Origin of the sequence: Vibrio sp. G-C-1 (assembly GCF_021728015.1) — a bacterium.
In the GTDB taxonomy this organism is placed as follows: domain Bacteria; phylum Pseudomonadota; class Gammaproteobacteria; order Enterobacterales; family Vibrionaceae; genus Vibrio; species Vibrio splendidus.
This window is the reverse complement of record NZ_JAKKCR010000009.1, coordinates 173,014-229,344: the sequence shown is the minus strand read 5'-3', so window position 1 is coordinate 229,344 and position 56,331 is coordinate 173,014. Positions and strand designations below refer to the sequence as shown.

Here is a 56,331-nt window from a genome sequence, read left to right as displayed (position 1 = left end):
CCCACTACATCTATGCTTGGAAATTGTCTGACTAGTTCTGGAACGCCACCAATGTGATCATGGTGGTGGTGTGTAATCAAGATTGCATCTAAAGTTAGCTCATGATGTGCTAAGTACTCTAATACTGGAGCCGCATCACCAGGGTCGACGACAGCACAACGACGATCGCTATTTTGAATCAGCCAGATGTAATTGTCGTTAAATGCAGGTATGCTTTTGATATGTAACATTATTGATTCTCCAGTCACTTTTAGTGAGACAGAATAAGTGAGACAGGTTATTGATGAAGCCAGCACGTAGCAGAAAGAAGTTTGAGCGTCCTTACACTTGGGCACAATTGCACAATGGGGACTGGTTGAGAGAATCTATTCAAACTCGACTCGATGAGTGGTGCCCAAAGCTATTTGGTTACCATATGCTCAAGCTTGGCGGTCTCAGTAGTGAGATTTCTAGCTGCACATGCAACATTCAACATCAAGTAAACCTAGATATCCAGAACCCATTACATAATGTGATAGCGGATGTCTATAATTTACCCTTTTTGGAGAAAAGCTTTGATGTTGTGGTGCTGAGTCATCAGTTAGATTATAGCAATGACCCGCATCGATTATTGAGAGAAGTCGACCGAGTGATGATGGACGATGGTTATATCATCATTACCGGCTTCAATCCGTTTAGTATTACCGGACTCGCAAGTTTACTGCCTTGGCGAAAGAACAGCTTGCCTTGGAGTGGACGTATGTACACGCCAAACCGAATTAAAGACTGGTTAGGTGTATTGAACTACGAAGTGATTCACTGCGATACCTATGCACTATTTCCGATGAGTAAGTATCAGGCGATGTGGACGTGGTTGGAGAATAGTTTAGGTGGCTGTGCTTCCTTTGCTGGCAGCCAATACTTTATTGTTGCTCGTAAACGAACTTACCCACTTAAGCCTATCAAGCCACATTGGCACCTTAAGCGACGTTTCTCTCCGGTTGGAGCAAGCTTTAGGACCAATACGCGTCGTACCATGGATTCAGCTAAAGCTTCATATCCGTTGAAAACAGAAAAAGCCGACTAGTAGTCGGCTTTTCATCTATTAATTAGGTTAATCAATTATCAACTAGTTTAAGAAGCTATCAATTAGGTTAGGAAACTATCAATCAGGTTTGGAAAGTATGAATCTGTTTCTGAAATCTGCATCTCATTTAAAAGATGGTTAGCTTGGTTGATAGCCCGTATCTTCTTGAGTCGGATTCTCCGCTGCATTTCGCGCTAAATCATCACACATTTCATTTTCTCGGTGCCCAGCGTGTCCTTTAACCCAGCGCCAATCAACACTATGACGAGCAGTTTCTTTATCGAGCCTTTGCCACAGGTCTGCGTTTTTAACCGGTTTCTTGTCGGCGGTTTTCCAGTCACGCTTTTTCCAGTTGTGGATCCACTGTGTGATGCCTTGGCGAACGTATTGGCTATCCGTGGTCAGAATCACGGAGCAAGGTTCCTTGAGTGCTTGGAGAGCGATGACAGCTGCGAGCATTTCCATACGGTTGTTGGTCGTTAGTGTAAAGCCTTCGGCTAGTGTCTTTTCTACTTTTTTATAGCGAAGTACGATGCCATAGCCACCAGGACCTGGGTTGCCTAAACAAGAACCGTCAGTGAAAATTTCAACTTGTTTCGTCATGATTTGATACTATTACCTCAAGCACATTATCGGCATAGTCTGACACAGTTATCCTTATGAATACCAGTAGCACTCCAGAACAAAACACGAACGAAAAAAACAGTTCGGACGAAAATAAGCGCATCATTGTACTCGATACCGAAACCACCGGTATGAATACAGAAGGTGGCCCTCACTATATGGGGCATCGCATCGTTGAAATTGGTGCGGTAGAGATCATCAACCGTAGGCTGACCGGGCGTCACTTCCACGTCTATATAAAGCCCGATCGTGCGATTCAAGAAGAGGCGATTGGCGTTCACGGTATTACCGATGAATTCTTGATTGATAAGCCAGAATACCAAGACATACATAAAGAGTTTCTCGACTTTATCAAAGGTGCTGAGCTGGTAGCTCATAACGCGCCCTTCGATACGGGCTTTATGGACTATGAGTTTGAGAAGCTAAACTCAGCGATAGGTAAAACGGATGACTACTGTAAAGTTACCGATACCTTGGCCATGGCGAAGAAGATATTTCCAGGCAAAAGAAACAACCTAGATATCTTATGTGATCGTTACGGTATTGATAACTCGCACCGTACCCTCCACGGCGCATTGCTCGATGCGGAGATCCTAGCCGACGTCTATTTATTGATGACGGGTGGGCAAACTTCGCTGCAATTTAACGCAGGCCAAAAGGAAGGTGAAGGTGAAAGTATACGAAGAGCAGAAAGTGGTCGAAAATCCCTAAAGGTTTTACGAGCTACGGCCGATGAAGTAGAAGCGCATCAAAGTCGTTTAGATCTCGTCGAGAAAAGCGGAAGCTGCCTCTGGCGTCAGTAGGGAGAAACTATGTTAAGGGTATTGGCTACCGGTTACTTATTGCTGTTAAGCTTTAGCTTACATGCGGCAACAGAATCCGTAATGAGTTTATTGGACAACCGTTTTCGCGTTGATCCCAGTATTGAACAAGTCACCTTTGTGATTTATCGAGCCGGTAACTCTAAACCTGTCGTTTTGGTTCGTCCGGATGGCAAGAAATACTACTCTTGGCGCAATGCTGATAATGTCCGTTGGTACGAAGAATCATCCATGGACATCATATCTATCGACAAACCGATGCCAGGACCTTGGCAAGCGGTAGGTAAAGTCTCACCTAAGAACAACATCAAGCTATTGTCTCACCTTGTTTTGGATGCCAATGACTTCCCAGACAAACTGTATCAAACCGAACACATTAAATTTACGGCTCGTTTGACCTCTGACGGCAAGCCTCTTGTGCTGCGTGATTTTTTAGATCGCGTGAAACTTAAGGTCACTTTTACTAAGTTCGTTGAAAATGAAGAGTCTTTAGTGAGAGAGGCGCGCCCAATTCCGGTTGTGATGGGCGAGTTTGCCGACGATGGCAGTGGTCTTGATGAACAAGCCGGAGATGGCGTTTTCACTGTGTCGTTGCCGATTGATATTGAGCCCGGTAAATACCGCGCGCGTATTACTTCTGGCAATGGTGTGTTCCTGCGAGCGCAAGAGCAAGAAGTTTTGGTGTACCCAACACCGATCACTACAACCTTCATTCAGTCTCGAAAAGAGGGGCAGCCTCATACGATTGTCGTTTCAGGGGAGCCGGGCATGATTGCGCCTAGTTCGTTAGCGGTTCATGTTGAACACAAGGCTCCGGATGAATACGAAATGTATAAGCAGGGCCAAGCTGAGGTCGATGCAATGAAAGTCGCTTTAGAGCTGCCTTATAATGGCGATTTGGGGATTTATAACTGGTCGGGGATGGTTTACGCTACTGATGCCTCAAGCCAACGTCCACTGATCTTTCCCATTACCGAGCACTCGTACAGCGTTGTTGAAGATATCGACTTAGCGGAGTCACGACGCCTGCAAGAACAAGCGCTTGCTGAGCAAAAGCGTATCGCAGCAGAGTTGATGATACTTCAGAAGCGAGAAGATGACAGACAGCGCAGTATTATCATTATTGCGGTGGGTAATGTGGTCGCGATTCTATTAGGTTTATTGATTTGGTTTGTGGTTCGTCGGGTAAAGGCGAAGAAAAAAGCTCAACCAGAGATGCAGCTTAAGGCTCCTAAGTAACTCGCCTATATCATTGGAGTTGTCTTGAGAGAGCAAACTTCGAGAGAACAAATCTCGAGAAAGTAAGCATTAAAATTTGTGACAACGATGTCATGAACAAAAAAAACGGGACTCATAGGAGTCCCGTTTTTGTTTCTTTTTCTAACCTTAAGCGACGTTATCAATCGATTGGTCTGGGTACTGAGACTTTGCTGCAAGCTCCTCAGGAGAGAAGTCGTCAACGTTAATCGTGTACAGTCTATGTTCCTCGGCGCTAATCAGCAAATCTGCCTCTTCTTGCGTTAAGATGCCTTTCTCTAACCCTAATTGAGCAACAAGGTCTAGTCGTAAGAAAGCGCGCTTTTGGTGCGTCTCTTTGCAGACTTTGTTGAATAGAGGTTCTGCTTGAAGAATCACTTCTAACGCTTTTTCAATCTTACCTACTGGGTTGTATTCAGTCGCTTCCAAGTATTGGCCACGGCCGATACGAGAACGTGTTTCGCTTGGCGTTTGTAGAATGTGCGCGACTTGGCTATCCAGTTTGTCGTTTGGTGCACGACGAATGCGACCGAATGGCATCAACACAACACGAAGTAAACGGCCAATCACAGGATTAGGGAAGTTCGCTAGGAACTCATCAATCGCAACTTCAGTCTGACGTAAACTATCTTGCATGCCCCAATGTACTAACGGTAAGTCTTCAGCGTGGCTGCCTTCACTTTCGAAGCGCTTAAGTGTTGCTGAACCTAGGTACAGTTGGCTTAGGATATCGCCTAATCTTGCTGATAGGCGCTCTCTGCGTTTCAGTGAACCACCCAAAACGGCCATTGAAATGTCAGAAAGTAGCGCTAAGTTGGCACTGTAGCGGTTCAATTTTTGGTAGTAGCGTTGAGTTTGTTTGTCCGCTTTATTAGATGGTGTTGGCGTGTCTGAGCCTCGACCATCGGTTAAACCAAACCACACACTGCGGACTAGGTTGCTCATCGTAAAGCTAACGTGTCCTGCTAACGCTGAATCAAACTTATCCAGTGCATCGCTGCTTTCAGAATAAGCGGCTTCCATTTCATTCAGTACGTAAGGATGACAACGAATTGCACCTTGACCATAGATGATCATCGAACGAGTTAGGATGTTGGCACCTTCCACGGTAATCGCGATTGGCGCGCCTTGGTAGCTACGAGCTAAGAAGTTTGATGGACCTAAGCAAATACCTTTACCACCGACGATATCCATCGCATCGATGATGCTGCGTTGGCCACGGTGAGTACAGTGGTACTTCACGATTGCTGAGATAACCGAAGGCTTTTCGCCAAGATCGATACCTGCAACCGTTAGGTTACTCGCTGCATCCATTACGTAGGCATTACCTGCTAAGCGTGCAAGCGGCTCTTCAACCCCTTCCATACGACCAATAGGTTGTTTGAACTGGCGACGAATGCGAGCGTAAGCACCGGTTGCCAGCGCAGCCGATTTAATGCCGCCCGTTGAGTTTGAAGGCAGTGTGATACCACGACCAACAGATAGACACTCAACTAGCATACGCCAGCCTTGGCCGGCCATTTTCTGGCCACCAATGATGAAATCGATAGGAACGAAGAGATCATCACCTTGGGTTGGGCCATTTTGGAACGGTACGTTAAGTGGGGAGTGACGATTACCAATCTTCACGCCTTTTAAATCTGTAGGGATAAGCGCGCAAGTGATACCGAGCTCTTGCTTGTCACCAAGTAGGCCGTCTGGATCTCGTAATTTAAACGCAAGTCCCAATACTGTTGCGACAGGTGCAAGGGTAATGTAGCGCTTGTTCCAAGTGAGTCGCATACCTAGAACTTCTTCGCCTTGCCATTGACCTTTGCATACGATGCCGTAATCGGGGATTGAACCTGCATCTGAGCCTGCTTCTGGGCTAGTTAGGGCAAAACAAGGGATCTCTTTACCTTCCGCTAAGCGGGGTAGGTAGTGGTTTCTTTGTTCTTCTGTACCGTAGTGCTGCAATAGCTCACCGGGGCCTAACGAGTTAGGTACGCCAACGGTTGATGACAATACGCTAGAAACGCCCGTTAGCTTTTGTAGCACTAAAGATTGAGCGTAAGCTGAGAATTCTAAACCGCCATACTTTTTCTTGATGATCATTGCGAAGAATTTATGGTCTTTCAGGTATTGCCATACTTCTGGTGGCAAATCAGCCAGCTCATGCGTTACTTGGTAATCATTGACCATTTCACACACTGTATTTACTGGACCATCTAAAAATGCTTGCTCAGCTTCAGACAGCTTAGGGTCAGCGATGTTTTGAAGTTTCTTCCATTCAGGCTTGCCTTTGAACAGCTCTGCTTCCCACCACACAGTACCCGCTTCTAATGCTTCCTTTTCTGTCTGAGACATTGCAGGCAGTACTTTTTTAAACAAAGAAAGTGCTTTTTGACTGATGATAGTCTGACGAATTGCCGGTACAGCAAAAATCGCAATGGCTAAGAGATAGCAAAGCCAGCCAGTGACAGCAACGCCGCCAAACAGTGTTAATGCTACCATTGTGCCGGTTAATACGATTAATGCGCGTACTAGGCTAACTCTATGGTAAAGACAGACGCTTAAGACTGCTGTCATGCCGAGTAGGGAGAGCAATATGTTCATGATCGATTTCCTTTTCAGAGATCACTTATTGTTATTAAGTTTAGGTAAGAGGTCTAACCAGTCAAGTGTAAACAAAATATTAAATATTTGTAAAACTCCAAGGTGGGTAAAAAGTGATCTCAATAGAGTTAAAGTTCTAATTGTGAGAGGTTGGTGGCGAATATTTGGGCGGATCGGCAGCGATAGGCTAATAAAGGTGGCAATCTTTGGGCTTAAGTGTCGACACTATTTCATGTTTGTGGGTAAACTCAATGATAAAGAGGGGGAAACCCCCAGTTCTCATTTCGCGCACTTTAAGTTGCGTCAAAAAAATAAGAGATAAGCCTTATGTACCATGACCTAATCAAAAGTGAATTGAACGAAGCTGCTGACGTTCTTAACAAGTTCTTGAGTGATGACCATAACATTGCCCAAATTGAAGCTGCCGCAAAACTGATTGCAGATTCATTTAAGCAAGAGGGTAAAGTACTTTCTTGTGGTAACGGTGGCTCACACTGTGATGCGATGCACTTCGCGGAAGAGCTTACTGGCCGATACCGTGAAAATCGTCCAGGTTACGCTGGTATTGCGATTTCAGACCCTAGCCATTTATCTTGTGTAAGTAACGACTTTGGCTACGATCACGTATTTTCTCGTTATGTAGAAGCCGTAGGCCGTAAGGGTGACGTGTTGTTTGGTTTATCGACTTCAGGTAACTCTGTCAACATTTTGAAAGCGATTGAAGCTGCTCAAGCTAAAGGCATGAAAACCATCGCGCTAACCGGTAAAGATGGCGGTAAAATGGCAGGTTGTGCCGATATCGAAATTCGAGTTCCACATTTTGGTTACGCTGACCGCATCCAAGAGATTCACATTAAGATCATCCACATTGTGATTCAGCTTGTTGAAAAAGAAATGGAATAATAGTTTTAAAGACATTTGGGGCCCAACTTAGGCTCCATTGGTTTTGATAGGGAGTAGATTAAACCATGTGTGAATTGCTCGGTATGAGCGCGAATGTGCCAACTGATATTTGTTTTAGCTTTACTGGTCTTATGCAGCGTGGAGGCAATACTGGCCCGCACCGCGATGGCTGGGGTATTACTTTCTATGAAGGAAAGGGTTTTCGTACGTTTAAAGATCCTAACCCTAGTTGTGAATCCAAGATCGCTGAGTTGGTTCAAAACTACCCAATTAAAAGTCAAGCTGTTGTCAGTCATATCCGTCAAGCCAATCGTGGTGGCGTTAATCTAGAAAATACTCACCCATTTACCCGTGAGCTTTGGGGACGATACTGGACCTTCGCACATAATGGCCAATTAACGGATTACGATGATCTGGTTAGTGGTCGTTTCAGACCGGTCGGTGAGACGGACAGTGAACTGTCTTTCTGTTGGTTAGTGAAACAACTAGAAGACCGTTTTCCTGAGCCACCTCAAGACATGGAAGGTATGTTTCGCTTTGTCGCTGAGTGTTGTGATCAGCTAAGAGATAAAGGCGTCTTCAACATGTTACTCAGTGATGGCGAGTACGTGATGACCTACTGTACGAATCATTTGTACTGGATAACAAGACGCGCGCCTTTTGGTAATGCGAGCCTGATTGATGAAGATGTTGAGATAAACTTCCAAGAAGAGACCACGCCGAATGATGTGGTCACGGTGGTAGCAACTCAGCCTCTAACATGCAATGAAGAGTGGTTTAGAATGAAGCCGGGCGAATACGCGTTGTTTCATTTTGGTGAGCTGATCGGCAATAACCACAAAGCATTGGAAGATGTTGCTTATGCACCTAAAAAGGTTGCAAGCCAAGCACCAACTGAGCCATTGAGCTAAACGTTCCGAATAGTATCATTTTTGATCCGAACAAAAGAAAGGCCGCTTACTGAACTAATAAGTCAGTAAGCGGCCTTTTTGTTTTCTGATTTTTAAGGGCTGCTCTTCAGTGATTTACTTTTTATTCCGTGATTTACTATTGCGAGAATAGCTATACGAATTACTCTTCTGCGTAACCGTGATTGCCTAATACTTTACCGTCTAAGACAGCTTGCCCGTTTACCATCGATAAACGATCTTCGGCAAACCATTTACAGACCATAGGGTAAATGCAGTGTTCTTGAGTCAGCACTCGACTTGCTAACATGTCAGCATCATCATCTTCAAATACTGGCACCTTAGCCTGTAAGATCACTGGGCCACCATCGAGTTCTTCGGTAACAAAGTGAACGCTGGTGCCGTGTTCTTTGTCTTGCGCATCAATGGCACGCTGGTGGGTGTGTAAGCCTGGGTACTTAGGTAACAGAGAAGGGTGGATATTGATCATTTTCCCCGCGTAATGGCGAACAAACTCTGAACTCAGAATACGCATATAGCCAGCGAGTACGATTAGATCGGGTTGGTACGCATCGATCTGAACCATCAATTCATGATCAAACTCTTCACGGGAGTTAAATTCTTTTGGATTCACCGAGTGAGCGCCAACACCTGCTGATTTTGCACGCTCTAGACCAAAAGCATCCGCTTTATTTGAGAAAACGGCCTTAACAGAGGCGTCAATCGTGTGGCTATCACAGGCATCCAAAATGGCTTGCAAGTTACTTCCGCTTCCTGAGACTAAAACGACGATGTTTTTCTTAGAGTGACTGTTATTCATAGAATGGCTGTTCTTCATAGGGTGGGTCATGCGATTGGTTAACCGAAGTATTTACAATGTACCTACATAAACTAAGGTTTTCTGCGGGCTAAATAGCAAAATGAGGACCATAAGGTCCTCATTGATTAACTAAGTAAGTGAGCGTATCACTTATTTGATTTCTACTTGCTCTTCGCCAGCTTCAGAGTTTGCGATCTCACCGATAACCCAAGCGTTTTCGCCTTCAGCTTTCAGTAGTTCAACAGCAGCGTCTGCTTGATCTTTAGGTAGAGCAACAACTAGGCCTACACCACAGTTGAAAGTGCGGTACATTTCAAATGTTTCCACGTTCCCTTTCTCTTGTAGCCAGTTGAAGATAGCAGGCCATTCCCAGCTTTTTCCGTCAATCACTGCTTTAGTGCCTTCAGGAAGTACGCGTGGGATGTTTTCCCAGAAACCACCACCTGTGATGTGCGAGATAGCATGAATGTCATGCTCAGCAATCATCTTAAGTGCCGATTTGATGTAAATCTTAGTCGGTTCTAGTAGGTGCTCACCAATAGTACGACCTTCTAGCTCTTCACTTTTATCAGCACCAGAAACTTCTAGAACTTTACGAATTAAAGAGTAACCGTTTGAGTGTGGACCACTTGAACCAACAGCGATAAGTGCGTCACCTGCAGCTACTTTAGTGCCATCGATGATGTCAGCTTTTTCTACGACACCAACACAGAAGCCAGCAACATCGTAGTCATCGCCTTCGTACATGCCAGGCATTTCAGCCGTTTCACCACCGATTAGTGCACAACCTGCTTGAACACAACCTTCAGCAATACCTGAAACAACGTCTGCAGCTGTATCTACATCTAGCTTACCTGTTGCGTAGTAGTCTAGGAAGAATAACGGCTCACCACCTTGAACGATTAAGTCGTTCACACACATTGCCACTAGATCGATACCAATGGTGTCGTGTTTTTTCAGATCCAAAGCAAGGCGAAGTTTAGTACCAACACCATCAGTACCTGAAACAAGTACTGGCTCTTTGTATTTCGTTGGAAGTTCACATAGGGCGCCAAAGCCACCAATACCGCCCATTACTTCAGGGCGACGAGTGCGTTTAACAGCACCTTTGATACGGTCTACTAGTGCATTACCTGCGTCGATATCAACACCAGCGTCTTTGTAGCTTAGAGAAGAAGTATTACCACTCACGGGATAGTCCTCGAACTTAAGTTGGATGTGAAAACGGCGCTATTCTAACAGGGCTTGATTACCAAGAGCAAACGTTTGCGCGGTTTTTTTTATTAGAATAAAGATTCTGAAATAACCCCACAGTTCGTGTATAATCTACAGGTTTGTTTAAATATTGCCGGAGTTGGAAATGAAAGTTGTTGAAGTGAAACACCCGCTAGTAAAACATAAAATTGGCCTGATGCGTGAAGGTGACATTAGCACTAAGCGTTTTCGTGAGCTAGCGACAGAAGTGGGTAGCCTTCTAACATACGAAGCGACATCAGATTTTGAAACTGAGCGTGTGACGATTAACGGTTGGAACGGTCCAGTAGAAGTTGACCAAATTAAAGGTAAAAAAGTAACTGTAGTGCCAATCCTACGTGCTGGTCTAGGCATGATGGACGGCGTTCTTGAGCACATCCCAAGTGCACGTATCAGCGTTGTGGGTATCTACCGTGACGAAGAAACGCTTGAGCCAGTACCATACTTCAACAAGCTTGCATCTAACATCGACGAGCGTATTGCTCTAGTGGTAGATCCAATGCTTGCGACGGGTGGTTCTATGATCGCGACTATCGACCTTATGAAAGAGAAAGGTTGTAAGCACTTTAAGATTCTTGTGCTTGTTGCTGCTCCTGAAGGTATCGCTGCTCTAGAAAAAGCGCACCCAGATGTTGAGCTGTACACGGCTGCAATCGATGAGAAGCTAAACGACAAGGGCTACATTGTTCCTGGTCTTGGCGATGCTGGTGATAAGATCTTCGGTACTAAGTAATTCAGTTTCGGTTTAAGTTAATTTAAAGAGTTTTTAAACTTAACTGAACCTGCTTAATTAGCCGTATAAATAAAAGGGAAAGCATTCGATGCTCTCCCTTTTTTGATCTTGTTAGGTTGTGATTCTTTTGAATCTAGCCTTACCGATAAATTAATCGATTTGAGCTTTGTCTACTACGGTGTTGTCGCCTAATTCTTCTGGAAGGACTAGGTTAAGTAGGATTGCCACGATACCGCATAAGCTTACGCCCTGTAGGCTAAAGTCACCGATGCCAAATGCCATGCCGCCAATACCGAAGACTAACGTAATACCCACAATCACAAGGTTGCGTGATTTATGTAGGTCTACTTTATTCTGAATTAGAGTATTCAAGCCTACGGTTGCGATAGAACCAAACAGTAGAATCATGATGCCGCCCATCACAGGAACTGGGATCGTTTGCAGAAGAGCGCCTAGCTTACCTACTAGAGCCAGAACAATCGCTGTCACTGCTGCCCAAGTCATGATCACTGGGTTGAATGCTTTAGTCAGCATTACAGCACCCGTTACTTCACTGTAGGTTGTATTGGGTGGCGCGCCCAGCATAGAAGCGGCAATCGTTGCCACACCATCACCAGTAATGGTGCGGTGTAAGCCTGGTTTCTTAAGGTAGTCTTTACCGGTTACGTTCGAGATAGCAAGCATGTCGCCCACGTGCTCAACAGCAGGTGCAATTGCCACAAACACCATAAAGAAGATAGCGTTGATGTTGAATTCTGGTGCCGTGAAGTTTGGTAGTGCTAACCAAGCTGCTTGAGCTACGGGGGTAAAATCAACTACGCCGTATACCAAGCTCGTTACGTAACCCGCAACAATGCCACCAAAGATAGGCAATAATTTAAGGAAGCCTTTCGAGAAAACACTGATGACAATCGTCACTAGCAATGAAATAGACGAGATCCATAACGCGGCGTCTGCATCGATAAGTTGAACCGCACCATCGCCGGTTTTGCCTAGCGCCATGTTTACTGCAACAGGCGCAAGACCTAAGCCGATAACCATGATCACAGGGCCAACCACGACGGGTGGAAGCAGTTTATGGATGAAGGCTACGCCACGCACTTTAATCAACGCGCCCATTAAGACATACACAACACCTGCTGCCATTAGGCCGCCCATGGTTGCACCGACACCCCAAGTTTGAATACCAAACATGATAGGCGCGATGAATGCAAAAGAAGACGCTAAGAAGATTGGCACTGAACGGCGTGTAATAAGTTGGAATAAAAGGGTACCGATACCCGCGCCAAAGAGTGCAACGTTGGGATCGAGTCCAGTCAGTAGCGGCACTAATACAAGCGCACCAAAAGCTACAAACAGCATTTGTGCACCTTGCAGAGCATTCTTCATGTTATGTCCTTAAAAATGGTCGTTATATGAAAAGTGAAAAATAAAATTCGCGGGATTCTATCACTTAGCAATCGATTGCCACACCAAATAGATCAAATTTATTTATCTTAGTGATATTTTATATTCGTCAAAGTTCGAAAAATTCAGTTTATAAGTGAGCGATTTATCATGGCCAGGTGATATTTTGTGGTTATTAAACACAGTGGGCGCTATCGACCTTGCCCCTCAATCCATAGTTGCTTATCATCTAGGCACAAGATTTGAATATTAGGATCAGTATGCGCTACATAGCATTGTTGTTGATGGGACTATTAGCCTCTCCGAGTTATGCATTAACTCAAGTAGATATCTTTAGTGCTGAAGTTGCGATTAACGCTGAAAACAAACAGCCAGAACAAGTGGCAAGAAATACCGGCATGGAGCAGGTTTTGATACGTGCGACTGGCCAAACTGATGTCGCTTCGAATGAGACGATTCAAAAGGCGATGCGTAAGAGTTCGCAGTACATGTCTCAAATGAGTTTTGGTGAAAGCAATGACCAATCAACATTGCGCATGCGTTTTAACGGCGCTCAAATCCGTTCGCTACTGACTCAAGCACAATTGCCGTATTGGCCTGATACTCGCTCAAATATCCTTGTTTGGCTGGTGGAAGAACAGAACTACGACAAGAATATTGTCTGGGAACACTCCAACTCACAATTAGCGGCAGGTTTACAAGCCAACGCAAAAGAGCGCGGTTTGCCTCTAACGCTACCAGTGGGTGATTTTGATGACATTACGGGTATTGCGACCTCTGATCTTTGGGGTAGCTTTGTTACACCAATCAGTAAAGCGAGTCAGCGTTACCCGGTTGATGCTGTTCTGGTGATAAAGGCTCAATCTTCAGGTCTACGTTGGACGCTATACGATCAAAAGCCAAACCAATTGACGAGTGCACCAAAATCGCCAGTCAGTGGTTCGCTATCGGGCAACAGCGCGACGACTTCTAAGAAACTTGTCGACCAAATCAGTAATTACTACGCAGGTAAAAGTGCGGTTACAGTAGCAAGTGAATCATCAGAGTCGATTTTAACGCAATTTATTAGCCTGAATAACGCACAAGACTTCTTCCAATTGGAGAATGCACTTAAGCGTTTAAACTCGGTGGCAAGCTTAGATATTCTGAAAATTCAGAATAACGAAGTCACTTTCCGAATTCACTTATTGTCGACTCAACAAGAGTTTGAGCAAGAAGTGGAAAGCATTCGTCAAGTCGCAAAGGTTGAAGAATCTTATATTGAACCTGAAGTGAGCCCTGAATTTGAAACGCAAGACAACACCATGTCTGTAGGCGATGATTCAGCAGCTGTTACTGATACGACCCTGAACGATGGCGCAGAAGCGACGGCTAACGAAGCAGACCCAAGCGTTCAAGTCATCAAAGGTAGTGAGTTATCAACTGAAGCGGATGCTGAGCTAACGAATACGTCTGGCTCGGAAGAGCTAACAGTTGTTGCGCCAGTACATGCTAAGCCAAGCCTAGTATACGAATGGGTTCGCTAGTGATTGTCTTCTGACATTACCGATTGAAATGAATTCATGAAAAAGCCCTGCAAGAGAAATCTCGCAGGGCTTTTTGTTTGTTGTCACTTTTTTCTATTGATACTAGATCAGGACAACCTAATCCAGGTTACTGCTCGAACTTAGCTTTCTCGGTCTTTTCTACTTCAGAAAGGCGCTTAAGTTTGATGCCTAATTCTTTGGCTCGAAAGCGAGTAAATAAGATATTGCCCGCGAAGCCTAGAGTCGTTAGAAGCAGTTCTACAGCCGCTAATAAGCGCTCGCCACCGTCTACATACAAAATAGTTAATGCGTGTAGGAAGTAGAGCATTAAGACAAAGTTCGCCCAAGCATGCGTATAAGGTTTACCTGCTAGAATGCCCGGTAATGGCAGTAACAGCGGTATAGCCCAAGCGATCGCAAGCGTTACATTACTTAGATGAGGGTGCGGCGAAAGTGTCATCTGCCAAGCAATCACCCAGAATAAAAGCGACAAGTTGCCCGCTAAAGCAAGGTAGCGGAATAGCTTGGTTGTGGGAGACATCGCCTTCTCTGGCATATACATCATTGAGAAATTCCCTTCTGGTTTATTGCGATGCGCGCTAGGCGTTTGCCTAGGTTTTGCGCCAACTCAATTTCATCTTTGCTTAATGAAGCGCTCTCTCCGGTACTACTCGCACCATAGGGTGTGCCACCGGTTTGAGTGGTGTGCAGCGCAGGTTCTGAGTAGGGGATACCCACCACTAACATGCCATGGTGAAGCAGTGGCAACATCATGCTTTGTTGTGTGGTCTCTTGCCCGCCATGCAGTGATGAAGAAGAGGTAAACACGCAAGCTGGCTTATCGATCAGATCGCCATTAATCCACAGTGATGTTGTGCTGTCCCAAAAGTGCTTCATTGGCCCGGCCATGTTGCCAAACCAAACCGGACTGCCTAGCGCCAAACCATCACAAGATCGAAGCTCTTGTAACGAGGCAATAGGATCGGTTGGTTGATAGCGTGAATCAGGCTGCTCTTCTACCGTGTACACGTCGTTCACCGTTCTTAACATGGCTTCACAGTCCGGGATGGACTCCACCCCTCGTGCAATCTGCCTTGCTAGAGCTTGTGTGTTGCCGTGGCGACTGTAGTAAAGAACAAGAATGTTGATGCTCATATCGGCTTACAGAATCTCTAGCACTTGCTCTGGTGGACGACCAATCTTTGCTTTGTTGTTCGCAACAACAACAGGGCGTTCAAACAGTTTTGGATTTGTCGCCATTGCTGAGAATAGATCTTCATTGGTAACTGATGCATCGCCAAGATTAGCCTCTTTGTAATCCGCTTCTTTGGTGCGCATCATTTCGCGAACATTGTCAAAACCAAGCTGCGTGAAAAGCACTTTAAGTTGCTCGATAGTTAAAGGCGTATCTAGGTATTTGATAACTTCTGGCTGTACGCCGTTTGCTTCAAGCAGTTCGAGAGTTTGACGGCTCTTTGAGCAGCGTGGGTTATGATAAATCACGACGGACATGGTTCTTCCTCATTATTATTTTTGATTTAATTGTTCAGTTGAAGCAATTGTTCAGTTGAAGCCACTTGAGTGGCATCTTTTCTATGTAACGTTGAGCTTTCTTTTTCCTCTGACAACGAACTGCTGCCAATAAATACACTTACTGTAACGACAAGAAGCGTTCACGCTGAATCATTAGTTGATCAATTCGGGCGTCGTAACGTGCTTGTTTTAGGCTGCCGAGCTCTGCGATTTGACTAGCCTGCGTATAGTACTGAATCGCTTTGTTCCAGTTGGCTTGCAGTGCCAAGATCTCTGCACGAGCAGCCAGTTCTTCGTCGCTATTACCAAGGCTTGTATTTACTTTTGAAAGTAGGTGCCAGCCGTTGGTGTCGTTCGGGTTATCGTGCGTGTAACGTTGCAATACGCGAACGGCTTCCTGTAGGTCTTCATTTTCAATCAGTGCATTGGCGTAGTTAATGGTCAGAACTGGGTTGTTTGGTTGACGAACCAGTGCCGATTTAAGTTCCTTAATCGCAATCTCAGGCTGCTTCTTCTCGATGTGAAGATCCGAAATGGCATCTAGATAAAACAGGTTGGTTGGGTCGCTGTTGATGAGCTTGGTCAGAATCGGCTCAGCTTTATCTAATTTTTTAGAATCTAGGTAAACCAGTGCTTGGCCATACTCTAATGACGGAACCAAGGCTTTAGGTGCTTTCTTCAGCTTACGTTCAAACCAGTCCAAGGCCGCATCATTGTTGATTCCCGCATAGCGCGCGACAATGCGAGCTCTTGCTAGATGGTAGTCCAGTGATGGGGCCAGTTTTAGTGGCGGATAGCTGCGAGCGCGAGCGCGTGAATCGGTGATTCGATCTTCTGGTAATGGGTGAGTCAGCAGCATTGGGGGTGGTGTGCTGGCATAACGGTATTCATCAGCCAACCGACCGAAGAAACGCGGCATCGCATTCACATCGAACCCTGCTTTCGCCAGTGTATTGATACCAAAGCGGTCAGCTTCTTTTTCATTACTACGGGTGTAGTTGATCTGGCTCTGCATGTTACCAGCGGTTGTGGCAGTTAGAGCTGCGATACCTGCTTCAGGTGCTGCAATGGCCAATAATACAGAGGCTGCTAGCGCTGCGATGGTTGCTGGAGAACGACGAGCTTGATCTTCCATACTACGCGCCAAGTGACGTTGGGTAACGTGCGCGATTTCGTGCGCTAATACTGAAGCCAACTCACTTTCAGATTGTGCATGCAGGAACAGACCTGAGTGCAAAGCAACATAACCACCAAAGAATGCAAAGGCGTTGATGTTGCGGTCTCGGATCATAAAGAACTGGAAAGGTGTCTTTACATCATTCGCGCTTGCGACAAGACGATGGCCAAGCGTATCAATGTACTGGTTGAGAACCGGGTCGTTTACGATAGGCTGGCTGCTTCTGATGATGCGCATGTAGGCATCACCATAGATAAGTTCTTGGTCGATAGTGAGGGTGCCGCCAGCAGCGGTGCCGATATCGGGTAGCTCCAAACTGTTGGTATTCGCCAACGTTGGGGTGCTTAATGTAGCTGCGATGCATAAGCAAGCAATTGAGCGAGCGCGTTTAAACATATTAGTCAGTAATACTCCGTTTCTTCTGACAGTAAGACAAGTGCAATGCAAATTGGTTCTTTATCTGATGTAACCTTTGCCGAGTGCGTGCGCTATCATGAAGGAAGATGAATGAATGATGGCGCGTTTTCAAAAACAGATTACAATACGACCCTTATAATAAGCATCGAGCTCAAGAATGACACCTAATATTCTAGATTTACGCCAAGAGCGCTGTCCAATGGCACTATTATTAGCCAAGCGTCACAGTGTAAAGTTAGAAGTAGGGCAATCATTGTCAATTTATGTCTCTGATAACAGCTCAATGAAAGATATTGTTACTTTTTTGTCTAAGCAAGCCTATGACGTCATCACTGAGGTTTGCTCTAATTACTATCATCTCCTCGTCACTAAAAAGGAATTGCAGTCAGATGCTTGAAATGGTCAATCGTTGGTATAAACGACGTTTCTCTGATCCCCATGCTGTCAGTTTGGTTGCCATCATTCTCTTCGGCTTTATTACGATATACTTCTTTGGTCATCTCATCGCGCCATTGTTGGTGGCTATTGTATTGGCTTATTTACTTGAGTGGCCGGTTACCCAACTCCAAAGACTTGGTGTTCCAAGAACGCCATCGGTGATGCTAGTCATCATGATGTTCTTTAGCCTGATGTTGCTGGCGCTGTTTGGTTTAGTGCCTACCATTTGGGAGCAAGTGGGTAATCTCATCAATGATATTCCAAGCATGTATGGCGGCTTACAGAAGTTCATCGGGACGATTCCTGAGCGCTATCCTGAATTAGCAAACTTGCAGATCGTTGAATCGATTGTGTCTAACGCGAAAAATAAAGCATTAGGCTTTGGTGAAAGTGTTGTTAAAGGTTCTTTAGCTTCTCTTGTGAGCTTGGCTACGCTTGCGGTTTACTTGATTCTTGTGCCGCTGCTTATTTTCTTCTTACTAAAAGATAAAGAAGAGATGATCAGTATGGCGAGTGGTGTGTTGCCTAAAAACCGTCGTCTAGCGACCAAGGTTTGGGTTGAGATGAACCAACAAATCTCGAACTATATTCGCGGCAAGGTGCTTGAGATCTTGATCGTCGGTGGTGTCAGCTACGTGACCTTTGCGATTCTAGATTTACGTTATTCAGCTCTGCTGGCTGTCGCGGTTGGCTTCTCGGTACTGATTCCTTATATCGGTGCGGCAGCTGTGACCGTTCCAGTTGCGATTGTTGGCCTGTTCCAGTGGGGATTAGAGCCTCAGTTTTACTGGCTGTTATTGGCTTACGGTATTATCCAAGCGCTAGATGGCAACGTGCTCGTTCCGGTTTTGTTCTCTGAAGCCGTGAACCTACACCCAGTAGCGATTATTGTAGCGGTGTTGGTGTTTGGCGGACTGTGGGGATTCTGGGGCGTATTCTTTGCTATCCCGCTTGCTACGCTGGTAAAAGCGGTTTGGAATGCTTTACCGAGTCATGCTCTCGACGATGACCCCGAGCATCAATCGTAATTGAAGATCAATACAGTTGAGTAAGTATTAAAAAGGCCGAATATCCATGATATTCGGCCTTTTTGTATTTGGATTAGTCAATTGTGAACTTAGATCATCTAGGTATGAAATTAGGTCATCAATTCACTAGAAACAGCATTAAGCTTCTGGATTGAAGTAGCCTAGAACCACTTCGTGGTGAGTCTTAGTCTTGAACTTGTTGAAGACGTGTTCAATCTGACCTTCTTCATCAATTAGGAAGCTAATACGGTGCAGACCGTCGTACACTTTGCCCATGAATTTCTTCTCTCCCCAAACGCCAAACTGCTCAGCAACGCTGTGGTCTTCATCTGATAGCAGAGTGAAGTTTAGAGATTTCTTCTCAACGAAGTTTGGTAGGCGTTTTACTGGGTCAACACTCACACCTAAAACAACCACGTTTAGGTCATCAAGCTGTGCTTTGATATCACGCAGACCTTCAGCTTGCACAATACAACCTGGAGTCATTGCTTTTGGGTAAAAATAGAAAAGGACTTTTTTACCTTTGAAGTCACCAAGAGATACGATATTGCCATCTTGATCAGGAAGAGAAAAAGCAGGTGCTGGAACACCAGCCGTTAGCGTATTCATGATATTTCCTTTTTAAAAACTGTTTTTGATAAAGTTGAGCGAGCCTTGTACGGATAGGCTCTGACACAGCGCGTCAAATTCTTCTTGTAGCTGCATCAAATTACATTCTGATTGCACAGAAGCGGTAATAGAGATATGGAATTGGTCGTTATCGAGCTGAACTTTAGATTTATTGATGGTTCGCGCACTTAACGAATCGAGGCCGATGTTTCGGTCTGCGAAGAACTGGGTAAACTGCTCGGTAAGGCCGATTTTATCGTCTGACTCAACGAACACCTCTACTGTGTAAGAGTTCTCAATCACATCATGAGTTGAGGTTCGCTTCATAATCGTAATCAAGTCGTGCTCTTGTCCAAGCAAGGGCAGGGTGGTTTCAACGCGGGTGATGTTGTTTGCCTTTCCAGACAGCAGCATGATAAGCGTAAATTCTTCGCCAAATAGAGCGATACGGCTATCAATAATGTTACAGCCTGATTGGGTGACTAAATGAACCACTTGGTTGCATACACCTGGGCGATCTGTGCCCACAGCTGTGATTACTAGATGTTGAGTCATAAAATCACGTCTCTTTATATTCCATTGATTCATGCATGTTAGCACAGTTAGCTCGTGGAATAAGCGTGCGTACGGGGCTTTTTATGAGGCACCTTGCTTCTAACATGCAACCAATGATAAGAATATCGAGAGCGTTAAAAAATGAGATTGAGCGGTGAGAGCACAGCTTACTTGTTACTGACATCCAGTGCTGTGCTATCCGCTAGATTGAGCGCAGGTTACCCAAATTCTCGGTAGAACGCCGTTAGAAGTCGTTTTACCTCAAACATACGACAATATTTAATGCAGATGTTGCCGGTAAGCCACTTTAATGTCTTGTGTTTATTGATTGGCTTACAGTAACATGCAAAAAGAATAAATTAAGGGAGATAGACATGTTTTCAGGAAGTATCGTTGCGCTAGTTACGCCATTTAATACAGATGGTGAAGTGGATTTCGACAGCCTTAAAAAGTTAGTTGAGCACCATGTTGCTGCAGGTAGTGATGGTCTGGTTGCGGTTGGCACAACAGGTGAGTCTTCAACACTCACTATTGAAGAGCATGTCAAAGTCGTCAATAAGATCGTTGAATTTGCTGATGGTCGTATTCCCGTTATCGCTGGTACAGGTGCAAATGCAACTCACGAATCTGTTCTATTCAGCCGTTTGCTGAATGGTTCTGGTATTGCTGGTTGCCTGAGCGTAACGCCTTACTACAACAAACCGACTCAAGAAGGTTTGTACCAACACTACAAAGCGATTGCTGAAGTCAGTGACGTTCCACAAATCCTATACAATGTACCAGGTCGTACTGCTGTAGACTTGTTACCTGAAACGGTTGCTCGCCTTGCTGAGATCGAAAACATCGTTGCACTTAAAGATGCGACGGGTGATCTCGACAGAATTGCAATTCACCGTGAACTTTGTGGCGAAGATTTTATCTTACTAAGTGGTGATGACTTAACAGGTCTAGAATTTGTTAAGCGTGGTGGCGATGGCGTAATCTCTGTAACAAACAATGTTGCAGCCGCTGATATGGCAACCATGTTCAAGTTAGCGAAAGAAGGCAAGTTTGAAGAAGCAGAAGCGATCAATGAGCGTTTAATGCCTCTACATAAGAATTTGTTCGTTGAGTCCAACCCTATTCCCGTAAAATGGGCGGTTCATAAAATGGGTCTGATTGCTGAAGGTGGCTTACGTCTACCGTTGACTGAATTGTCAAAGCCAGCTCAACCCGTTGTTGCTCAAGCAATGACTGAAGCGTGCATTTACTAAAAACGTATGAAGTGATGCCGAAGTGAACCTTCGGCATTTAGGAGTATAAATGAAGTATTCTCACCAGCTAGTGATTGGGTCACTGGCTGTTTTCGTTCTTACAGCATGTTCTGGCAGCCCGACTCAACGTCGCCAAGCCAAAGATGATTTCGAATACTTAGAAACACCTGAGTTTTCACAATGGCAGTTGCCTGAAGATGCTCAACCTCAGTTCTATCCAAATTTTGACATCCCAAGTGGTGAGTTCAGTGGTGGTACAGGCCGTGAAGTGGATATTCGTCCGCCGCAACAGGTTCTTGAGCTGATCCCAGGTGCTCGATCTGAGCGTCAGAATGGTGAAGTGACACTATGGCTTCTTCGTGCTGAAGAAGCAGACCGCGTGTGGCAAACGGCTGTAGATATGCTGGCACAACGTGGCATTGGTATTCGTGAACAGTCAGAAAACGATATTGAGACCGATTGGGTTACTTGGGTTTCTGAAGATGAAGAAGTAGAGATCGGCAGTCGCTACTCTATCTCTCGTTTCCAAGCGAACAACCGCCATGGCTTCAAGATCAACCTTATCGATTGGCGTGAAGGCTCTGAAGAGAAGCCGGTATCGGCAACCAATAAGGAGCGTTACAACGCGTTCTTAACGAACCTAGTGATGGCTAAGTACGATGAAAACCTTCGTGCCGAAGCAGCGTTGAAAGCACAAGAGCTGGTTAAACGCATTCCAATCTCAATGGGTGCTGACCGCAGTGGCTTCCCTGTGATCATTGCTCGTACTCCATACAATGTATTGTGGCAGCGTTTGCCTACCTTGCTACCGACGATGGGCTTTGAGCTTGAAGAGCGTAACCAGTCTCAAGGTACTGTAAAAGCTAAGTATGCTGCGCCAGATGATGAATTCTGGGAAACAATTGGCCTACAACCCATTGATTTGGCTCCAGGCACTTACACCTTCTTGTTTGGTGATCTTGGTAACCGTACGTCAATTAACGTAACGGATGCATCAGGTAAGCCAGTAGAAGAAGAGCTACTGAAGTCAATGGTACCGGTATTAGCACATGTTGCTGACCAAACCAAAGATGACAAAGAAGCTGATGCAGAGTAAGTAAGCTGAGTGAGCATAGCTGAAAAACCACAGAGTAAGTCATATCAGCCCTGTGGTTAGCTAAAGCCAATAAAAAAGAGGACACATTGTGTCCTCTTTTTTGTATTCGTTGATTAGTCGTCAGCGGATTATTAGCAAATTAGATTGGCTCCTTAGAGCTACAAAATTAAGCGTCTTTGTTGTCCGTAGACTCATCTTTTTGAGCTTTCTCTTGGTTCTGTTTATCCAATTGATTGAGCTTGTCTAAGTCTTTCTCTGTTTTGTTACGACCTGTCAGATCCATATTGGCGGTCTGTTTGAGCGCAGCAATATTACCCACCACAACGCTAACCACGATGATGATGATCACCCAAGGGTTTGTAAGCCACTCCAACATAAGCGCTCCTAATGACTGATATTCGCCACGAAGCGCGCATAGATCTCGTCTAGCTGCTCCATAATAATCCCATACCCTAATATTGGCTTAGATTGGAGTTGCTTGCCAAGTAAAGAGGGAGATAACTGTGATAAACACAACTCCGATACTTTTCGATGGCTGATATGCCATGGTTCTATCGCCACACCGCCGAGGTCTTGGCTGTACGGAAAGAAGAACCCAAATTGAGATGCATTGGCATAAAGCCATTGGTAAAACGCTTGCTGGTGGCCAGTAAGGTATTCCCATGGTTCCAGTTGCAGCTGTGTGCCTTCAGGTAAGTGATTACGAGCAAATACATCAAAGTCAGATCCCCAATGGTGACGACTCGCCCCAGGCAGTGCAGACCACCTCAGTATCGCTGACAACTTTTGATGTTCACTAAGTGTTGATGCATCAAGTGTTTGGCTTTCTGAGTCTAATATTGGTGCTTCACCAGAAAACTTACGGTTCCAAATCAGAGATTGCCTTTCATAGTCGCGAAAGCCACTGGCAATCTCCATTTTAAAGCCAGCGAGTTGAGCAGCTTCAATCAAACTGTTTAGGTCATCTTTGACATTACTGTGAACCAAGAATGTCTTGGTGCCAATCAGGTTAGGTTCCAGATGAGAATCTGATTGCCCGGTAAGCTGCTCTGGTGTCATAACGCGTCTCTCAATAATTAGATGCTATCAATCGCTGATGAAAAAACTATTTAGCGAACAGGTTCACTAATGTTCTCTCATACATGTCGGTTAGCTTCTCTAAGTCAGCCACTTTCACGCATTCGTTAACCTTGTGAATGGTGGCATTAACCGGACCTAGCTCTACGACTTGCCCTTTCATGCGCGCAATAAAGCGTCCGTCAGATGTACCACCTGTAGTCAGTAGTGCTGGTTTTACGTCATTAACGTGGCCAACGGCATCAACAATAGCATCAAGCAGTGAGCCTGCGTCTGTTAAGAACGGGTCGCCATTGAATGTCCATTTCAAATCGTATTCGAAATCATACTTGTCGAGCGTATTTGTGATTCGTTCAACGATGATGTCGTTGTTTAATTCTGTACTAAAGCGAAGATTAAACTGAACATTAAATTCACCAGGAATGACGTTTGACGCACCCGTGCCCGCACTTACATTTGGGATCTGGAAGCTGGTTGGTGGGAAGTAGTCATTACCTTTGTCCCACTCGGTCGTTGCCAGTTCGTTGATCGCAAGTAGAGAGCTGTGTACTGGATTGTTCGCTAGGTGAGGGTAGGCAACATGACCTTGTGTGCCTTTAATCGTGAGATCGCCAGTAATAGAACCACGACGGCCGTTCTTTACAACGTCACCAACATACTCAGTACTTGATGGTTCACCAACAATACACATATCGATGTTTTCACCACGGGCCATTAGTGCTTCAACAACACGGACTGTACCGTTGATGAAAGGGCCTTCTTCATCTGAAGTGATCAAGAAACCGATTGAGCCGGTGTGGTCTGGGTGTTTAGCAATGAATTGCTCGACAGCAACGATCATTGAAGCCAAAGAGCCTTTCATGTCTGCCGCGCCGCGACCGTGTAGGAAACCATCTACGATAGTCGGTTCGAATGGTTTGGTGTGCCACTGCTCAATTGGGCCTGCAGGTACAACATCGGTGTGGCCTGCAAAGGCAAATAGAGGCGCGTCTGTACCACGGCGGGCCCAAAAGTTCGTCGTATCTTCAAATACCATCACTTCGATTTCGAAGCCGAGTGCTTTTAAGCGTTCAATCATTAAATCTTGGCAGCCTGCATCTTCAGGGGTTACTGATTGGCGGCTAATGAGGTCTTTTGCCAGAGCCAAAGTTGGGCTATCTGTCATCCTTGAATTCCTTGTTTAAATAAAACGTCTAGTCATTAATTTTTAGGGCGCTGATTTAACGATCAACGTCCAGTAGTCTGTCTATCTAAATACAGTGCTCTAAGCAAAAATAGCGGCGTATTGGTCTGCTTTAAATCCGATATGAAGCTTACCGTCTACTTTTAGTATTGGTCGCTTAATCATTGCTGGTTGTTCAACAAGCAGAGTCACGGCTTTGTCTTCCGTTAATGTATCTTTCTGTTCTTGTGAAAGTTGGCGATAAGTCGTACCACGTTTGTTCAATACAAGTTCCCAGCCAAGTTCTGAACAGAAGGTCGTAACCAACTCTTCAGTGATGCCTTGTTTGCGATAATCGTGAAATTCGAACTTGATCCCTTCAGCTTCGAGCCATTTCTTTGCTTTTTTAATGGTGTCGCAGTTCGGAATGCCAAACATAGTGATAGTCATTGTTCTTCCTTTGGGTGATTTTATTTCGTTGTTATGAGTTGAATCCTATCAGGAAGCTGCAATTCAGACAAAATAGAGTGAGGAATATTTCATAGAGTGAAAAAAAACAGTAAGAAAATGTCACTATTGGAGACTTATTGATCAACCTCAACATGTTGTCAGCGAAAAAAGAAATAATTGAGTTGCACATATATAGGAGGTGTCAATGGAGTTGAGTCCTGTTTTTGCAAGGCGGCTATATTTAGCATTGTTAGTGGAAAGCCTTGATAGGCCAAATGTGCCTAAACTCATCGAAAAAACGGGTTGGCCTCGTCGTACTATTCAAGATGTACTCAAGGCGTTACCGGGGATCGGTATCGAACTTATGTTTGTTCAAGATGGGCGACGTCATAATGATGGCTATTACCAGTTATCCGACTGGGGTCCATTTGATAGTCAATGGGTTATCCAGCGTAAAGGCGATATAGCAACAAGCCTTGGATTTAGTGCATAAGCCAGCGAAAGCTGGCTTTCTTTTTTGCAGTAGAAGTAGAAATCGAAATCGAAATAGAAGAGGTAGCATCTCGCTCATTTGAGCGCTGAGCTGTCTAACTATATTTCTACCTACTTATACAGTTTCTACCTACTTACACAGGTAGGCAGTGCCCAACATAGTCACGGAAGTGGAAAAGTCTTGGGGAAGTGTAAATATCACGGTATCTGCACCTAGCTCAATCGTATTTGACTTGAGCTCATTCATCGCGCCCTGAATCAAGGTGTCATTTGGGTAAAACAGGTAACTATACCAATGGCCCTCGCTGCCAGTGACTTCCCCTTTATACTTACATTTATCGATATTAATCACGCCATGGTAATCCATTTGCACGTTGGCAGCTTCGCTATGAGGCATTGATGTCGGTGTCGTGCAACCGAGTAACACGCTACTCATAGCCAAAGCGATTAATTCCTTTTTCATACGCTTATCCTGTTATTTCATCAAATAAATCGCGAAGCCTATCCAACTTGCGAACAATAATAACCACGGCAATTTACTGGCGTGATTTGATGTTGTTTCATTATCCGAGTCGACATTCTGTTCTTGGTCTTGGTTCGTTTGTAGAGTCTGCTTCTCTTTTTGTACGCGCTTTTTAGCTTTATCGGCTTGGCGGCCACGTTCTTTCTGCTGCTTTTTATAGAGTGCGATGCCTTTCTCGATACCTTGAGCAATCAACTTGGTTTGTTCTTTGGTTTGAGCTGGCTTTTGCGTCGCTTTGGCTATCTTCAGTGCTTCTTGTTGAGATTCAACAGATGGTGTATTAGTTTTCTTTTTCATACTGAGTTCGATAATTAAAACGGATTAACCAATAAGATAACGCAAACCTAGTTAAGTATGAATGATTTGCGTTAAAGTGTTGGTTTGAAAATAAGTGAAAGTGAGATTTGTGCGGTACTCCATAGAACAATACGACAAGCACGGCTTCTTAAAAGCCCCAATCCTATTATGGTTAGGTTGGCTATTTCTGGCGAAAGCTTTGGTCGTTTTCATTGTTGCAGGTGCAAGCCGAGAGTCGGGCACTGATATCCTCGAAATCATCTATCCAGATCATCAAATGTTTTATGTTGGGATTGCATTGAGTATTCCGAGCTTGTTACTCATGTGGTTGTTTGGACTCAGATCACCAGATAGAAAGCGCCTTAATAAAGTGGTTTCATGGGGACGTTGGGTCTCCATGATGGCTATCTTGGCACAAGGAACCCATACACTTTATTTAATCTATTTAGATAACGGATGGTTCCGTTGGTCTAATGCTATCACCCTATTGTTGCTCCTATGGTTAGCGCTTTATCTAACCAATAGCCATGCTGCCAGGGATTGCTTTAAAGTGGTTGAGCACGAAGACTGATTTTCATCAAAACATTTGCCCCATTCACAATTATACTTAGAAGCTAAAAATGAAAGGATTAATCTATGCTTAACACCTCAAATGAGCAGCCTAAAATTCAAAGTGCTATCTTGCCAGAAGCAGGGCCTTTCGCTCTTTATGTTCAACTAAAAGTGAATGAGAACGCTGCTAGCGTATTAGCGGAACTTCAAAAGCTTCCGAGTTTAATCGACGAATTAAACCAAACTCAACCAGATGCGAACTTAACGGCATCAGTTGCGTTTTCAAAAGCTTTTTGGGATAAGTTCGAGCAAGCTGCTCCCTCTGATTTGATTGATTTTCCTGCGCTTGGTGAAGGTGATGTCACTGCACCGAGCACATTGTCTGATGTTCTGATTCACTGTCATTCAAATAGACACGATCTGCACTTCTTTATCTTACGTAAATTGCTATCTGAAGTAGCAGCGGACGTTGAAGTAGTTGATGAAACCTACGGTTACCGCTTCCTAGATTCTCGTGACATGACTGATTTCGTTGATGGCACTGAAAATCCAAAAGACGCACAGCGCGCTGAAGTAGCGATTGTTCCTGAAGGTGAATTCGCTGGTGGTAGTTATGTGATGGTGCAGCGTTTTGTGCACAACCTGCCAGCTTGGAATCGATTGAATGTCTCAGCACAAGAGAAAGTGGTTGGCCGCACTAAACCGGACTCTATCGAGCTAGATGATGTTCCAGCGGCGTCTCACGTTGGTCGCGTAGATATCAAAGAAGAAGGCAAGGGTCTTAAGATTGTTCGTCACAGCCTACCTTACGGTACCGCTACGGGCGATCACGGCTTACTGTTCATTGCTTACTGTAATGTTCGTCATAACTTCGATGCGATGATAGAGAGCATGTACGGCGTAACAGATGGTAAAACAGACCAACTGCTTCGCTTTACTAAAGCAGTGACAGGCGCTTACTACTTTGCGCCTTCGACTGACATGTTGAGTGCATTAACGATTAAGTAAATCACCTCATATGCAGTAAAGAACGGGAGCCTCAGGGCTCCTTTTTTATTAAAGCTTTATATGAATTGGTCGATATAAGAGCAATCGTGAGTTTTATTCATATTTTTGTAAGTGAAGGTCTATGGCTATAACTGTTAATACAAATATCTCAGCTTTAGTAGCTCAGAGAAACCTCTTTAATGCTAATAACATGCTGAATCAATCTTTGGAGCGCTTAGCTTCAGGGAGCCGTATTAATAGTGCAAAAGACGATGCGGCTGGCTTACAAATCTCGAATCGATTAGAAGCACAGATGAGTGGCATTGATGTTGCGGTTCGAAATGCTAACGACGGTATCTCCATTATGCAGACAGCAGAAGGAGCGATGAATGAAACCACCAATATCATGCAGCGTATGCGAGATTTGTCACTGCAGGCGAGTAATGGTTCGAATAGCCAGTCGGAAAGGACGGCTATTCAAGAAGAAGTGACAGCTCTAAATGATGAGTTGAATCGAATTGCTGAAACCACCTCGTTTGGTGGTAAAAAACTCCTTAACGGTAGCTTTGGTAGTTCTTCATTTCAAATCGGTGGCAGTTCTGGTGAAGCGGTGCAGATAGGTTTGAAAAATATGCGTACCGATGACATCAACATGGGTGGTTTTAGCTATGTCGCCAATGGCATGGCAAGTGACTCGTGGGCAGTCAAATCCAACCAGAATGATATGACGATGTCGTTTACCGACCGTTCTGGTCAGCCACAAGAGCTCACCATTAATGCTAAAGCAGGTGATGATATTGAAGAGTTGGCGACTTATATTAATGGTCAAACGGATCTCGTCTCTGCTTCCGTCAATGATGAAGGGCAGCTTCAGATCTATATGTCTGGCGAAGACACTGCAGGCACGATCTCTTTCTCAGGTTCGTTAGCCAGTGAACTTTCGATGTCGGCGGGTTATTACGAATCAGTCGATGACATCAATGTGACTGATGTAGGTGGCGCGCAGCGTGCTGTCTCTATTTTGGATACAGCGATGAAGTATGTTGATAGTCATCGTTCTGAACTAGGGGCAATGCAAAATCGTTTTGATCATGCCATCAATAACCTTGAAAATGTTCATGAAAACTTGGCGACATCCAACAGCCGAATCAAAGATACCGACTACGCTAAAGAAACCACTCAAATGCTCAAGCAACAAATACTGCAACAAGTCAGTACCACTATTTTGGCTCAAGCTAAGCAAGCGCCCAATCTTGCCTTAACCTTGTTAGGTTAATAAATCACTTCGAATCTTATAAAGGCAATTCAGCTTAACTAAAGCCCTTTGGTTAATAAAAGCACAACTTTTCGCTCGACCGACTTATCGACAACTTTAGTGTTTTTCTCATCTTTTTTTGATAATTTCACTGCCAGTCACGCTTTCTTCCCCTTTCTCTCTATTTCGTTAATTTTGTTGTTTTTTTCCTAAAGGTTTCAGCATTCACGCCGTTATTAATAGTAACTTAGAGATAACTACTTGGTTTTCCGAGACGTCGGAAACCGCTATACCGGAAAATCAATTGGAGAAGTCACCATGGCAGTGAATGTAAATACAAACGTTTCAGCGATGACAGCGCAACGTTACCTAAACAACGCAAACAGCGCACAACAAACATCAATGGAGCGTCTAGCTTCAGGCTCTAAAATCAACAGCGCGAAAGATGACGCTGCGGGCCTACAAATCTCGAACCGTTTGAACGTTCAGAGTCGTGGTCTTGATGTTGCTGTCCGTAACGCGAATGACGGTATCTCTATTGCACAAACTGCTGAAGGTGCAATGAACGAGACAACGAACATCCTGCAACGTATGCGTGATTTGTCTCTACAATCTTCAAACGGCTCAAACTCAAAATCAGAGCGTGTAGCGATTCAAGAAGAAGTAACAGCACTGAACGACGAACTGAACCGTATTGCAGAAACCACGTCTTTTGGTGGCAATAAGCTGCTTAACGGTACTCACGGTACTAAATCATTCCAAATCGGTGCGGACAACGGTGAAGCGGTAATGCTTCAACTGAAAGACATGCGCTCTGATAACGCTCAGATGGGTGGTAAAAGCTACCAAACTGAGAACGCGAAAGACAAAGACTGGAACGTTCAAGCTGGCGCAAACGACCTAAAAATGTCGTTCACTGATAACTTCGGCCAAGCACAAGAAATCGATGTGTCTGCGAAAGCGGGCGACGACATCGAAGAGCTAGCAACGTACATCAACGGTCAACAAGATTCTGTTAAAGCGTCTGTAACTGAAGACGGTAAGCTGCAAATGTTTACTGGCAACAACAAAGTTGAAGGCGAAGTGGCATTCTCAGGTAGCCTTGCTGGTGAACTAGGTATGCAACCTGGTAAAGACGTAACGGTTGATACTATCGACGTAACATCAGTTGGCGGTGCACAAGAGTCTGTAGCTGTAATCGATGCGGCACTTAAATATGTAGATAGCCACCGTGCTGAGCTAGGTGCTTTCCAAAACCGTTTCGACCACGCTATCAGTAACTTAGATAACATTAACGAGAACGTTAACGCATCTAAGAGCCGTATTAAAGATACCGATTTCGCGAAAGAAACGACTCAGATGACTAAGTCTCAGATCCTTTCTCAAGCTTCAAGCTCAATCCTTGCTCAAGCTAAGCAAGCACCGAACTCGGCACTTAGCCTACTAGGTTAATCGATTGAAAGGCCACGTTGGTTATAAGCGCTGTTGATCATAAACGCTGTTGATCATAAACGTTAACGTTAGGCTTCCACAAATTAGCTCGTGGTGAGAGATGAGCGCTAAACAGACCCAGCTTCGGCTGGGTTTTTTATTGCCTGCAATTTGGCGAAGGTGTATTTGGAAAAGTGCAGTGCTGGTAAGCAGACGCAAAAGCGAGATTCCCTATCACGCTCGTTCCTCACTGTAGGGAATGACGACTATAGGCGGTATTGATCCATTGTTTACCTGAATCGAAGTCTTTAGTCGTCATCTCAGAATCGAGTAGAACGAGATATCAGAGATCTCTGTTTGTTAAAATTCACAAGTGTAATTTGATGTATAGGCGAAATGCCTTGAATAGCGCTTAACAACGTTTAGTAAAAAACTAGATCGGATAGCAGGGGACAAACGGTCAGTGTAGTTGTCATTGGTTGAGGGAACTAGGAGAAGGGTTTCGGTGTGATAGTCAGTAATGCCTATCTGAGGTATTGAACAAATATAACAGGCACAAAAAACGCCACCCTTAGGTAGCGTTTTAATTAAAGCAGTTAAGTAATCGAGATTACTTAGTTACTTTAAGAACTGGAGTTTCGCCAACAGTTACAGAACCAGAAAGCTTGTTCAGCTCCTTGATTTCGTCCATGTTAGAGATAACAACTGGAGTAAGCGTAGATTTCGCTTTCTCTTCTAGAAGCGCTAGGTCGAAAGTGATGATAGTGTCACCAGCTTTAACAGATTGACCTTCTTCAGCAACACGAGTGAAGCCTTCGCCTTTAAGTTCAACAGTATCGATACCGAAGTGAACGAAAAGCTCAACACCGTCGTCAGACTCGATAGAGAATGCGTGGTTAGTTTCGAAGATCTTACCGATAGTACCGTTAACTGGAGCTACCATTTTATCGCCAGCTGGTTTGATAGCGATGCCGTCACCAACGATTTTTTCAGCGAAAACTACATCTGGCACGTCTTCGATGTTTACGATTTCACCAGAAAGAGGTGCGATGATTTCGATTGCACCAGCATCAGCGCTGTCATCAGATACAAGCTTTTTCAGTTTGTCAAACAGACCCATTGTGTCATGCTCCTAACGTTTAGTTTTATTCTGTAGAATATACTATACCAATCTAACAAATTAGACGACTATTTTTAGCCGTCTAACTTTATTAAGCTCTTGGTGATTACTGAGTTTTCTCAGCGATGAATTTTTCTACGCAAGCTTCAATTTCTGCAGCTGTAGGTAGAGATAGTGCTTCGTCAGCCATAGCTTTAACTTCTGCGAAGTTAGAGTTACGGATTACTTTCTTAACTTTAGGGATAGAGATACCGCTCATAGAGAACTCATCTAGACCCATACCAAGAAGAAGTAGAGTTGCACGCTCATCGCCTGCTAGCTCGCCACACATACCTGTCCATTTGCCTTCTTTATGAGAAGCATCGATTACTTGCTTGATTACAAGAAGAACCGCTGGAGATAGTGGGTTGTAAAGATGAGAAATCATCTCGTTACCACGGTCAACTGCAAGAGTGTATTGCGTTAGATCGTTAGTACCGATAGAGAAGAAAGCCACTTCTTTAGCAAGGTGGTGTGCGATTGCAGCAGCTGCTGGAGTCTCAACCATTACGCCAATTTCGATGTCTTCATCGAAAGCATGACCTTCAGCGCGAAGTTCAACTTTGTACTCTTCGATTGCTTTTTTCAGTTCACGGATCTCTTCAATAGAAATGATCATTGGGAACATGATACGTAGCTTACCGTGTGCAGACGCACGAAGAATGCCGCGTAGTTGGTCACGTAAGATTTCACGACGATCCAAGCTGATACGTACTGCACGCCAGCCTAGGAAAGGGTTCATCTCTTGTGGAAGATCCATGTATGGTAGATCTTTATCGCCACCGATATCCATAGTACGGATAATCACTGACTCACCGTGCATTGCTTCAGCTACTTCTTTGTAAGCAACGTATTGCTCTTCTTCAGTAGGAAGTGCAGTACGGTCCATGAATAGGAATTCAGTACGGTACAGACCAACACCTTCGCCACCGTTGCGCAGGATACCGTCACAGTCTTTAACTGTACCGATGTTGCCGCAAACTTCTACTTGATGGTTATCAAGTGTGATAGCTGGTAGGTCTTTAAGTTTTGCTAGTTCAGCCGCTTCTGCTTCAAAATCAGATTTGATTTTTTTAGCTTCTGCTAATTCAGCGTCAGAAGGGTTGATGATGATCTTATTGTTCATCGCGTCTAGCACAAGCATGTCGCCGTTCTTAACTTGCTTAGTGATATCGTTAGTACCAACGATAGCTGGAAGCTCAAGTGAACGTGCCATGATTGAAGTATGAGATGTACGACCGCCGATGTCACAAGCGAAACCAAGAACGTAGTCTAGGTTGATTTGTGCAGTTTCAGATGGCGTTAGGTCGTAAGCAACTAGGATAACTTGTTCATTGATATCTGCTAGAGACACAATGTTAATGCCTAGTGCATTTTTAACGAAGCGAGTACCGATATCACGGATATCAGTCGCACGTTCTTTTAGGTACTCATCATCAAGTGACTCAAGTGCAACAGCTTGCTCTTCGATCACTGTGTAGATCGCGTTGTCTGCGTGCATTTTGTCTTTCTTGATGAGTGCTAAAATCTCTTCTTCTAGCTCTTCATCTTCAAGCAGCATGATATGGCCTTCAAAGATTGCTTCTTTTTCTTCGCCAAAAGTTTCAAGTGCTTTTTGCTTTACAACTTCAAGTTGTTGAGAAGATTTGTTACGAGCGTCAAAAAAACGCTGAACTTCTGCTTCAACTTGATCGTCTGAGATAGATTGAGTGTTTAGGACAATTTCATCTTCTTGAAGTAGTAGTGCTTTACCGAAAGCAATACCAGGAGATGCTAGGATGCCTGAAATCATAGCCTTACCTTAGTTGTTCAACTGTAAACGGGAGAATGTGTGACTTTAAGTCGTCGACTAATGTCGCGCTTATCGCTATCTATTTCGAATTGCTATCTATTTCGAACAAAGCCACTTTGCTGTGCAAAATGGCTTTGAAAGAAGGAGACCGTATTAGTGTAGTTGATCCATAAGAGCAACTAGGTGGTCTACAGCTTGCTGAGCTTGAGGGCCTTCAGCTGAAATAGTAACGTTAGTACCTTTTACTAGGCCTAAAGTTTGTAGTTTGAACAGGCTTTTCGCGCTAGCGCTTTTGCCGTTAGAAGTCACTGTGATGTCAGCGTCGAAAGATTTTGCTTCTTTAACGAACTGTGCAGCTGGACGTGTGTGAAGGCCGTTTTCTGCTGTGATTTCTACTTGCTTCTCGTACATTTTATATACCCCAATTAATTTATTTTTTGTAAGTTTGTAACCAGATTAGCTTAACTGCTTTAGCCCAAATGCGCTAGAGGCTAGTACGCCATGTTCGTGTTAGAACTTAGACTGGTTATAAATTTTTATCCAGCCATGGTCGTCTTTTGTTGAGTACTCATGACTTTCAGAATTTGTTTATTGCTTCTTTTATTTTGAAGCGAAAAATAAAACAGACCCGATATTACCAAAGGTGGGGCAGGGATCAACAAAAAAGCCCCTAAACGGGGCTTTTTTGGACGAAAAATTGATTTGACCACATATTATTGTTGGTTCTCTTTCTCCGTAAAGATGCCTGCAAATAGGGCTGTACTTAGGTAACGTTCGCCAGAGCTTGGCAGTACGGTGACAATGGTTTTTCCTGAAAATTCAGGTAGTTCCGCGATTCTGTTCGCCGCTACTACCGCTGCGCCAGATGAGATTCCCGCAAGAATACCTTCTTCTTTCATTAGGCGTTGAGCCATCTCAATCGCTTCTTCAGAAGTTACTGGCTCTACACGGTCGATAAGGTCTAAATCTAGGTTTCCAGGGATAAAGCCTGCACCAATACCTTGGATTTTGTGTGGAGCTGGTTTGATTTCTTCGCCAGCAAGCGCTTGTGCAATCACTGGAGATTCTGCTGGTTCAACCGCTACTGAAGTGATCGCTTTACCTTTCTCGCCTTTAATGTAACGGCTTGTACCAGTAAGCGTACCGCCGGTACCTACGCCAGCGACAAATACATCGATTTCGCCATCTGTTGCTTCCCAAATTTCAGGGCCAGTTGTCTTCTCGTGAATTTGTGGGTTAGCTGGGTTGTTGAATTGCTGAAGTAGCAGATACTTTTCTGGGTCTGAAGCGACAATTTCTTCTGCTTTAGCTATCGCGCCGTTCATGCCTTTTGGTGCTTCAGTCAGTACTAAGTTTGCACCTAGTGCTTTAAGCAACTTACGACGCTCTAGGCTCATTGACTCAGGCATCGTTAGCGTTAGCTGGTAACCGCGAGCGGCTGCTACGAATGCAAGAGCAACACCTGTATTACCACTGGTAGGTTCAACAAGCTCGATACCTGGTTTTAAAGTTCCTGCTTTTTCTGCTTCCCAGATCATGTTTGAACCGATACGACACTTAACGCTGAAGCTTGGGTTACGAGCTTCAATCTTAGCTAGAACGTTGCCTTTGCTTACTTTGTTAAGGCGGACTAGCGGTGTGTTACCAATCGTTAGGGTGTTATCTTCGTAGATCTTGCTCATGCGATATTCCTTCATTTAATGACAGAACTAAACGTAGTATATCAATCACTTTACCGTCTAGTGTCTTTCGATGTTTGTTTAGCTTGAATTTAGATTAAACAAGTTGAAAAAAAGGTAAAAGGATTAAAAAGTTATATCATATAGATATGTAGCAGAGTTCACGCCTATCTTTATTGTGTTCAGAACTTCAAAAAGATAGGCGTGTTAAAGAGAGAATGAAGGTTATAGACGAGAACGCAGAGCTTGGTCTTTAAACTCAGCAACCCACATTGCAGTAGCGCCGCAGACGGCAACGGGCATGACGATCAGATTTAAAATTGGAATCGTTGTGAAAACAGACACAAGTGCACCGAAGCTGTAGCTCTTACCTTGTTTTTGTTTCAAATTGTTTCTCATATCATCAAATTTGATTTTATGGTTATCAAATGGATAGTCGGCGTACTGGATCGCTAACATCCATGCTGTGAAAATGAACCATAAAAACGGTGCAACGGTTTGTCCCAGTGCTGGAATTAACAAAAGTAGGAATAAACCTATCGCTTTTGGCAGAATATAGACAAGCTTGCGCCATTCTCTCGCTAAAATACGTGGAGTATCTTTGAGTGCATCCAGCAAACCATCGTCATTCACTTTTTTGCCACTGAGCAGCTCTTCTACCTTTTCTGCGAGCAACCCATTGAAAGGTGCGGCAATGAAGTTAGCGAGCGTACTAAAGAAATACGAAAACGTGGCCAAGACGGTTAACACAAGTAGTGGCCATAGAATGTATGACAACCACGACAAAAAGCTTGGTAATGTGCCAATCCAGCCCTCAATCCAAGTGTTTAGGTTGGAGAAGATATAAAACAAGGCACCACCAACGAGTAACACGTTAGCAATAAGTGGCATTAGTACAAACTTACGAATGCTCGGCGACAAAGCGATTTTTATTCCGAAAATAAAATAGCCAAAGCCTGAGCGGGGAACAGATTCAATAGTCATATTTAAATTAGGTCACATGTGAATTTGGTTAAATAGCAAACATCCCTAGTGTACTAGACCGAAATTAAGAAAAAAAGCGTGGTGAAAATCACACCATGTAAGGAACTAATTGTATTAAGTTGTTCTAAAACAGTGGCTACTTTTGATAGAGTAGTGAGATTAGCCAAATTAACCCAACTTAGTGACAGCGTGTTTATAGCTAGTCGACTAAGAAAGCTGAGAGCGAAAAATGCAGGAATTGCGATTTGTACTCATTATTGTTGGCGCATTAGCTATCGCCGCATTATTGTTCCATGGTCTATGGACGAGTAAAAAAGAAGGGAAAGCAAAGTTTGGAGATAAGCCGCTTGGTAAGCTTGATAACGACAGCTTAGATGAAGCAGAAACGATCCCAAACCGTTCATTCGCCCCAGAAGATGATTTTGAGATAATCCGAAAAGAGCGTAAAGAGCCGGATTTTGCAGTCTCACCATCTGAGACTGATCCGCTGATTGACTCAGATCCACTTACTGCGCCACAAACGAAAGAAGTTATCGAAGACGACATCGAATTGAATGATCTTCCTTCTTTCAGTGTTAAAGAAGAACCAGTTCAGATCGAGAGTGAACCTGAAGACATACAAGAGGCCACTGAACCAGAGGTTCCAAGCTTTGAATTGACTGACGAGCAAAAAGAAAGTCATGCTGGTTTTCAAGAGCAGTACGGTTCGTTTGAAGAAGCTTCTGATTCGGTTACCGAGCCACTCGTTCCTAGTGAATCATTGACGCCAAGTGAACCGCTTGTTTCGAAAGAGGTCGTTGCTCCACAAAGCGCCGCGCCTGTTGAAGAAGCTAAGCCAGATGAAGAACTTGGCTTAGAAGTGATTGTTCTTAATGTTCACTGTGCTGGAGAGATCCCGTTTGTAGGGACTGAACTTTTCCGTAGTATGGAGAATAACGGCCTAACTTATGGTGAGATGTCTATCTACCATTGCTTTGCACAATCTAGCGATGAGCCAAAAGTTATTTTTAGTGTTGCGAACATGATGCAGCCCGGAACTCTAGAACATGATGATCCCGCCGACTTTACAACGAAAGGTATTTCGTTCTTCATGACGCTGCCTTGTTACGGTCAAGCTGATCAGAACTTCAATGTAATGCTGAGTGCAGCTCAGAAAATTGCTGATGATATGGGCGGAAACGTTTTGGACGAGTCACGTAACTTAATGACGCCCAATCGTTTGTCAGACTGCCGCAAGCAAATCAGAGACTTTATGACGGCTACGAATGCCTAGCCGTATTGTTTAGCCTTGTAAATAATCTATATTTATAGAAAAGGGCTCCTAAGGGAGCCCTTTTTGATATTTCAATCACGACAGAGAATGATATGAAAGAATCGATTCAAGTTACCTTAGAGCAGTTAAGAGAAACTCTGCACTATCATGCCGTTCGTTATTACGTAGAAGATAGCCCTGAGATCCCTGATGTCGAGTACGATCGATTAATGCAACAGTTGCTAAAGATCGAAGAAGAGAACCCGGAGCTAGTGACGGTAGATTCTCCGAGCCAACGTGTCGGTGGTCAGCCTCTCGATGGTTTCACTCAAGTGACTCATGAGATCCCGATGCTTTCTCTGGATAATGCATTCTCTGATGAAGATTTAGATGCGTTCAATAAGCGAATGTCTGATAGAGCGCCAATGGCCAATCTTAAGACTTTCTGTTGTGAGCCTAAGCTTGATGGCTTAGCGGTAAGCCTACTCTATGTAAATGGCACCTTAGTTCAGGCAGCAACGCGTGGTGATGGCGCTACTGGCGAAAACATCACAGAAAACGTACGAACGATCAGCTCTATTCCACTTAAGTTGCAAGGCGAAGGTTGGCCACAACGGATTGAGGTTCGTGGTGAAGTGTTTATGCCCAAAGCAGGCTTCGATAAGCTGAATGAGATGGCATTGAAGAAGGGCGACAAAGTTTTTGTTAACCCACGCAATGCCGCTGCAGGTAGTTTACGTCAGCTTGATTCTCGCATTACAGCGAAACGTCCATTAGCTTTTTACGCTTACAGTGTCGGTGTTGTGCAAGGGGCTGAGCTTTCAAATAGCCACTATCAACGCTTCTTGCAGCTGAAAGGCTGGGGTTTGCCAATGTGTCCTGAAACTAAGCAGCTAAGCTCGCTTGAGGACGTAAAAGCGTACTATCAAGATATTATGAATCGTCGTGATGCACTGGCTTATGAGATTGACGGTGTGGTGATTAAGGTTGATGACATTGCCGCACAAGTGACTCTAGGCTTTGTTGCGCGAGCGCCTCGTTGGGCTATTGCATACAAGTTTCCTGCTCAAGAAGAGATTACGTTACTTAACGATGTTGAGTTTCAGGTGGGTCGTACAGGTGCAATTACGCCGGTGGCTAAACTAGAACCTATCTTTGTTGGTGGTGTGACGGTAAGCAATGCCACGTTGCACAACGCTGATGAGATTGCTCGCTTAGGTGTGAAGGTAGGCGATAGCGTGATTATCCGTCGTGCTGGTGACGTTATCCCTCAAATTGTGGCTGTGGTACTCGATCGTCGTCCTGAGTCGGTAAAAGATATTGTATTCCCTGATGCTTGCCCTGTATGTAACTCTGCAGTAGAGCGCGTTGAGGGAGAGGCTGTAGCGCGTTGTACTGGTGGCTTAGTCTGTCAGGCACAGCGTAAAGAAGCGCTTAAGCACTTTGTGTCTAGAAAGGCTCTGGATGTTGATGGTCTTGGCGTAAAAGTGATAGAGCAGCTTGTAGACCGTGAAATGGTAGAAACTCCAGCCGATCTCTTTAAGTTAAGCGCTGGCGTGATTACGGTTCTTGACCGTATGGGGCCTAAATCGGCACAGAATGTAGTGAGTGCGCTGAATAAAGCCAAAGACACTACATTAGCCCGTTTTCTTTATTCTTTAGGGATTCGCGAAGTGGGTGAAGCGACGGCTATGAACTTAGCTCAGCACTTTAAGACGTTGGAGTTGGTTCAAGCTGCCACTCATGAGCAGTTGGTTGAAGTGTCAGATATTGGCGACATCGTAGCAAGTCACCTCACAAGCTTCTTCTCGCAGGAGAAAAACAGAGCCGTAGTCGAACAGTTGCTAGAGCTTGGTGTTAACTGGCCTACAATCGAAGCTGTTGCAGATGACCAAGAGCTACCGTTAGAAGGCAAAGTGGTCGTGTTGACGGGCTCACTGTCTAAATTAGGACGCAGTGAAGCGAAAGCCGCTTTGCAGGCTTTAGGCGCAAAAGTGACTGGTAGCGTGTCTAAGAAAACGGATATCTTATTCGCTGGTGAAGCTGCGGGTTCTAAACTGACTAAAGCACAAGATTTAGGTATCGAAATAAGAACAGAAGAAGATCTAATTGCACTTATTTCGTAAGTAAACCAAGGTAAAAAAAGCTCAAAAGCACTCCTTTAAAGGGAGTGCTTTTTTTGTATCTGCTACAAATTAGATGCCTTTTTAATTGTTGAGAATTTTGTTCCTATACGAACTCTAAAATCAGGACAGTGACGCTGCTCAACATTAATGAAATACCATGGAGGTTGTATTGAAAATGCGAGTCACTTCTATGTTTATAAGGGTTAAGTTTATTTAAGTTATTGATATTTATTGTTTTTGTTGTTTATGGTTGTGAGCTTTACAATTTATCGATCTGGATCACTAAGTACCTACTAAATTTGCACCAACTCATATTTTTTTAGATGAAAATTAAGTTCTCATTGATCTTTTTGAGGGCGAAGTTAGTCTTAATGCCATGGATGCACACGATGTGCATAACCAGAAAGGAAATAGAGAATTCAGAGTTTAGGGTTCTCAAACAAGAAAAGGTATTTCTCTCTACGGCGGCCAACTTTAGGCGGGGAATATTCAAACAGCTATATCCATTTTTAGGAGTTTTATTCCATGGAAAACAAATTTTTCAAACGTACTCTACTAGGTGCATCCGTTGCACTTTTATCGACAGGCGTAATGGCAAAAGAAGTTGGTATCAACTCTGACTTCAACGTTGACGTATACGGTGTTGCAGCAATCTCTTTAGTTAACTACAACACAACAGACAACAACGATACTGGCAAAGGTTATTCAGTTGAGAATGAATCTCGTATCGGATTCCGTGCTCATAAAGAGATGTTTGATGACGTATTAATCACAATGCAGATTGAATCTGGTTACGTAGATAGCACAGACTGGTCTCACGGTGGCGTTTCAGGTGGTGTGCTTGGTTTCCGTGATACGTTCGTTGGCGCTTCTGGCTCTTGGGGTAACCTACGTGTGGGTCGTGTTCTTACGCCACTATACGAAATCGTCGATTGGCCATTCTCTAACCCTGGTCTAGGTTCTGTATTCGATTGGGGCGGCATCAATGGTCACTACGATCGTCAATCTAACCAAGTACGTTACGATTCAGCTAAATTTGGTGGTTTCTCTTTTGCAGCTTCTGTTGGTCGTGATGATGGAAATAATGGTGGTGGTGATGACAATATAACTCGTGATGCACAGTTCTTTGGTGCAAGTGCGAAGTACAGTTTCGAAAAAATCACATTCATGGGTGCGGTTGAATCTGGTACTCGTGTAGTTGATACAAAAGGCGGCGATTGGTCTCTTGATGAAAATGGTCAACCAGTACAAGCTCCAGTAGAACCTGGTTATGATGACGATACTTTCGCATACATCGTTGGTTTTGAAGCTAGCTTACCTGCTGGCTTCGGTATCGCTGCAGCATATAAAGGCGAAGAGTTAGATAGTCAATATCGTAAAGTTACTCAAGATTCTTACTCAATCATTGGTCAATACTGGAATGGTCCAATCGGTTTCAAACTAGGTTACGCAGCGAACCTTGAATCTGAGACAGATGGCTCTAAAGATGCAAACTCTGACAGCAACACTATCTCTGGTCAGCTAATGGCTGTTCACAACGGTTTTGTACCTTACCTACGTGTAGCGGGTCGTACTGTTGGTGATGCTGATACAGATATCGTAACTCGCGTTGGTCTTGAGTACGGTTTCTAAGCTAAAGTTGTCAGCTTAAAAATAGTTAAATAAAATCAAAACGCTGGTAAATTATTTTGCCAGCGTTTTTCCATAGTGAACATAAGGAATTAGTCATAATGAATAAAGTTAGTGTAGTTGTATTATCATTATTTTTGGGAGCTTGTAGTTCACTCGATTCAAAAAGTAATTTTGCAGATTCAGTGGCGGATGTGCAGCCTAAAGGCGGTTATATTCAGGTTACTGGACAATCTTACGTTGCGGAAAGTAAAGCGAATGTAGGAGCAGACATCCTGAAATCGTCACTCTACTTTACGTACAACAAAGAAGTAACACAGAACTCGGCTCCAGAATCTTCAATCATCATGGATGTTAGCTACTTCCAGAGCTATAAAGAATATGAAACAGTTAGCTTCCTAGGTAAGACGCTTGAGCTAGAAGATAGACAAGTACCAAGAGAGAGTTGCAGCGAGCATTGTACTAAGACTCAATATATTAAATTTCCATTAAGCGAAGCTGATATTCAGCAGGCAAGAGAAAAGAACTTAGAGTTTACACTTGATGGACAAAACTCAGTAATGAGTACAACTTTCATTGTGCCGAAAGCGTATATCGACACGATCTACAACGGCGCAAATAATCATACTGCGATCGCGGTTGCCCCAGTATCGGTAGCTGTAGCAGCGGTTGTTGCTGAAGAACCAAAAGCTTCTCAAGCTCAAGAGATGGTTAACTACTGGTATGGACAAGCAACAAAAGAAGAGCAGTCTGCAGTGACAGATTGGGCATTCAAAAATCGTAAGAACGCTTCTCCAGCATCAATTGAAGGCTCAAAAGAAATCGAGATGGTTTCATATTGGTTCAATAAGCTAGACAGTGAAGAAAAATCTCAAACTATGATTTGGCTGTTAGAGCAAGAGTAAGCCTCTAACGTAAGTCTCTAGCTATGTTTTTCAACCGCAGTATTGTATAACAGCAGTACTGCGGTTTTTCGTTTTAGACCGGCTCTTTGTTTTAGGTAACGTTTGAATTATAGGTAATAGAGTGAATATTGGTGAAGTAGCTAAACGTGTTGGTACAACAGCGAAATCCATTCGCTTTTACGAAAGTAAAGGCATGATGAGTCCACCACACCGATCCGAAAATGGTTACAGGCAATACGGCGATATTCATATCGAACAGTTAGAGTTCGTACTGAGAGCTAAAATGGTTGGATTCACTCTCGATGAGTGTAAGTCGCTTGTCGAGTTGGCAATGAATCCGAACAGGCAAAGCTACGAAGTAAAGAAGAAGGCCACTCAGAAGTTAGATGAAATTGAATTGAAACTTGCTGAGTTAAATAAAATGAAGGCTCAGTTACAGTCTTGGGTGCATGATTGCCCGGGAGATGCTTCAAACGAATGCCCAATTTTGAACAATTTGTTAGGCCGAAAATAACATATTTTTTTAAAGCTCGCCAAGCAATCAAATAGTGTGTCAGGCAACAAAGAATATTACTTGCCTGACATTAGTTACCTATCAAAGTACCTTTCCGCCATAGTGTTTGCAGATTAAGAGTGGCACATGAGTGACCGCGTTTCCATCTGAACACTTAACAATAGGCCCCATGTTTCCGTTACCTGGAGACTGACTGCTCGCCAGAGCGCTTCCGAATGTTAAGCTGAAAATAGCCGTTAGAATTATTAAAAGATGTCTCATACAAACTCCATTAGGTTTATCTCTAGTTGAGATAATTGAAAGTATGGACAAGGAAAAGAAAATTTCAAAAATTGGACGGACTTAACATTTTTAATAATTATAATTAAGGGAGAGTAAGGTTAACTATTCATATATATTTTGGATAAGAAAACTGTCTTTCTTATATCTTTTTAGCTCAATCAAACTTTTTAGCTTTACGAAATAAGAACTTATTTTTTTTTCAATTCAATCTATCACAATGATAATTCGAATGTTCTTTGCTCTCTAAAGTTATTAAAGCCTACATTTATCGATAATGTAGGCCTAATATGCCAATTAGCTATAAAGGCTGGATTATTAGAATTATTCCGTCTAATGCCACAATCTTAATTTCTGTGCCTGATGGAATATCTTGGCTAGCTCTTGCTGACCAAGAAGAGTCTCCTACCTTAATTCGGCAGTTACCTCTTTTTACCTCTTCGGTAAGAAAAACAGTTTGCCCTACAAGTTGTTTTTCTCTTTGATTTAGCTCTCGCCCTGCGTCTGACTGCTTGTCATTAGAGAGTTGTCTTCTCCACCACAACCAAGTGGTGATGAGCGAGAAGCTAGCGAATGATAGCCATTGCATCTGCCAACCCAGCGGTAATGCACCCAAAAGAGCCCCGACGAGCATGGCTGATATACCAATCCAAAGAAAGTAACCAGCCGTTCCGATAAGCTCAAGAGCCAATAGTGCTAGACCAAACGCCAACCAATGCCAGTGGTTTACTTGTTCTAGTAATTCGACCATAAGTTAGTCCTTACTGCCTTTGTCATTGCTTTGTGCAAACATCTCGGCGATGCCTGCGACTGAGCCCATTAGCCCTGTCGCCTCTAACGGTAACATAATGATCTTGCCGTTTTCAGCTTGGCCAATAGACTTCAGTGCGTCGGTGTAACCTTGTGCAATAAAGTAATTGACCGCTTGCATGTCACCTTGAGCGATGGCCGTCGACACCATTTCTGTCGCTTTAGCTTCTGCTTCTGCTGCACGCTCACGAGCTTCTGCTTGCAGGATGGCTGCTTGCTTTTGACCTTCCGCTTTTAAGATTTCTGATTGCTTATGACCTTCCGCTTTTAGGATCTCAGCTTGTCTTACACCTTCAGCCGATAAAATGTCGGCACGTTTGTTTCGCTCAGCTTTCATCTGGGCATTCATTGCGGCGGTTAAATCAGCTGGTGGCTGTACATCTTTGATTTCGATACGAGTAACTTTTACGCCCCATGGGTTGGTTGCTTCATCCACGATATTTAGCAGCTTGGTATTGATCATGTCACGCTGGCTAAGCATTTCATCCAGCTCCATAGAGCCAAGTACAGTACGGATATTGGTGAGGGTTAAATTACGGATCGCATGCTCAAGGTCATTGACTTCATAAGCCGCTTTCGGTGCATCGATAACTTGTACGAAGCAAACTGCATCAATCATGACATTAGCATTATCTTTGGAGATGACTTCTTGAGCTGGGATATCGAGAACTCGTTCCATCATACTGATGCGTTGTCCGACTTTATCGATAAATGGAATGATCAGGTTTAGGCCTGGTTTGAGGGTCTGTGTATAGCGGCCAAAGCGTTCTACGGTCCAGTTATTGCCCTGTGGAACGGTTTTGACACCAGCGAAAATGAACAGTAGTGCGACGACAGTAAAGACGCCAATAGTAATCAATGTATCAATAGCCATACAAAATCCTTTGCAAGTTTAAGTTTTTGATAGTTCACTATTGATACTGGCTCATATTTAAATTCTGAGCAAATTTATAAACGAGAAATGGGCCATAAAATATTGATTTTATGGCCCATTTTATATTGTTTCATTCGATAAACTAATTGATTGAATTGTCAGTTTTCGATGTTTAATCTAACGATTTTAGGGTTTTGTTAGTAAAGCAGAGAGTACAGTTGTCGACGGTACTTACTGGCAACTGGGTTTCCTTGCCCAAGCGCACTTAAGATGTCCATGAACTCTTTTTTCATATCGCCATCGCAAGCATTTAGATCTTTTGCTAGGAAAGACCACAACAGCTCCATCGCTTCTTCGTTGCGGTTCACTTGGTGATATTGTAATGCTAACTCAGAGGCAGTCTTAGCATCATTCGGGTCTTGCTGCAGAGCGGTTTCTAATGCCTGTATTTCAGGGCTGTCTGCTGCTTGCTTGTGAAGTTCAAGTTTCGCGACTAAGCCTTTGTAGTAGTTGTCTTGGTACTCTAGAGGAATGGTGGCTAGTTGAGTTTCAGCAAGATCAAACTGTTGCGTTTCTAACAAACACTCTGCAATCGCCAGTTTTACTTCGCCTTTGTTTGTTAGCGCAGCTGGAAGTTGTTGCATTGCTGCCAGTGCTTGTGTGTGCTCACCTGCTTGCATTTGCTCTAGAGCTTGACGTAATGCAAGTTCATCTTGGCTAGGAAGGTGCTTGTTTAGCATTTCAACAATGGCTTCTAAGCTCTGAGGGCCACCAAGCCCATCGACAGGCTGACCGTTAACAAACAGTGCAATAGTCGGTAGTGCTTGAACCCCAAATTGGCTAGCAATGGCTTGCTCTTGCTCGCAGTTCAATAGGGCTAGGGTGAAAGCGCCATTGTATTGCTGAGTTAATGTTTGCAGTTCAGGAATGACTTGGGCGCTCTCTTGGCTCATTGGTGCCCAAAATTGGATGAGTACAGGGGTCTGCATCGAACCTTCTAATACTTGACGAAAGTTCTGCTCATTAAGTTCAACAATATGCGGAGATTGCATTTACGTTCCTTGAGGTTTGTTTATGGATACGTTGCAAATATGGGGGGATAAGTCGGTAACTTCAAGATCTAACTGGGGTATCTCAGATAAAAAGAGACAAAAATAAAAAAACGCTATGCTTCGATGTTGGTAGGATGTTTATCTCTACATAGAAGGCATAGCGTAATCATTGAGGTGGTCAGTGAGATATTGCGTGAGATACTCAAAACAGAATAAACAACGTAATCGCCACACTCACACCTACCCAATTAAGGCGGTTTAAAGTCATGAAATATCCAGATTAGATTCACCAATTGGGAGTAATTGATGAGATAGGATAAATCATGACATCTTATTGTTACGGAAAAATTACATCGTTACATTAAAGTTTGCGACTGTGCATTCAAAGTTAGAAAATTATGCAGCTTTTCTCAAAATAGGGTCTAGCAAGCGACTCGGTAGAATCCTTTTCAATACCGCGAACACTTTAGTCGGGGTCGTAACTCGGTATCTTAGCTTTGGTTTCTCTGCGGTGAGTGCGTGATAAACTGGCTCAACACAACTTTCAGGCGGAAGAACAAAAGCGTTGTTCGATGATTCTTTTTCGAGTCGGTCTTTTTGTTGTTGATAAGCTTCTTGATGAGCGCTGCCAGCAATGGTGATCCATTTATTGAAGGCTTTCAGGGCATTATTTCTAAATTGGGTTTCTATTGGACCTGGCTGCAATAACGAGATATGAATACCGCTGCCATGCAGTTCTAAACGTAACGTATCTGTCCAGCCTTCTAGCGCGAACTTTGAAGCGTTGTAAGCGCCACGATATTTCATTGCGGCAAAACCTAATACGGAACTGTTTTGCACTATTCGGCCTTCACCGCGTTCGCGCATGTGCGGGAGGATCTGACAAACAAGGTGATGCCAACCAAAGAAGTTGGTTTCGAATTGCTCCCTGAGCCCCTGGGTAGGTAAGTCTTCTAGCGCGCCTGCTTGACCGTAAGCGCCGTTATTGAATAACCCATACAATCCGTTAGGTGCGAGTGCAATGGCAAGCTTGGCGCTATTCTCGATACTTTCTTGGTTGGAAAGATCTAATTGAATACAAGTGAGGCCTTCATCTTGAAGGCGTTGAACATCTTGTGGGTCACGGCAAGATGCAATGACATGAAAGCCACGTTTTTGAAGTGCATGAGCACATGTATAGCCAATGCCTGTTGAGCAACCAGTGATAAGAATCGACTTGTTCACACTTAATCCTTTATTAGAGTCTCTGTCGCTTTAGAGTAAAGAATTAGTCTTGATGTTGTAACAAGTTTTTTAGTGCCGGTTCGATTCTTGAGTAACTAAAGATAAATCCCATTTCAGTGAGCTTCTTTGGTTTGGAACGAATGCTGTCAAAGAGCAGACAAGACGATTCACCCATCAGAAGCGACATTGCCCATTTAGGCGTGAACAAGAAATGAGGTCGGCGTAGTTGTTTGGCGAGTGTGCTGCTGAACAGTTTGTTGGTGACAGGGTGCGGGGCACACATATTAAATTCCCCTTGAGCGTGAGGCATCGACAATAAGTGGTTGATGGCTCTCACCATATCTAGCATGTGAATCCAAGGCATGTACTGTTCGCCTGAACCAAGTGGCCCGCCTACTCCGAGTTTGTACGGCATTAGCATCTTTTTGAGCGCACCGCCATTTTCACCTAACACAATCCCCGTTCTTAGTAGTATCACACGCGTCTCATCGGATTGGGCTCTCTTGGCTATCTCTTCCCAATGAGCGCAAACTTTATGAGGAAAACTTTCGTCTTCTACTTGTAGTGATTCATCAAATGGGTGTTGCTGTTGATCGCCATAGTAACCTACAGCCGAACCGCTAATGAAAGCCTCCGGAGGGTTGCTACTGGCATGAATTAACTCGACCAGTTTTTCGGTAATGTGCCAGCGGCTATTGCAGATCCTCTCTTTTTGCTCCGCACTCCAACGCTTGTCAGCGATCGGTTCGCCAGCAAGATTGACCACAACATCGAAGTCATTGAGATCGCTGAGTTCATCAAGAGATTGAATGTAATGAAGGTTATTCTGGTTCAGATGATTTAGGTTTTGCTTCGCTTTTTCGGGGCTCCGCGTCAACAATGTCACGTCGTCAGTATTCCAACTTTTGACCAATTCAGAACCAATAAATCCCGTACCACCCGTTAACAATATCTTCATACCAATCTCCCTATTAAACATAATTATAGACATGGCTTGTTTTTGAACGCCAATCAATACGAAAAAATCACTATAACGATCAGTTGGTTTCAATCGTGTGATACCTAATTTACGCCTTATGCAATTTACTCAGGAGTGAAATTAAATCCACCTAGCTCGTTTGCAAACTAGGCAACTCTCGCTGAGCAACGCATCTTGAGGTTACTTGGGTATATACCGCTATCACATTTATGCACTTTACTCCGATATGTTACCAACTGCGTAATATTTGTCACATAAGGAATGATAAGGATTTGCCATGATTATTAGTAATTAATAACCAGACACAATTTCAATGATTAGGAGTTGCGATGACGGCAGTGCTTGCTTTGTTTCGAGCCATGTTAGGTAGTCTAAGGGATCTCTTGCCGATCGTGGCGGTGATTGCTTTCTTCCAACTTGTCGTCCTGCAAGAACCACTCCCTCATCTTTTGTCTATTCTAACTGGCTTAGTGTTGGTGGTCTTTGGGCTGACTTTCTTTATCTTTGGCCTTGAAATGGGGTTGTTCCCGATTGGCGAATCGATGGCGCAAGCATTTGCCCGCAAGGGAAGTGTGTTTTGGTTATTGACCTTCGCTTTCTGTTTAGGCTTTGGTACCACCATTGCCGAACCCGCGTTAACCGCAGTGGCTGCTGAAGCAGCAGAAGTTGCAGCTGAAGGTGGTGTTATTCCCAACTCTTTAGATGAAAGGGAACAATATGCCGATGGCCTGCGCTTCACCGTGGCGTTATCGGTCGGTATTGCCATTCTATTAGGAGTTCTTCGGATCTTAAAAGGTTGGCCAATTCAGTACATGATCATCGGTGGTTATATTGGTGTGGTGGTGCTCACTGCATTTGCCCCGGAAAACATTATTGGGATTGCGTACGACTCTGGCGGTGTCACAACATCGACGATCACCGTTCCGTTAGTGACCGCATTAGGGGTGGGTTTAGCCTCGGCGATTAAAGGACGAAATCCTATGATTGATGGCTTTGGATTGATCGCGTTTGCTTCACTTCTGCCGATGATGTTTGTCATGGTGTACGGGATGGTGGTGACATGATCAGTGTGCAGCAATTTATCGACACCTTTCTAGGCACTGTAATGGATGTGATTCCGATTGCGGTGATCATCTTTGGTTTTCAGTTAGCGGTACTGCGTAAGCCTGTCAATAACCTTGCCAAAGTGCTAATCGGTTTCTTTTACGTCATTCTTGGCTTATCACTCTTTTTGATGGGGTTGGAGCTCGCATTATTCCCTCTAGGGGAGACGATGGCAATGCAACTCACCGAACCAAGCTTTTTGACTGAGTTTAAGATCAGCTCTGGTCTTTCATTGGCTTGGTTTGATTATTACTGGGTTTACCTGTTTGCGTTTTGTATTGGTTTTAGTACCACGATAGCCGAGCCTTCTTTGATTGCTGTAGCGATTAAGGCAAACCAAGTATCCGGTGGCAGTATCAGTGTTAACGGACTGAGAATCGCCGTGGCATTAGGCGTTGCCATCGGTATCTCATTGGGTAGCTACCGTATTGTTGCGGGCGATCCTATCCATTACTACATTATTTGTGGCTATGTCATTGTGGTGATTCAAACCTTTTACGCCCCCAAATTGATCATTCCATTGGCCTACGATTCAGGCGGGGTTACGACATCTACCGTGACTGTGCCTTTAGTGACGGCTCTTGGATTAGGGCTTGCTTCAACTGTACCGGGACGAAATCCAGTAATAGACGGTTTCGGCTTAATCGCCTTTGCGAGTTTGTTCCCCATCATTTCGGTGATGAGCTATGCCCAAATAACCCAATGGTTAAACCGTTTACACACCTCTAAGGAGAGCAAAGATGCGCTTTAAACTTATCCTAGCGTTTGTAGAAGAGAGCAAAACCGACATTGTGCTCGATGCCGCGCGTGATGCGGGCGCAACCGGAGCAACCGTGATTAATAATGCCAGAGGGCAGGGCTTAAACCAAAAGCGCACCTTCTTCGGATTAACATTAGAGGTGCAAAAAGATGTGCTGCTGTTTGTCGTTGAGGAGCATCTAGCAAGGCATATTCTTGAAAGAATTAGTGAAGTGGGGGAGTTTGACCAAGAATCGGGGCAGGGTATTGCAGTACAGATAGATGTGGAAGATGCAGTCGGCGTTGCGCATCAAGTTGAGACGTTAACAAAGGTTGTGGAGGATGAGCTATGAGTACCAGTGAAAAGATCCGAGTAGGCGATGTCATGGCCAATACGTATGTGATTATCGATGGGCTAACTACGGTGTTAGAAGCGATAGAGATGGCTAAAAAGCACAAAGTGAAGGCAATCATTGTCGATAAACGCCACGAGGATGACGAGTACGGTATCGTGTTGATGAATGATATAGCAAAGAAAGTGTTGGCTAAAAATCGATCTCCGAAGCGAACCAATGTTTATGAAATCATGACCAAGCCAGCGCTAAGCGTGTCTGCTGAGATGAACGTAAAGTATTGCGCTCGCCTGTTTGAACGCTTTGGTATCAGTCGCGCGCCAGTAGTTCGTGATAACAAGATAGTCGGTATGGTTAGTTACAATAATATCGTGATCAACGGAATGGCGAGAGATGACGTGTAGCATTTAGATACGTACAATAGGCTCATAAATTTTATGGAGAAGTACGTGTGAAATTATTTTTTGCTTCAGACCTACACGGTTCGCTGCCCGCAACAGAAAAGGTATTAGAACTCTACCAAGCGTCTGGTGCGCAATATTTAGTGCTATTGGGTGACATTCTGAATCATGGGCCAAGAAATCCGATTCCAGAAGGATACAATCCACCGGCGGTTGCAGAGAAGTTGAATGCGTTTTCTCAAGAGATCATCGCCGTTCGTGGTAACTGCGACAGTGAAGTGGATCAAATGCTGTTGTCTTTTCCAATGATGATGGATTACTCATGGGTGTTATTGGAATCAGGTCAGCGTATCTTTCTAACCCATGGTCATTTGTATAACACCACTAAACGACCAGCACTAAAAGCGGGTGATATTATTGCCCATGGGCATACCCATATTCCAGTTGCCGAATACCAAGATGATATCTTTATCTTTAACCCTAGTTCGGTGACATTCCCACGAGATGGTCACGCAGCGAGCCATGGCATCTATGAAAATAATACCTTTAAAGTCATTAGCCTTGAAGGTGACGTAATTGTGAGTGGCGAGCTTTAAATAAACTCAATCGGCGGCGTTAGAAAAGGCTTACTTTGAGTCTACGTGGCCTAGGTCCCTGTCTGGAGCAATGATGTTTCGCACTCTTTGCTTCAGAACTTTCGCTTCTGGAAAACCTTCATCCGCTTTTCTTTCCCAAATCTGCACACCATTACAAAAGATTTCGAACCTGCCTCCGGTGTCTGGATGCAAGCTCACTTGTTCAATTTCTTCGCTAAAGGTATGCAGCAGCTCTTGGCATAACCAACTAGAACGAAGCATCCAATTACACTGACGGCAATAGTGTATTGCGATTGTCGCTTTTGTTGCTGTCTCTTTAGCTGGCGTCAGATTTGGTTGATCCGTATTCATAGTTAATCCTTAAAATGCTACATCCGTAATTTGATACCAACGGCTAACAAAAAAAGGGGCATCATGCCCCTTATCTATTGGTTTACCGTTTAATGGTATTCAGCTATTTTTATACAAAAATAACTGCAGAGTTTTAGTTGGAACCAGTTTTAGTTTGAGAACAAAACGGTAGAACCGTGATTTAAGCTAGTGAGCAGCAGTGCTTTCTGATTAATAATATCAATGCGTCGGCTTTGCTCTGCATCCATCTTAATCACTTGAGTGATCAGCTCTAGTTGTTCTTCCGAAAAGTCTTGGCGCTCAGCCGAAGTTACATCTTTAAACTCCGTTGGCGAAATCAGTAAATAGTTATCGTTAATATCCCACTGACCTGTTTCTGATATGTTGATCACATTCGCAGGTGCAGTTTGAGTGCTGTACAGCCTAACCACTGACATTCTCAGGTACGTACCATTTGGTAGGTATTTCGCATTCGATGACAATTCAACTTTACGAAGCGGGCCGATTGCATCAGCTTGCTTGTTGTCGCTAATCAGAGTCACCATTTTCGATTGCCACTCATGCTGAGTGAGCAAGCGCTCTACTTTTGCATCGCTGCCCCAATATAACCAACCACTTAAGAACGCAGATAGAACCAGTAAAATAATCGATACTTTTAATTTCATGTTACTGACCACCGTTACAAATGTCGTTTACATCCGACTGGTTTGCGTAAATTCTTAGGGTTACGTTTTCGCTAGAGTAATCTTGCGGGTGAATGTAGTTGAGGGCAAGGTTGTTGGTTTGTCCACCTGTTGCAATCACCTCTGTTGGCTTCAACATGCCAGTGTGATTAGTGTTGTAGCGCAATACACACTTCTCTATCGCAGGTAGCCAACTACTGAGATCAGGATGATTGATTGGGGTTTGGATCTTTACACCATCCACTTCAGTTAATGTTCTGAACTCGGATTCTGCGGGGTTAGTAAACGTTAAAACCAGAATTGGCATGATGAAAGCCGCAAGCAATAACGAAAACGCTAACCACTTATTGGTGCTTTTAACCGGGGTAGCAGTTGGTGTTGTTGCTGGTTCCACTTCAACTTTGGTTTCTTGAAACTTTGTAATTGACTCGGGCTCGACAGCTTCAGTCATTGCTTCTTCGGTCATTGTAGGCGTTGCAAACGTTAAGATAGGTTCTACGTCATTTTCTGCAATTTCAGCCGCTGCTGGCTGATCATTTGATGAAAGTGGTGCAGAGCGTTCAACGGTTGCAATAAATTGGTAACCGCGTTTAGGTACCGTTTTTACGAATTCTGGAGATTTGGTTGAGTCCTTGAGCATCTTTCTCAGGGTCGAAACTGCTTGCGTTAAGCTTGAGTCATCAACCTCAAAGCCTTGATCTCGCCAAACATACTCGTGCAATTCATTACGAGTGATAACTTCATTGGGTCTTTCTGACAGCATCAGGAGAATGCGGCTTTCATTGCTGCCAAGGCGCACAACTTCGCCGTCGCTCATTTGGTCAACAAGTGAATTGCTATTTGGATCGAATACGAACCGCTGTGCGAGAATAAACTTTGTGCCGATATTGCTCATTGAATTCTTCTATTTTGGATGATTTTGAGTGCGAAATAGACAAATCTCAGGTGAAGTTCCGTTAATTCTTCACCAAATCATGGCTTCTTTTATGTTCTTTTATATTTATCAGGCTCAAGGATAATAAAAACAGATCAAAAAAACAGTGTTTTTATGATTTTTGACCTTGAATTTACATTTGTCATCCTCATGTTAATGAACATAAGAGTGGCATCAAGTGTTACGCCCCTATGGTATTCAACATAAAGTATAGATGTTTTGGAGTAAAAATGAGCGAAACAGCAACGCAAAATAAAGAGACTCGTGGCTTTCAATCTGAAGTAAAACAACTACTTCACCTAATGATTCACTCACTGTATTCAAATAAAGAAATCTTCCTACGTGAGCTGATCTCTAACGCATCTGACGCGGCTGATAAGCTTCGTTTCCAAGCCTTGTCAAACGGTGACTTTTACCAAGGTGATGCAGACCTAGGCGTAAAATTATCTTTTAGCGCTGAAACCAATACTTTAACGATTTCTGATAACGGCATCGGCATGAGCCGCGACAACGTTATTGAGCATTTAGGTACGATTGCTAAATCGGGTACTGCAGACTTTTTCTCAAAGCTGTCTGAAGACCAAAGCAAAGACTCTCAATTGATTGGTCAATTTGGTGTTGGTTTCTATTCTGCATTCATCGTTGCAGACGCGGTAACGGTTCGCACACGTGCAGCAGGTCTAGCGAGTAATGAAGCTGTTCAGTGGCACTCTGCAGGGGAAGGTGATTACACCATCGAAGACATCACTAAAGAGTCTCGTGGTACTGATATCATTCTTCATATGCGCGAAGACGGTAAAGAATTCCTAAATGAATGGCGTCTGCGTGAAGTCATTGGTAAATACTCTGATCACATCGGTATCCCTGTTTCTATCTTAACTGCGGTTAAAGATGACGAAGGTAAAGACACCGAAGAGAAACATTGGGAACAGATTAACAAGGCTCAAGCGCTTTGGACTCGTAACAAGTCTGATATCGAGAAAGAAGAGTATCAAGAGTTTTACAAGCACGTATCTCACGACTTTGCTGATCCACTAACGTGGAGCCATAACAAAGTTGAAGGTAAGAACGACTACACAAGCCTACTTTACATCCCAGCTAAAGCACCTTGGGATATGATGAATCGTGACCATAAGAGCGGCCTTAAGCTTTATGTACAGCGAGTATTCATCATGGATGATGCAGAGCAGTTCATGCCATCTTACATGCGTTTCGTTCGAGGCTTGATTGACTCAAACGATCTACCACTGAACGTGTCTCGTGAAATCCTGCAAGATAATAAGGTAACTCAGTCTCTTCGTGGCGCATGTACCAAGCGTGTCCTGACAATGCTTGAGCGCATGGCGAAGAATGACAATGATAAGTACCTAGAGTTTTGGAAAGAGTTTGGCCTTGTACTGAAAGAAGGCCCAGCGGAAGACATGGCGAACAAAGAAAAAATCGCTGGTTTACTTCGCTTCTCGTCAACGGAAGTAGATTCTGTTGAGCAAACCATCAGCCTCGCTTCTTACGTTGAACGCATGAAGGAAGGTCAAGACAAGATCTATTACCTAACAGCAGATAACTACGCTGCCGCTAAGAACAGCCCGCATTTGGAGCAGTTCAAAGCAAAAGGTATCGAAGTGGTTCTAATGTACGATCGTATTGATGAGTACGTAATGAACTACCTGACTGATTTTGATGGTAAGCAGTTCCAATCGATCACCAAAGCGGGCTTAGACTTAAGCAAGTTCGAAGGTGAAGAAGAGAAAGAGAAGCAAAAAGAGGCAGAAGAAGAGTTCAAATCTGTTGTTGAGCGCACTCAATCTTACCTAGGTGATCGTGTTAAAGAAGTTCGTACCACTTTCAAGCTAGCGACAACGCCAGCAGTTGTAGTCACTGACGACTTCGAAATGGGCACGCAAATGGCTAAGCTTCTTGAAGCTGCGGGTCAAGCGGCACCAGAAGTTAAGTACATCTTTGAGATTAACCCTGAGCACGCACTGGTGAAACAGATGGCTGACGAAGCGGACGAACAAGCATTCGGCCGTTGGGTTGAGTTACTACTTGGCCAAGCTATGCTGGCTGAAAAAGGCTCAATGGAAGATCCGTCACAATTCTTAGGTGCAATCAACGAGCTACTAACAAAACGTTAGTCTTTCGACTTTGGGCTAAGCCTATAATTATAAATAAAAGCTCGCGAATGCGGGCTTTTTTTATGAACGTCGCTTAAATTCATCGAAATGTAGCTAAAGTCGCTAACAAGACGAAAGCAAACGCTGTCGATACATTCTTTAGTCTTAATTTCAGCCAAATTGAATATTAATGTGATAGAATGCTCGACCTAATCAGCTGGTACTATGAACCTATCGTCTCCAGTTGTATGATTTTTAAACGTTATACCGAAACTTACCGTTTTGCTTCTGTTTACAGTTGTGCTTAGCCTCAGTTGTTACCTAACCTCTCTTGTTTGACCTCAATTAAACCAGAAAGGCGGGATAGTGAGCTTCGGTATAAATCATAATTTTTATAAGAGGATTAAACATGCGCATCATTCTTCTAGGTGCTCCTGGCGCGGGTAAAGGTACTCAAGCTAACTTCATCATGAACAAATTTGGTATCCCTCAAATTTCAACTGGTGACATGCTACGTGCTGCTATCAAAGCGGGTACTGAGCTTGGTAAGCAAGCAAAATCAGTAATCGACGCTGGTCAGCTAGTTTCTGATGAAATTATCCTTGGTCTAATCAAAGAGCGTATCGCTCAAGATGACTGTGAGAAAGGTTTCCTACTAGACGGTTTCCCACGCACAATCCCACAAGCGGATGGCCTAAAAGAAATGGGCATAGCTGTTGATTACGTTGTTGAATTCGACGTAGCTGACGATGTGATTGTTGAGCGTATGGCTGGTCGTCGTGCTCACCTTCCTTCTGGTCGTACATACCACAGTGTGTACAACCCACCTAAAGAAGAAGGTAAAGATGACATCACTGGCGAAGAGCTTGTTGTACGTGATGACGACAAAGAAGAAACAGTTCGTGCACGTCTAGGCGTATACCACGATCAAACGGCTCCGCTTATTTCTTACTACGGTAAGGAAGCAGAAGCAGGTAACACTAAGTACCTTAAATTTGATGGTACTAAGCAAGTTGCTGAAGTTAGTGCAGAACTTGAGAAAGCACTAGCATAATTGGCTAACAGCCAGTTTTAGAATTTGATATATTGGAAGCGACCGTTAAGGTCGCTTTTTTTGTTTCAATTTTTAGTAATATACCAATCTAGATAAATCGATTGTGCACTGTTTCCGCGGTACGGCTTAGATTCGCGAGGCTAACGCTCAAGGTGATATTGTGATAACCCAGGTTAAGAACGATTATTCTTAAATTTAGTGGCACAACAATGATCTTAAACTTATGCCGATTAGTATATTACGTTCCAGAAAATCACACATTGGTCTCAGGTATCTATGGAAAATAATAAAAAGCAGGGCGTTTTACTGGTGAACTTAGGAACACCAGATTCGGCGACCCCGGCTGGCGTTCGTCGATTTTTGAGTGAATTCTTACACGATAAGCGAGTCGTAAATCTAACGCGTTGGCTTTGGTGTCCTATTTTACATGGGGTGATCTTACCGATTAGAGCACCGAAAGTGGCTAAACTGTATCAGTCTGTTTGGATGGATGAAGGCT

Annotated in this window: 60 protein-coding genes (2 of these 60 cut by a window edge); 29 read left to right on the top strand and 31 right to left on the bottom strand. The window is 43.9% G+C overall.

Annotation, left to right across the window (positions count from 1 at the left end):
* On the bottom strand, positions 1-230 hold the beginning of the coding sequence (gene gloB / locus L3V36_RS15110; RefSeq protein ID WP_102447203.1) for a hydroxyacylglutathione hydrolase. Its footprint begins 529 nt before the window's first position; only the first 230 of its 759 coding nucleotides appear in the window; the start codon lies at positions 228-230; its stop codon lies off the left edge, out of view.
* A gap of 53 nt (positions 231-283) precedes the next feature.
* Here gloB and L3V36_RS15105 point away from each other — a divergent pair, with 53 nt between their 5' ends.
* A complete protein-coding gene (locus L3V36_RS15105; protein ID WP_004734328.1) occupies positions 284-1,066 on the top strand; it encodes a class I SAM-dependent methyltransferase in 783 nt (260 codons plus the stop codon).
* Positions 1,067-1,204: 138 nt separating this feature from the next.
* On the opposite strand, the gene rnhA is transcribed toward L3V36_RS15105, so the two are convergent.
* The gene (gene rnhA, locus L3V36_RS15100; RefSeq protein ID WP_004734327.1) at positions 1,205-1,669 is read right to left on the bottom strand and encodes a ribonuclease HI; all 465 of its coding nucleotides are present in this window, start codon (positions 1,667-1,669) and stop codon (positions 1,205-1,207) included.
* A gap of 56 nt (positions 1,670-1,725) precedes the next feature.
* Here rnhA and dnaQ point away from each other — a divergent pair, with 56 nt between their 5' ends.
* Both dnaQ and L3V36_RS15090 read left to right on the top strand, forming a co-directional pair.
* Entirely contained in the window at positions 1,726-2,493 is a 768-nt protein-coding gene (gene dnaQ / locus L3V36_RS15095) for a DNA polymerase III subunit epsilon (RefSeq protein ID WP_004734326.1), read from the top strand.
* A 9-nt stretch (positions 2,494-2,502) separates the two neighbouring features.
* Positions 2,503-3,750, top strand: coding sequence for a TIGR03503 family protein (locus L3V36_RS15090; protein ID WP_102447202.1), 1,248 nt, complete (start codon positions 2,503-2,505; stop codon positions 3,748-3,750).
* Positions 3,751-3,897: 147 nt separating this feature from the next.
* On the opposite strand, the gene fadE is transcribed toward L3V36_RS15090, so the two are convergent.
* The gene (fadE, locus tag L3V36_RS15085; RefSeq protein WP_102447201.1) at positions 3,898-6,363 is read right to left on the bottom strand and encodes an acyl-CoA dehydrogenase FadE; all 2,466 of its coding nucleotides are present in this window, start codon (positions 6,361-6,363) and stop codon (positions 3,898-3,900) included.
* A 327-nt stretch (positions 6,364-6,690) separates the two neighbouring features.
* Between fadE and lpcA the strand changes: the two genes are divergently transcribed.
* Positions 6,691-7,266 (top strand): D-sedoheptulose 7-phosphate isomerase, encoded by a 576-nt coding sequence (gene lpcA, locus L3V36_RS15080; protein ID WP_017096171.1) that lies wholly within the window; start codon positions 6,691-6,693, stop codon positions 7,264-7,266.
* A 65-nt stretch (positions 7,267-7,331) separates the two neighbouring features.
* The gene (locus L3V36_RS15075; RefSeq protein WP_017084136.1) at positions 7,332-8,177 is read left to right on the top strand and encodes a class II glutamine amidotransferase; all 846 of its coding nucleotides are present in this window, start codon (positions 7,332-7,334) and stop codon (positions 8,175-8,177) included.
* Positions 8,178-8,337: 160 nt separating this feature from the next.
* Here L3V36_RS15075 and purN read toward each other — a convergent pair whose 3' ends face one another.
* Positions 8,338-9,024, bottom strand: coding sequence for a phosphoribosylglycinamide formyltransferase (gene purN, locus L3V36_RS15070; RefSeq protein WP_017096172.1), 687 nt, complete (start codon positions 9,022-9,024; stop codon positions 8,338-8,340).
* A gap of 120 nt (positions 9,025-9,144) precedes the next feature.
* Positions 9,145-10,185 (bottom strand): phosphoribosylformylglycinamidine cyclo-ligase, encoded by a 1,041-nt coding sequence (gene purM / locus L3V36_RS15065; protein ID WP_004734319.1) that lies wholly within the window; start codon positions 10,183-10,185, stop codon positions 9,145-9,147.
* 169 nt (positions 10,186-10,354) lie between these two features.
* On the opposite strand from purM, the gene upp reads away from it, so the two are divergent.
* Positions 10,355-10,981, top strand: a complete 627-nt coding sequence (upp, locus tag L3V36_RS15060; protein WP_004734318.1) for a uracil phosphoribosyltransferase — start codon at positions 10,355-10,357, stop codon at positions 10,979-10,981.
* Positions 10,982-11,131: 150 nt separating this feature from the next.
* On the opposite strand, the gene L3V36_RS15055 is transcribed toward upp, so the two are convergent.
* A complete protein-coding gene (locus L3V36_RS15055) occupies positions 11,132-12,370 on the bottom strand; it encodes a uracil-xanthine permease family protein (protein ID WP_004734317.1) in 1,239 nt (412 codons plus the stop codon).
* Between the two features lie 278 nt (positions 12,371-12,648).
* Between L3V36_RS15055 and L3V36_RS15050 the strand changes: the two genes are divergently transcribed.
* A complete protein-coding gene (locus tag L3V36_RS15050; RefSeq protein WP_029222107.1) occupies positions 12,649-13,914 on the top strand; it encodes a DUF2066 domain-containing protein in 1,266 nt (421 codons plus the stop codon).
* Between the two features lie 127 nt (positions 13,915-14,041).
* On the opposite strand, the gene L3V36_RS15045 is transcribed toward L3V36_RS15050, so the two are convergent.
* The 4 genes from L3V36_RS15045 to L3V36_RS15030 all read right to left on the bottom strand — a co-directional run bounded on the left by L3V36_RS15045 (position 14,042) and on the right by L3V36_RS15030 (position 17,020).
* Entirely contained in the window at positions 14,042-14,479 is a 438-nt protein-coding gene (locus tag L3V36_RS15045; protein ID WP_004734315.1) for a DUF2069 domain-containing protein, read from the bottom strand.
* A complete protein-coding gene (gene wrbA, locus L3V36_RS15040) occupies positions 14,476-15,069 on the bottom strand; it encodes an NAD(P)H:quinone oxidoreductase (protein ID WP_017096173.1) in 594 nt (197 codons plus the stop codon). Before wrbA ends, L3V36_RS15045 begins: the two co-directional genes overlap by 4 nt.
* A gap of 6 nt (positions 15,070-15,075) precedes the next feature.
* Positions 15,076-15,426, bottom strand: a complete 351-nt coding sequence (gene arsC / locus L3V36_RS15035) for an arsenate reductase (glutaredoxin) (protein ID WP_017096174.1) — start codon at positions 15,424-15,426, stop codon at positions 15,076-15,078.
* A 139-nt stretch (positions 15,427-15,565) separates the two neighbouring features.
* Positions 15,566-17,020 (bottom strand): M48 family metallopeptidase, encoded by a 1,455-nt coding sequence (locus L3V36_RS15030; protein ID WP_065681344.1) that lies wholly within the window; start codon positions 17,018-17,020, stop codon positions 15,566-15,568.
* Positions 17,021-17,198: 178 nt separating this feature from the next.
* Here L3V36_RS15030 and L3V36_RS15025 point away from each other — a divergent pair, with 178 nt between their 5' ends.
* Both L3V36_RS15025 and L3V36_RS15020 read left to right on the top strand, forming a co-directional pair.
* Positions 17,199-17,438 (top strand): sulfurtransferase TusA family protein, encoded by a 240-nt coding sequence (locus tag L3V36_RS15025; protein WP_004734311.1) that lies wholly within the window; start codon positions 17,199-17,201, stop codon positions 17,436-17,438.
* The gene (locus L3V36_RS15020) at positions 17,431-18,507 is read left to right on the top strand and encodes an AI-2E family transporter (protein ID WP_065681343.1); all 1,077 of its coding nucleotides are present in this window, start codon (positions 17,431-17,433) and stop codon (positions 18,505-18,507) included. Before L3V36_RS15025 ends, L3V36_RS15020 begins: the two co-directional genes overlap by 8 nt.
* Before the next feature lie 138 nt (positions 18,508-18,645).
* Here the strand turns inward: L3V36_RS15020 and bcp are convergent, their stop codons facing one another.
* Entirely contained in the window at positions 18,646-19,116 is a 471-nt protein-coding gene (gene bcp / locus L3V36_RS15015) for a thioredoxin-dependent thiol peroxidase (RefSeq protein ID WP_065681342.1), read from the bottom strand.
* Between the two features lie 12 nt (positions 19,117-19,128).
* Complete coding sequence (locus L3V36_RS15010; RefSeq protein WP_017079431.1) at positions 19,129-19,671, bottom strand: glycine cleavage system protein R; 543 nt, start codon at positions 19,669-19,671, stop codon at positions 19,129-19,131.
* A gap of 374 nt (positions 19,672-20,045) precedes the next feature.
* Between L3V36_RS15010 and dapA the strand changes: the two genes are divergently transcribed.
* Both dapA and bamC read left to right on the top strand, forming a co-directional pair.
* Positions 20,046-20,924, top strand: a complete 879-nt coding sequence (dapA, locus tag L3V36_RS15005) for a 4-hydroxy-tetrahydrodipicolinate synthase (RefSeq protein ID WP_004734279.1) — start codon at positions 20,046-20,048, stop codon at positions 20,922-20,924.
* 49 nt (positions 20,925-20,973) lie between these two features.
* Positions 20,974-22,020, top strand: coding sequence for an outer membrane protein assembly factor BamC (bamC, locus tag L3V36_RS15000; RefSeq protein WP_017079433.1), 1,047 nt, complete (start codon positions 20,974-20,976; stop codon positions 22,018-22,020).
* 166 nt (positions 22,021-22,186) lie between these two features.
* Here the strand turns inward: bamC and L3V36_RS14995 are convergent, their stop codons facing one another.
* The 4 genes from L3V36_RS14995 to L3V36_RS14980 form a co-directional block, all read right to left on the bottom strand.
* Positions 22,187-22,396: a DUF2897 family protein gene (locus L3V36_RS14995; RefSeq protein WP_004734277.1), complete on the bottom strand. Its 210-nt coding sequence runs from the start codon at positions 22,394-22,396 to the stop codon at positions 22,187-22,189.
* 8 nt (positions 22,397-22,404) lie between these two features.
* Positions 22,405-23,079 carry a M15 family metallopeptidase gene (locus tag L3V36_RS14990; RefSeq protein WP_102447199.1) on the bottom strand — a complete coding sequence of 225 codons (675 nt, stop codon included), beginning with the start codon at positions 23,077-23,079 and terminating at the stop codon, positions 22,405-22,407.
* 46 nt (positions 23,080-23,125) lie between these two features.
* Entirely contained in the window at positions 23,126-24,262 is a 1,137-nt protein-coding gene (gene dapE, locus L3V36_RS14985) for a succinyl-diaminopimelate desuccinylase (protein ID WP_017086262.1), read from the bottom strand.
* Positions 24,263-24,361: 99 nt separating this feature from the next.
* The gene (locus L3V36_RS14980) at positions 24,362-24,709 is read right to left on the bottom strand and encodes an ArsC family reductase (protein WP_017079437.1); all 348 of its coding nucleotides are present in this window, start codon (positions 24,707-24,709) and stop codon (positions 24,362-24,364) included.
* Positions 24,710-24,914: 205 nt separating this feature from the next.
* Here L3V36_RS14980 and L3V36_RS14975 point away from each other — a divergent pair, with 205 nt between their 5' ends.
* Positions 24,915-25,202 carry a helix-turn-helix domain-containing protein gene (locus L3V36_RS14975; protein WP_004734273.1) on the top strand — a complete coding sequence of 96 codons (288 nt, stop codon included), beginning with the start codon at positions 24,915-24,917 and terminating at the stop codon, positions 25,200-25,202.
* A gap of 129 nt (positions 25,203-25,331) precedes the next feature.
* Here L3V36_RS14975 and L3V36_RS14970 read toward each other — a convergent pair whose 3' ends face one another.
* Together L3V36_RS14970 and L3V36_RS14965 are read right to left on the bottom strand one after the other, a co-directional pair.
* Complete coding sequence (locus tag L3V36_RS14970) at positions 25,332-25,664, bottom strand: DUF4156 domain-containing protein (RefSeq protein ID WP_102447198.1); 333 nt, start codon at positions 25,662-25,664, stop codon at positions 25,332-25,334.
* 12 nt (positions 25,665-25,676) lie between these two features.
* The gene (locus L3V36_RS14965; RefSeq protein ID WP_102441408.1) at positions 25,677-26,021 is read right to left on the bottom strand and encodes a DUF2956 domain-containing protein; all 345 of its coding nucleotides are present in this window, start codon (positions 26,019-26,021) and stop codon (positions 25,677-25,679) included.
* A 109-nt stretch (positions 26,022-26,130) separates the two neighbouring features.
* Between L3V36_RS14965 and L3V36_RS14960 the strand changes: the two genes are divergently transcribed.
* From L3V36_RS14960 to L3V36_RS14945, 4 genes are all read left to right on the top strand, one after another.
* A complete protein-coding gene (locus L3V36_RS14960; protein WP_029222110.1) occupies positions 26,131-26,592 on the top strand; it encodes a DUF2919 domain-containing protein in 462 nt (153 codons plus the stop codon).
* A gap of 65 nt (positions 26,593-26,657) precedes the next feature.
* On the top strand, positions 26,658-27,581 hold the full coding sequence (locus L3V36_RS14955; protein ID WP_208774925.1) for a Dyp-type peroxidase: 924 nt from the start codon (positions 26,658-26,660) through the stop codon (positions 27,579-27,581).
* A gap of 121 nt (positions 27,582-27,702) precedes the next feature.
* Positions 27,703-28,836 carry a flagellin gene (locus tag L3V36_RS14950; protein ID WP_208774927.1) on the top strand — a complete coding sequence of 378 codons (1,134 nt, stop codon included), beginning with the start codon at positions 27,703-27,705 and terminating at the stop codon, positions 28,834-28,836.
* Positions 28,837-29,133: 297 nt separating this feature from the next.
* On the top strand, positions 29,134-30,267 hold the full coding sequence (locus tag L3V36_RS14945) for a flagellin (protein ID WP_004736189.1): 1,134 nt from the start codon (positions 29,134-29,136) through the stop codon (positions 30,265-30,267).
* A 589-nt stretch (positions 30,268-30,856) separates the two neighbouring features.
* Here the strand turns inward: L3V36_RS14945 and crr are convergent.
* From crr to cysZ, 5 genes are all read right to left on the bottom strand, one after another.
* Entirely contained in the window at positions 30,857-31,366 is a 510-nt protein-coding gene (gene crr / locus L3V36_RS14940) for a PTS glucose transporter subunit IIA (RefSeq protein WP_004737851.1), read from the bottom strand.
* A 106-nt stretch (positions 31,367-31,472) separates the two neighbouring features.
* Complete coding sequence (gene ptsI, locus L3V36_RS14935) at positions 31,473-33,197, bottom strand: phosphoenolpyruvate-protein phosphotransferase PtsI (protein WP_017079443.1); 1,725 nt, start codon at positions 33,195-33,197, stop codon at positions 31,473-31,475.
* A 153-nt stretch (positions 33,198-33,350) separates the two neighbouring features.
* Positions 33,351-33,608: an HPr family phosphocarrier protein gene (locus L3V36_RS14930; RefSeq protein WP_004734263.1), complete on the bottom strand. Its 258-nt coding sequence runs from the start codon at positions 33,606-33,608 to the stop codon at positions 33,351-33,353.
* 302 nt (positions 33,609-33,910) lie between these two features.
* Positions 33,911-34,879 carry a cysteine synthase A gene (gene cysK / locus L3V36_RS14925; protein WP_102576338.1) on the bottom strand — a complete coding sequence of 323 codons (969 nt, stop codon included), beginning with the start codon at positions 34,877-34,879 and terminating at the stop codon, positions 33,911-33,913.
* Between the two features lie 222 nt (positions 34,880-35,101).
* Positions 35,102-35,860, bottom strand: a complete 759-nt coding sequence (gene cysZ, locus L3V36_RS14920; protein WP_017085970.1) for a sulfate transporter CysZ — start codon at positions 35,858-35,860, stop codon at positions 35,102-35,104.
* Positions 35,861-36,089: 229 nt separating this feature from the next.
* Here cysZ and zipA point away from each other — a divergent pair, with 229 nt between their 5' ends.
* The 5 genes from zipA to cueR all read left to right on the top strand — a co-directional run bounded on the left by zipA (position 36,090) and on the right by cueR (position 42,286).
* Positions 36,090-37,133, top strand: coding sequence for a cell division protein ZipA (gene zipA, locus L3V36_RS14915; RefSeq protein WP_017085969.1), 1,044 nt, complete (start codon positions 36,090-36,092; stop codon positions 37,131-37,133).
* 92 nt (positions 37,134-37,225) lie between these two features.
* On the top strand, positions 37,226-39,238 hold the full coding sequence (gene ligA, locus L3V36_RS14910) for an NAD-dependent DNA ligase LigA (protein ID WP_102576337.1): 2,013 nt from the start codon (positions 37,226-37,228) through the stop codon (positions 39,236-39,238).
* 525 nt (positions 39,239-39,763) lie between these two features.
* Positions 39,764-40,870 carry a porin gene (locus L3V36_RS14905; protein ID WP_102495892.1) on the top strand — a complete coding sequence of 369 codons (1,107 nt, stop codon included), beginning with the start codon at positions 39,764-39,766 and terminating at the stop codon, positions 40,868-40,870.
* A gap of 98 nt (positions 40,871-40,968) precedes the next feature.
* Positions 40,969-41,772: a DUF2057 family protein gene (locus tag L3V36_RS14900; protein ID WP_102576336.1), complete on the top strand. Its 804-nt coding sequence runs from the start codon at positions 40,969-40,971 to the stop codon at positions 41,770-41,772.
* A gap of 121 nt (positions 41,773-41,893) precedes the next feature.
* Complete coding sequence (gene cueR, locus L3V36_RS14895; protein WP_208774929.1) at positions 41,894-42,286, top strand: Cu(I)-responsive transcriptional regulator; 393 nt, start codon at positions 41,894-41,896, stop codon at positions 42,284-42,286.
* Between the two features lie 580 nt (positions 42,287-42,866).
* Here the strand turns inward: cueR and L3V36_RS14890 are convergent.
* The 5 genes from L3V36_RS14890 to L3V36_RS14870 form a co-directional block, all read right to left on the bottom strand.
* Positions 42,867-43,316 (bottom strand): NfeD family protein, encoded by a 450-nt coding sequence (locus tag L3V36_RS14890; protein WP_208774931.1) that lies wholly within the window; start codon positions 43,314-43,316, stop codon positions 42,867-42,869.
* A 3-nt stretch (positions 43,317-43,319) separates the two neighbouring features.
* Entirely contained in the window at positions 43,320-44,249 is a 930-nt protein-coding gene (locus L3V36_RS14885; protein ID WP_004734251.1) for an SPFH domain-containing protein, read from the bottom strand.
* A 197-nt stretch (positions 44,250-44,446) separates the two neighbouring features.
* A complete protein-coding gene (locus L3V36_RS14880) occupies positions 44,447-45,301 on the bottom strand; it encodes a co-chaperone YbbN (RefSeq protein ID WP_065681336.1) in 855 nt (284 codons plus the stop codon).
* 396 nt (positions 45,302-45,697) lie between these two features.
* The gene (locus L3V36_RS14875) at positions 45,698-46,525 is read right to left on the bottom strand and encodes an SDR family oxidoreductase (protein WP_208774933.1); all 828 of its coding nucleotides are present in this window, start codon (positions 46,523-46,525) and stop codon (positions 45,698-45,700) included.
* 43 nt (positions 46,526-46,568) lie between these two features.
* The gene (locus L3V36_RS14870) at positions 46,569-47,483 is read right to left on the bottom strand and encodes a TIGR01777 family oxidoreductase (protein ID WP_102482463.1); all 915 of its coding nucleotides are present in this window, start codon (positions 47,481-47,483) and stop codon (positions 46,569-46,571) included.
* 350 nt (positions 47,484-47,833) lie between these two features.
* Between L3V36_RS14870 and L3V36_RS14865 the strand changes: the two genes are divergently transcribed.
* The 5 genes from L3V36_RS14865 to yfcE are packed head-to-tail and all read left to right on the top strand — an operon-like array spanning position 47,834 to position 50,696.
* A complete protein-coding gene (locus L3V36_RS14865) occupies positions 47,834-48,568 on the top strand; it encodes a DUF1538 domain-containing protein (RefSeq protein ID WP_065606319.1) in 735 nt (244 codons plus the stop codon).
* Positions 48,565-49,359, top strand: a complete 795-nt coding sequence (locus L3V36_RS14860; RefSeq protein WP_017090179.1) for a DUF1538 domain-containing protein — start codon at positions 48,565-48,567, stop codon at positions 49,357-49,359. The genes L3V36_RS14865 and L3V36_RS14860 overlap by 4 nt, the downstream gene beginning before the upstream one ends.
* On the top strand, positions 49,349-49,699 hold the full coding sequence (locus tag L3V36_RS14855; protein ID WP_004734245.1) for a P-II family nitrogen regulator: 351 nt from the start codon (positions 49,349-49,351) through the stop codon (positions 49,697-49,699). The genes L3V36_RS14860 and L3V36_RS14855 overlap by 11 nt, the downstream gene beginning before the upstream one ends.
* Entirely contained in the window at positions 49,696-50,103 is a 408-nt protein-coding gene (locus tag L3V36_RS14850; RefSeq protein WP_017062206.1) for a CBS domain-containing protein, read from the top strand. The genes L3V36_RS14855 and L3V36_RS14850 overlap by 4 nt, the downstream gene beginning before the upstream one ends.
* Before the next feature lie 47 nt (positions 50,104-50,150).
* The gene (yfcE, locus tag L3V36_RS14845) at positions 50,151-50,696 is read left to right on the top strand and encodes a phosphodiesterase (protein ID WP_004734243.1); all 546 of its coding nucleotides are present in this window, start codon (positions 50,151-50,153) and stop codon (positions 50,694-50,696) included.
* 30 nt (positions 50,697-50,726) lie between these two features.
* Here the strand turns inward: yfcE and L3V36_RS14840 are convergent, their stop codons facing one another.
* The 3 genes from L3V36_RS14840 to L3V36_RS14830 all read right to left on the bottom strand — a co-directional run bounded on the left by L3V36_RS14840 (position 50,727) and on the right by L3V36_RS14830 (position 52,625).
* Positions 50,727-51,047 carry a SelT/SelW/SelH family protein gene (locus tag L3V36_RS14840; RefSeq protein ID WP_004734242.1) on the bottom strand — a complete coding sequence of 107 codons (321 nt, stop codon included), beginning with the start codon at positions 51,045-51,047 and terminating at the stop codon, positions 50,727-50,729.
* Between the two features lie 149 nt (positions 51,048-51,196).
* A complete protein-coding gene (locus L3V36_RS14835) occupies positions 51,197-51,712 on the bottom strand; it encodes a regulatory protein ToxS (RefSeq protein WP_029222673.1) in 516 nt (171 codons plus the stop codon).
* 1 nt (position 51,713) lies between these two features.
* Entirely contained in the window at positions 51,714-52,625 is a 912-nt protein-coding gene (locus tag L3V36_RS14830) for a transcriptional regulator (RefSeq protein WP_054547641.1), read from the bottom strand.
* A gap of 269 nt (positions 52,626-52,894) precedes the next feature.
* Between L3V36_RS14830 and htpG the strand changes: the two genes are divergently transcribed.
* From htpG to hemH, 3 genes are all read left to right on the top strand, one after another.
* Positions 52,895-54,799: a molecular chaperone HtpG gene (htpG, locus tag L3V36_RS14825; RefSeq protein ID WP_102448535.1), complete on the top strand. Its 1,905-nt coding sequence runs from the start codon at positions 52,895-52,897 to the stop codon at positions 54,797-54,799.
* A gap of 388 nt (positions 54,800-55,187) precedes the next feature.
* Positions 55,188-55,832, top strand: a complete 645-nt coding sequence (adk, locus tag L3V36_RS14820; protein WP_004734238.1) for an adenylate kinase — start codon at positions 55,188-55,190, stop codon at positions 55,830-55,832.
* Between the two features lie 276 nt (positions 55,833-56,108).
* A protein-coding gene (gene hemH / locus L3V36_RS14815) for a ferrochelatase (protein WP_102448536.1) crosses the window boundary here: on the top strand, positions 56,109-56,331 show its 5' end (the start). 740 nt of this gene lie beyond the right edge of the window; 223 of the gene's 963 nt are visible here — the first part of the coding sequence; it begins with the start codon at positions 56,109-56,111; its stop codon lies beyond the right edge, outside the window.

Bases quoted from the DNA above. Each gene is read 5' to 3' on its own strand.
- L3V36_RS15105 (WP_004734328.1), top strand. From the start codon at position 284: ATGAAGCCAGCACGTAGCAGAAAGAAGTTTGAGCGTCCTTACACTTGG.
- rnhA (WP_004734327.1), bottom strand. From the start codon at position 1,669: ATGACGAAACAAGTTGAAATTTTCACTGACGGTTCTTGTTTAGGCAAC.
- dnaQ (WP_004734326.1), top strand. From the start codon at position 1,726: ATGAATACCAGTAGCACTCCAGAACAAAACACGAACGAAAAAAACAGT.
- L3V36_RS15090 (WP_102447202.1), top strand. From the start codon at position 2,503: ATGTTAAGGGTATTGGCTACCGGTTACTTATTGCTGTTAAGCTTTAGC.
- fadE (WP_102447201.1), bottom strand. From the start codon at position 6,363: ATGAACATATTGCTCTCCCTACTCGGCATGACAGCAGTCTTAAGCGTC.
- lpcA (WP_017096171.1), top strand. From the start codon at position 6,691: ATGTACCATGACCTAATCAAAAGTGAATTGAACGAAGCTGCTGACGTT.
- L3V36_RS15075 (WP_017084136.1), top strand. From the start codon at position 7,332: ATGTGTGAATTGCTCGGTATGAGCGCGAATGTGCCAACTGATATTTGT.
- purN (WP_017096172.1), bottom strand. From the start codon at position 9,024: ATGACCCACCCTATGAAGAACAGCCATTCTATGAATAACAGTCACTCT.
- upp (WP_004734318.1), top strand. From the start codon at position 10,355: ATGAAAGTTGTTGAAGTGAAACACCCGCTAGTAAAACATAAAATTGGC.
- L3V36_RS15055 (WP_004734317.1), bottom strand. From the start codon at position 12,370: ATGAAGAATGCTCTGCAAGGTGCACAAATGCTGTTTGTAGCTTTTGGT.
- L3V36_RS15050 (WP_029222107.1), top strand. From the start codon at position 12,649: ATGCGCTACATAGCATTGTTGTTGATGGGACTATTAGCCTCTCCGAGT.
- L3V36_RS15045 (WP_004734315.1), bottom strand. From the start codon at position 14,479: ATGATGTATATGCCAGAGAAGGCGATGTCTCCCACAACCAAGCTATTC.
- wrbA (WP_017096173.1), bottom strand. From the start codon at position 15,069: ATGAGCATCAACATTCTTGTTCTTTACTACAGTCGCCACGGCAACACA.
- arsC (WP_017096174.1), bottom strand. From the start codon at position 15,426: ATGTCCGTCGTGATTTATCATAACCCACGCTGCTCAAAGAGCCGTCAA.
- L3V36_RS15030 (WP_065681344.1), bottom strand. From the start codon at position 17,020: ATGTTTAAACGCGCTCGCTCAATTGCTTGCTTATGCATCGCAGCTACA.
- L3V36_RS15025 (WP_004734311.1), top strand. From the start codon at position 17,199: ATGACACCTAATATTCTAGATTTACGCCAAGAGCGCTGTCCAATGGCA.
- L3V36_RS15020 (WP_065681343.1), top strand. From the start codon at position 17,431: ATGCTTGAAATGGTCAATCGTTGGTATAAACGACGTTTCTCTGATCCC.
- bcp (WP_065681342.1), bottom strand. From the start codon at position 19,116: ATGAATACGCTAACGGCTGGTGTTCCAGCACCTGCTTTTTCTCTTCCT.
- L3V36_RS15010 (WP_017079431.1), bottom strand. From the start codon at position 19,671: ATGACTCAACATCTAGTAATCACAGCTGTGGGCACAGATCGCCCAGGT.
- dapA (WP_004734279.1), top strand. From the start codon at position 20,046: ATGTTTTCAGGAAGTATCGTTGCGCTAGTTACGCCATTTAATACAGAT.
- bamC (WP_017079433.1), top strand. From the start codon at position 20,974: ATGAAGTATTCTCACCAGCTAGTGATTGGGTCACTGGCTGTTTTCGTT.
- L3V36_RS14995 (WP_004734277.1), bottom strand. From the start codon at position 22,396: ATGTTGGAGTGGCTTACAAACCCTTGGGTGATCATCATCATCGTGGTT.
- L3V36_RS14990 (WP_102447199.1), bottom strand. From the start codon at position 23,079: ATGACACCAGAGCAGCTTACCGGGCAATCAGATTCTCATCTGGAACCT.
- dapE (WP_017086262.1), bottom strand. From the start codon at position 24,262: ATGACAGATAGCCCAACTTTGGCTCTGGCAAAAGACCTCATTAGCCGC.
- L3V36_RS14980 (WP_017079437.1), bottom strand. From the start codon at position 24,709: ATGACTATCACTATGTTTGGCATTCCGAACTGCGACACCATTAAAAAA.
- L3V36_RS14975 (WP_004734273.1), top strand. From the start codon at position 24,915: ATGGAGTTGAGTCCTGTTTTTGCAAGGCGGCTATATTTAGCATTGTTA.
- L3V36_RS14970 (WP_102447198.1), bottom strand. From the start codon at position 25,664: ATGAAAAAGGAATTAATCGCTTTGGCTATGAGTAGCGTGTTACTCGGT.
- L3V36_RS14965 (WP_102441408.1), bottom strand. From the start codon at position 26,021: ATGAAAAAGAAAACTAATACACCATCTGTTGAATCTCAACAAGAAGCA.
- L3V36_RS14955 (WP_208774925.1), top strand. From the start codon at position 26,658: ATGCTTAACACCTCAAATGAGCAGCCTAAAATTCAAAGTGCTATCTTG.
- L3V36_RS14950 (WP_208774927.1), top strand. From the start codon at position 27,703: ATGGCTATAACTGTTAATACAAATATCTCAGCTTTAGTAGCTCAGAGA.
- L3V36_RS14945 (WP_004736189.1), top strand. From the start codon at position 29,134: ATGGCAGTGAATGTAAATACAAACGTTTCAGCGATGACAGCGCAACGT.
- crr (WP_004737851.1), bottom strand. From the start codon at position 31,366: ATGGGTCTGTTTGACAAACTGAAAAAGCTTGTATCTGATGACAGCGCT.
- ptsI (WP_017079443.1), bottom strand. From the start codon at position 33,197: ATGATTTCAGGCATCCTAGCATCTCCTGGTATTGCTTTCGGTAAAGCA.
- L3V36_RS14930 (WP_004734263.1), bottom strand. From the start codon at position 33,608: ATGTACGAGAAGCAAGTAGAAATCACAGCAGAAAACGGCCTTCACACA.
- cysK (WP_102576338.1), bottom strand. From the start codon at position 34,879: ATGAGCAAGATCTACGAAGATAACACCCTAACGATTGGTAACACACCG.
- cysZ (WP_017085970.1), bottom strand. From the start codon at position 35,860: ATGACTATTGAATCTGTTCCCCGCTCAGGCTTTGGCTATTTTATTTTC.
- zipA (WP_017085969.1), top strand. From the start codon at position 36,090: ATGCAGGAATTGCGATTTGTACTCATTATTGTTGGCGCATTAGCTATC.
- ligA (WP_102576337.1), top strand. From the start codon at position 37,226: ATGAAAGAATCGATTCAAGTTACCTTAGAGCAGTTAAGAGAAACTCTG.
- L3V36_RS14905 (WP_102495892.1), top strand. From the start codon at position 39,764: ATGGAAAACAAATTTTTCAAACGTACTCTACTAGGTGCATCCGTTGCA.
- L3V36_RS14900 (WP_102576336.1), top strand. From the start codon at position 40,969: ATGAATAAAGTTAGTGTAGTTGTATTATCATTATTTTTGGGAGCTTGT.
- L3V36_RS14890 (WP_208774931.1), bottom strand. From the start codon at position 43,316: ATGGTCGAATTACTAGAACAAGTAAACCACTGGCATTGGTTGGCGTTT.
- L3V36_RS14885 (WP_004734251.1), bottom strand. From the start codon at position 44,249: ATGGCTATTGATACATTGATTACTATTGGCGTCTTTACTGTCGTCGCA.
- L3V36_RS14880 (WP_065681336.1), bottom strand. From the start codon at position 45,301: ATGCAATCTCCGCATATTGTTGAACTTAATGAGCAGAACTTTCGTCAA.
- L3V36_RS14870 (WP_102482463.1), bottom strand. From the start codon at position 47,483: ATGAAGATATTGTTAACGGGTGGTACGGGATTTATTGGTTCTGAATTG.
- L3V36_RS14865 (WP_065606319.1), top strand. From the start codon at position 47,834: ATGACGGCAGTGCTTGCTTTGTTTCGAGCCATGTTAGGTAGTCTAAGG.
- L3V36_RS14860 (WP_017090179.1), top strand. From the start codon at position 48,565: ATGATCAGTGTGCAGCAATTTATCGACACCTTTCTAGGCACTGTAATG.
- L3V36_RS14855 (WP_004734245.1), top strand. From the start codon at position 49,349: ATGCGCTTTAAACTTATCCTAGCGTTTGTAGAAGAGAGCAAAACCGAC.
- L3V36_RS14850 (WP_017062206.1), top strand. From the start codon at position 49,696: ATGAGTACCAGTGAAAAGATCCGAGTAGGCGATGTCATGGCCAATACG.
- L3V36_RS14840 (WP_004734242.1), bottom strand. From the start codon at position 51,047: ATGAATACGGATCAACCAAATCTGACGCCAGCTAAAGAGACAGCAACA.
- L3V36_RS14835 (WP_029222673.1), bottom strand. From the start codon at position 51,712: ATGAAATTAAAAGTATCGATTATTTTACTGGTTCTATCTGCGTTCTTA.
- L3V36_RS14830 (WP_054547641.1), bottom strand. From the start codon at position 52,625: ATGAGCAATATCGGCACAAAGTTTATTCTCGCACAGCGGTTCGTATTC.
- htpG (WP_102448535.1), top strand. From the start codon at position 52,895: ATGAGCGAAACAGCAACGCAAAATAAAGAGACTCGTGGCTTTCAATCT.
- adk (WP_004734238.1), top strand. From the start codon at position 55,188: ATGCGCATCATTCTTCTAGGTGCTCCTGGCGCGGGTAAAGGTACTCAA.